Consider the following 57671-nt stretch of genomic DNA (forward strand, 5'->3'; position numbering starts at 1 on the left):
AAACTCTCAGGTTAACCTGATCTCTCAGAGCCGAAGCTCCGGTCGATCCGTCAACGTTGGTCCTTGCTTAAACGCGTCTTCCTTACTGCATGAAACGCTACATGCCCTCCAGCCGATCGCTCAGCCAGAGAACCGCAACGTCTCGAGATAACGAAGACAGCAAGAGCCCAGAACTCAGTTCCGAAGAACTGTCCCAGGACCCGCCGCCCGCGTATCCCTTCTCGTCAATATTACAATGTCAAACAGCGTGAAGGCGCCGCATAGACCCGGTCTAGAACCCGACCGATCCGCCACCGGCGCCTCAGAGGAGCGGGCTTATACGCGCGGCCTGGAGGCCTGTCAACACGTGTTACGAAGCCGGGACAGATTCGCCAATCTGTCGCAGGCGAACGCGCAATTACGGCGCTGGTTCAATGAGTTCGCCCCAGGTCGCGCCAAGGCGCGAATTTCAGATAGGCATTGAAACATACGGAAACAATAGCGTTACCGCCGATGTCCCCATTTTGTTCACATTATGGCACAAGGATTTGATCTGATTGCACAATCTTGGTTGACAACAGACGAATCCCCCTGCCATTGTGACGACCATCACTAGGTTAATGCAGGGTTCGCCCCGGTCGGCAGGGGAATCACGCCACCGGACGCCAGTAACCCGATCGCAAAGCAGGGGACACAGTATTGCAGCAGACCCGCGCTCAGATTTGGGGGACGCTCAAGCGTTATCTGGCCTACACCGCCGCCGGCTTCGTCGTCCTGGGCGGCGTGGGCGCCATGCAGTCGGCACAGCCGCCGGTCGTCAGTCCCGCCAGTGCAGCGCAGAGTCTCCGCGATACCGTCTCCACCGAAGCGTTGATTGCCAGCAATAGCGGCGCGCCGAGCTGGACCCAGCGCCTGCGCTTCGATCTCGCGCCGATGATCACCGCGGTGGCTTCGGCAACGCATGAGAGCGTCGCGCCGACTCCCTACTACCCCGCGCCGGATACCAGCTGGAGCAAGGAAGAAGCGGACGCGCCAAGCGACGTCGATGAGCCGGAAGTCGTGGTCGCGGATGCGGCGCCGGTCGCCACGGAATCGAAGCGGGACGAAACGCTGCTGATGCCGCCGGTGGTGGTGACGCCGCCGGTCGTCGACCCCGCGCCGGTTGTCGCCCCCGCACCGGTCGTCGCTACTCCACCGGTCATCGCGACTCCGCCGGCGCCGCCCGTTGTCGTTCCGACGGTCGCCGAGACTCCGGCCGTGGAAGCACCGGTGGTTGAGAATCGCAAGGATGAGCCGGTTCTCGTCGCCGATGCAAGGCCAGCGCCTCTGGCCGCGCCGGAACCGGTCGCCGAGATCCAGCCAGCGGCGCCCGAAGCGCCGGTGGCCGTTGCGGCCCCGGCCGAGAAAGTGCCGGTCGCCGAGCCCGACCCGGCGTCGCGCGCCCTGGTCGCGACCTTGAACTGGGTCTACGGCGACAAGACCGCGACCGTTCCGGACGACTTCTTCAGCGCCGAGTCCAGCAGTTCCGAATCAACCTCCGGATTCAAGCTTCAGACCGCCACGGCGCAGCCCCCGACCCCAAGTTCGGTCCTTTCCGCGACCGCCTTCGACACCAATGTCGAGCTTCCGGGCGTGAAGCGCGTCATCGAGGTGCGACGCGGCGATACCCTGTTCGGCCTGCTGACCAAGGCCGGCCTCTCCGACACCGAGGCGCAGGCCGCAAGCCACTCGCTGACCGACGTATTCTCGCCGAGCGACCTCAAGATCGGCCAGGAGATCACGCTCAACTTCGCAACCGGCGCGGGTCCCGCGGCCGATTCCGACAACAAGCTGGTGGCGCTGAGCCTGCAGCCGAGCGTCGAGCGCGACGTGAAGCTGACCCGCGACGCCGCCGGCCAATTCGTGGCGGCCGCCTACGACAAGCCGCTGACCGAGCGCATCGATCGCGCCGCCGGTCAAATCGACATCAGCCTGTTCGAAGCCGCGCGGGAATCCGGCGTGCCGGTTGGCCTGATCGGCGAAATCATCAAGGCCTATTCCTACGACGTCGATTTCCAGCGCGACATCCATGAAGGCGATTCCTTCGAGGTGATGTACGAGCGCTTCGACAACGAGAAGGGCGACTTCGCCAAGGCGGGTCGCCTGCTTTATGCTTCGCTTTCGATCGGCGGCAAGCCGATGCCGATCTACTACTTCGAGCGCGACGGCGACGGCGAATACTTCACCGGAGATGGCGTCGCAGTCCGCAAGTCGCTGCTGAAGACGCCGATCGACGGCGCGCGCATCACTTCGGGCTTCGGCATGCGCGTCAACCCGATCCTCGGCTACTCGGCGATGCATCAGGGCATCGACTTCGGCGCGCCGAGCGGCACCCCGATCTTCGCCGCCGGCAACGGCGTGGTCGAGGAGATCGGCTGGAAGAACGGCTACGGCAAGTGGATCAAGCTGCGCCACAACGGCACTTACGAGACCGCCTACGCGCATACCAGCAAGTTCGCGAGCGGCCTGAAGAAGGGCTCGAAGGTGAAGCAGGGCCAGGTAATCGCCTATGTCGGCACCACCGGCCGCTCGACCGGGCCGCACCTCCATTTCGAGATCATGATCAACGGCAAGCACGTCAATCCGAGCACGGTCAAGACCGTCGCCTCGGACAAGCTGAACGGCAAGGCGCTGAAAGACTTCAAGGCCCAGGTCGCTGCGATGCAGAAGCAGCGCCGCGACCTGATCAACCGTGCCGAGATCGCCGACCAGTCCGGCGCCGCGCCAGCGCTCGACTGCAACCGCGCCCGCGGCTGCCTGAACTGAGCTCTCTCCGCCGTTAAGCGGATTGCCCCGGCGCCGTGGCCGGCGATAGAGTGCGCCCGCCGCGGATCTGACGCGGCCGCGACGGCGGGCCGCCCATGCTGGTCAAGCACCTCACCTATCTGACGGCTCTGGCGCGCGAGCGGCATTTTGGCCGCGCGGCGGAGGCCTGCGGCATTTCGCAGCCTGCCTTGTCGGCGGCGATCCGCCAGATCGAAGGCGAGCTTGGCGTGCGCGTGGTCGAGCGCTCCCGCCGCTTCATCGGCTTCACCCCTGAAGGCCAGCTGGTGCTGGATCGCGCGCAACGGCTGGTGCACGACTTCGAATCGCTCAGGCAGGACATCTCGGTCTTGAAGCGCGCCCTGGCCGGCCGGCTGCGGATCGGCGCCATACCGGCGGCCCTGCCGGTGATCGCGCTGCTGACGACGCCGTTCTGTGCGCAGCATCCATCGGTCTCGATCCATATCCAGTCGCTCTCGTCGAAGGAGATCCAGCGCGGCATCGACACCTTCGACCTCGATGTCGGCATCACCTATCTCGACAACGAGCCGTTAAGCCGCGTTCGGACCTTGCCGATCTATCGCGACCGCTTCGTCTTCATCACCGGTGACCACCCGCGCTTCGCCGGGCGCAGCGAGATGTCCTGGCGCGATGCGGCGAAGGAGCGGCTCTGCCTGCTGTCGAACGACATGCAGAACCGGCGGATCATCGACCGCGCCTTTGCCACCATCGGCGAGACGCCGCGCCCGGTGATCGAGGCGAATGCGCTGATCCCGGTTATGTCGCATGTCCGGCTGGGCCAATGGTCGGGGATCGTGCCGCAGAGCCTGCTGCTGCTGACCGGGATATCGAACGGGCTGCGCGCATTGCCGATGGGCGAGCCGAGGCCCAGTCCCTCGATCGGCCTGGTCTATGCCGACCGCGAACCGGTCTCCGGCCTGGTGGCGGCGTTTCTGTCGACAGTCAAACGTCAGAAAATCCAGCAAAGGATCGACGCCGTGGCGGCGTTGCAAGGGGGCCGGCCGCCGAGCATGGAACAGCAGGAGCTCGAATGAACGCGCCGATCCCCTTCGAGAAGCACCGCTTCCGCAGCGCCGCCGAACACTATCGCCAGGGGCGCCCGGCCTATGCCCTTGCCCTGTTCGACCGGGTCGCGGAGCGTATCGGCCTGACACGCGCGCATGCCGTTTTGGATCTCGGCTGCGGACCCGGGCAGCTGGCGCTCGGCTTCGCCCCCCTGGCCGGAGCGGTGACCGCAATCGACCCGGAACCGGAGATGCTGCGGATCGCCGCGGCTGATGCAGCGGAAGCTGGCTTCGCGATCCGCTTCGTCGAAGGCAGTTCCTATGATATCGGGCCGGGACTTGGCAGCTTCCGCCTGGCCGCGATCGGGCGTGCCTTCCATTGGATGGATCGCGCCGACACATTGCGGCGGCTCGACGGCATGATCGAGACCGGCGGCGCACTGGCGCTGTTCGGCGACCGCCATCCCGAGCTGCAGGAGAACGCCTGGCGCACAGTCTATGACGCGGTGCTGGACAAGTATTCGGCGGACGATTCGGCGCGTCGTCAGCGCAAGGGCGCGGAATGGGTCCAGCATGAATCGGTGCTGCTCGCCTCGCCCTTCTCGCAGATGGAGCGCATCGGCGTCCTCGAAAGCCGGCGCACGCCGGTCGCGAACATCGAGGACCGCTTGCTCTCGCTCTCCAGCGTGTCGCGCGACAGGATCGGCGCGCGAGCCGACGCGATGATCGCCGAGCTCAACGAGAAGCTGGCGCCCTTCGCCAGCAACGGCGAGATCACCGAGATCGTGGAATCGCAGGCCTTGATCGCGATGCGGCCGCCGCGCTGAAGCGGCGGCCGCTATTCGAGATTACGCCGCAGCCTGTGACAGGCTCTCGCCGCCGATGGTGAGGCCGTTCTTGTCGGCGGAGACCTTGATGTCTTCGCCGGGCTTGAAGCGGCCTTCCAGGATCATGGTCGCCAGCGGATTCTGCAGCTCGCGCTGGATAACCCGCTTCAGCGGCCGCGCGCCATAGATTGGGTCATAGCCGGTCTCGGCCAGCCATTCCTTGGCCTTGGCGTCGAGAGCGAGCTCCAGCTTGCGGTCGGCCAGCAGGGCCTGGAGCCGCTGCAGCTGGATCTCGACGATGCTGGTCATGTGCTTGCGGCTCAAGCGATGGAACAGGATGATCTCGTCCAGCCGGTTCAGGAATTCCGGACGGAAGGCCTGCCGCACCACGCCCATCACCTGGTCTCGGACCGCGCTGGAATCTTCGCCCTCCTTCAGCCCGGCGAGGTACTCGCTCCCCAGGTTCGAGGTCAGGATGATCAGGGTGTTCTTAAAATCGACCGTGCGGCCCTGGCCGTCGGTCAGGCGACCGTCGTCGAGCACCTGCAGGAGCACATTGAAGACGTCGGGATGTGCCTTCTCGACCTCGTCGAACAGCACGACCTGATAGGGCCGGCGCCGCACCGCTTCGGTCAATACGCCGCCTTCGTCATAGCCGACATAGCCCGGCGGTGCACCAATGAGGCGCGAGACCGCGTGCTTCTCCATGAACTCCGACATGTCGATCCGGACCATCGCCTGGTCGTCGTCGAATAGGAAGCCCGCCAACGCCTTGGTCAGCTCGGTCTTGCCGACGCCGGTCGGGCCCAGCATCAGGAAGGAGCCGATCGGCCGGTTGGGATCCTGCAATCCAGCACGCGCGCGGCGCACCGCATTCGAGACGGCGACCAGCGCCTCCTCTTGGCCGACCACCCGGCGGCCGAGCGCTTCCTCCATCTTCAACAGCTTATCGCGCTCGCCCGCCAGCATCTTATCAACCGGGATGCCGGTCCAGCGGGAGACCACCGAGGCGATATCCTCTTCGCTCACAACCTCGTTCAGCATGCGGTGCTGTGCGGCGGTTTCCGCGGCCTGCAGCTTCTTGGTGAGATCGGGAATGACCGAGTAGGTGAGCTCGCCGGCCTTGGCAAAGTCGCCGCCGCGCTGCGCCCGCTCGGCCTCGAGCTTGGCTTGCTCCAGGCGTTCCTTCAGCTTCTGGGCATCATCGAGATTGCGTTTCTCGGACTTCCATTCCGCCGTCAGGGCCGTCGACGTCGCCTCCAGTTCCTCGACCTCCTTCAGCAGGTGGGCGAGGCGTTCCTTGGAAGCCGGGTCGCTCTCCTTCTTCAGGGCTTCGCGCTCGATCTTGAGCTGAACCAGCTTGCGATCGACCTCGTCGATCTCTTCGGGCTTGGAATCGACCTCCATGCGCAAGCGCGAGGCCGCCTCGTCGACCAGGTCGATCGCCTTGTCCGGCAGGAAGCGGTCGGTGATGTAACGGTTGGAGAGCGTCGCCGCGGCCACGATCGCCGCATCGGTGATGCGCACGCCGTGATGCAGCTCGTACTTCTCCTTCAGGCCGCGCAGGATCGAGATCGTCTCGTTGACCGAGGGCTCGCCGACCACGACCGGCTGGAAACGCCGCGCCAGCGCCGCGTCCTTCTCTATATGCTTGCGGTATTCGTCCAGCGTGGTGGCACCGACGCAATGCAGCTCGCCGCGCGCCAGGGCGGGCTTCAACATGTTGGAGGCGTCCATCGCGCCCTCCGCCTTGCCGGCGCCGACCAGTGTGTGCAGCTCGTCGATGAACAGGATGATCTCGCCGGCCGCCGCCGAGATCTCGGTCAGCACAGCCTTCAGGCGCTCCTCGAACTCGCCGCGGAATTTCGCACCGGCGATCAAGGCACCCAGGTCGAGCGACATCAGGGTTTTGCGCTTCAGGCCTTCCGGCACATCGCCATTGGCAATGCGGAGCGCGAGTCCTTCGACAATCGCGGTCTTTCCGACGCCGGGCTCGCCGATCAGCACCGGATTGTTCTTGGTGCGGCGCGACAGAACCTGGATCGTGCGTCGGATCTCTTCGTCGCGGCCGATGACCGGGTCAAGCTTGCCGGCCCTCGCCAGCGCGGTGAAATCGCGCGCATATTTCTTCAGCGCGTCGTAGCTGTCCTCGGCGGTGGCACTGTCGGCCTTGCGGCCCTTGCGGAGTTCGTTGATTGCGTTGTTGACGCCCTGCGCGGTCAGGCCGGCGTCCTTCAGCGCCTTGCCGGCGCCGGTGCTGGTGTCCAGCGCCAGCGCCAGAAGCAGGCGCTCAGCGGTGACATAGCCGTCACCGGCCTTCTCGGCGGCCTCCTCGGCCTTGCCGAGCAGCCGCGCCAGAGGCGGCGCCATATAGACCTGGCCGGCGCCGGTGCCTTCGACCTTGGGAAGCTTGTCGAGTTCCTTCTCGACGGCGGCGAGCGCCTTCTTCGGGTCGGCGCCGGATGCCTTCATCAGGTTGGCGGCCAAACCTTCCTTGTCGTCGAGCAGAACTTTCAGCAGGTGCTCGGGTGTCAGTTGCTGGTGCCCGTTGCGCAAGGCGAGCGCCTGGGCAGCCTGAAAGAACCCGCGCGAACGTTCGGTGAATTTCTCTAAGTCCATGTTTTCAGCCCTCTTCCGACCGCGCCCAGTCGCGAGGCACGCGGTCTCGATGCCATTCGGGATTAACCCCTCCAACAGATATGGAGTTGGTTAATCCTTAGGCAAGGGGCCGAAACCGGATTTGGGAAGGCCGGCCTGCGCCGCTTCGTCGCTATTGGCCTTCGCCGGGCGCTTGTTGGGGTGCAGGCGCAGCACCCTCATCACCCTCGTTGCGGACCCGGCGCCCGGGACCGCGGCGACGGCCTCGGCCACGGCCCTGGTGGCGGCCATCCTGCTGCTGCCCCTCGCGCGGACCGGCATTGGCACCGTCGGCCGGGATCAGCTCTTCGGGATAATCCGGCTGCTCATCCGGCGCGACGAAGCCCTGCCCGTCGCCACCATTCTCGCCGGAGCCCTGGTCGCCGCCGTCGACGTTCTGCGGCTGACCACCACTTTGACTCTGCTGGTTCGGATGGTTCTGCTCGCCGGAATTTTGGTTCGGGCGCATCTGGCCGTTGCCGTGGCCGCCCTGCTGATTTTCGCCGCCATGCTGCGACTCGTCGCCACCATGACCATGACCAGAGAGCGCCGCCGAGAGGCCCTGGCTCACGTTCTGCACGTTGACATCCGCGACGGAGATTTCCCGCCCGCCGATTCGCGGCCGCTGACCTTCGTTCTGCGCCGCCACGACCCGGTAATAGTGATCGGCATGCTGCAGGAAATTCTCCGCGGCAACGCGGTCGCCGGCGGTGCCGGCATCGCGTGCGAGCTGCAGATACTTCTCGAGGACCTGATAGGCGTTGCCGCGGACCCGGATATCGGGTCCCGCGCTGTCGTAGTTGTGTCCCTTGCCTTGTCCGCCGCCGCCATGGCCCCCGTGCGGGCCGCCATGGGGTTTGCGCGGGCCGCGGCCGCGGCCGCGTCGATTCTGGTTATTCGGTCTCATGCGTCAATCACTTCGCATTGCTGCGGTCCAGGCTTCGCGCCTCGGCCAATCTCACCGCGCTGAATCGTCAGCGGCAAAACTAGGAAACGCGCCCGATCATCTTCAGGTGTTCTTACACCCGGGGACCGCCATTCCGATGTCGGGGGCCGTATCGAGGTGCGGGTCAGCCAATGGCTGTCGTCCGAATGCTCACCCCAAAGCCGAAGCGACCGTAGCCGGTTCGGGGGCGATTTCCAACAGTTTTTTGCACCGCCAAAAGGGCCGATTCTACCGGCTGAACAGCAGGCAGCGCTCGATTCCGGCGAGGTCGTTGACGCTGCCGGCAGCGGTCAAACCCGCGTGTTCGGCGAGGTCAGAAACCGCTTTCCCCTGCCCCGCGCCGATCTCCAGCACCAGGAAGCCGCCCGGGTTCAGGTGGGCCGTGGCTTGCGGAAGCAGGGCGCGATAGGCCGACAGGCCGTCCACGCCGCCATCGAGCGCGCGGTGCGGATCGAACTTCGCGACCTCAGGCTCCAAGCCATTGATGGCCGTCGACTCGATATAGGGCGGGTTGGAGAGGATGACGTCGAATTGCGCGGAAATGCCGCGCAGCCAATCGCCGGTGCGAAAATCCGCGCGGGCATCGAGGCCGAGCGTCGCCGCATTCGCGGCGGCGATATCGCATGCGTCCGCGCTGATATCGATGCCGAGGCCCTTGGCCCGCGGCAGCTCCGACAGGAGGGCCAGCAACAGACAGCCGGTCCCGGTGCCGAGATCGACCAGGCTGATCTCGACGTTCCTATCCGGGATACGGCCGAGCACGGCCTCGACGAGGGTCTCGCTGTCGGGACGCGGATCGAGCGTGGCCGGGCCGACGGCAAAGCGCAGCGACCAGAACTCGCGGCTGCCGAGGATCCGCGAGATCGGCTCACGCGCGCAGCGGCGCGCAACCAGCGCATCGAAAGCGTCGCATTGCGCGGACGTGAGCGCATGTTCCGGAAAGGCGATGATCTGCCCCCGGCCGCGACCGCCGGCGACCTCAAGCAGAATCCGCGCTTCAGCCTGCGGCCGGTCGATACCCACAGCGCCAAGACGGATCACCGCCTGGGCCAGAGCCTCGCCAACCGTCATTGAATTTCCGAAAGGCGCTCGGCCTGGTCATGGGCGATCAGCGCGTCGATGATCTCGTCCATCTCGCCCTCCATGACGCGGTCGAGCTTGTAGAGCGTCAGGTTGATGCGGTGGTCGGTGCAACGCCCCTGCGGGAAGTTGTAGGTGCGGATCCGCTCCGACCGGTCGCCGCTGCCGACCTGGCTCTTGCGCGCGCTCGCCCGCTCCGCGTCCTTGCGGCTGCGCTCCTGGTCGTAGAGGCGGGCGCGCAGGACCTTGAGCGCCTTGGCCTTGTTCTTGTGCTGCGACTTCTCGTCCTGCTGCTGCACCACGAGGCCGGTCGGGATATGGGTGATGCGGACCGCGCTGTCGGTGGTGTTCACCGACTGGCCGCCCGGGCCGCTGGAGCGGAACACGTCGATGCGGAGATCCTTCTCATCGATCTGCACATCGACTTCCTCGGCTTCCGGCAGCACGGCGACCGTTGCCGCCGAGGTGTGGATGCGGCCCGAGGCCTCGGTCTCCGGCACGCGCTGCACCCGGTGCACGCCGGATTCGAATTTCAGATGCGCGAAGACGTTGCGGCCGGTGATGGTGGCGATCGCCTCCTTGTAGCCGCCGAGCCCGGTCTCGGAGACCTCCATCGGTTCGAAGCGCCAGCCTTTCAGCGCCGCGTAGCGGGCATACATGCGGAAGAGATTGGCAGCGAACAACGCCGCCTCCTCGCCGCCGGTGCCGGCGCGGACTTCGAGGATGGCGTTGCGCTCATCGGCCTCGTCCTTCGGCAGAAGGAGCAGCTGCACCTTCTTCTCCAGCGCCGGCAGCTTTTCCTGCAACACGCTGCGCTCCTCCTCGGCCAAAGCCTTCATCTCGGCATCGGCGGAAGGATCGCTCAGCAATTGCGTGAGATCGATCGACTCCCGCTCGGCCGAACGCAGCTCGCGGATTGCTTCCACCACCGGGCCGAGGTCGGAATATTCCTTGGAGAGCTTGGCGAAGGATTGCGCATCCTTCGGCCCCTCGCTCGCCATCAGGGCGGCGATCTCGTCATAGCGCTTGGCGACACGATCCAGTTTTTCGTTCAGAGCAGACACTTCAATCCTCTTTCACTTCCGGGCCGATGCCGAACAGCGCCAGGGCGGCGGCTTCGAGCTTCGGGTCCGGCGCGGCATCCTTCAGCACCGTGATCGGCCTGTGCAGCAATCGGTTGATCAGGCGGCGCGTCGCCTCGGCCGCGTCGAGGCCCGGCTGCTCGGCCAGCAGGCGTTCGCGCTCGGCGTCGAAATGCGCCTTCAAGGCGCTGAGCGACGGCGCCGCGGTCCGCGCCTCGCTGTCGCGTTCGAAGGCGGCAACGGCGGTGTCGATGATGTTCCAGGCCTTGGCCGCCGCTTCCTCGCGGCCGTGCCGCCCGCGCATCGCCAGGCGCTCCAGATCGTCGAGGCCATAGAGGAAGGCGTCATCGACGTCGTTGACCCGGGGATCGATGTCGCCCGGTACGGCGAGATCGACGAACAGCATGGGCTGGCGGCGGCGCACCCGCAGGGCGCCCTTCACCTGGTCGGGGCTGATGGCGGTCTGCGCCCCGTCCAGCGCGCTGATCGTGACATCGGCGGCTGGCAGCAATCGGTCGAGATCGGCAAGCGTCGCGGCGTGGGAACCGCGATGCCGTGACGCCCAGGCTTGCGCCCGTTCCGGGCTGCGATGGACGAAAGTCCAGCGGCTCAGGCCCGCTTCCATCAATTGCTGCATCACGAACTCGCCGAGTTCGCCGTCGCCGAGAATTAGGGCGTTAATCTTGGGCAGGCTGCCGAAGACCTGGCGACAGAGCGCGATCACGCAAGCCGCCATCGAGACGGATTCCTGCGCGATTTCGGTCTCAGAGCGCACCTTCTTGCCAGTCTGCAGGGCCGAGCGAAATACTGCATCGAGTTCAGGCCCCAGCATGCCGGCGCGGGCCGCGAGGCGATGCGCATCCTTCACCTGGGCCAGGACCTGCGGCTCACCGACAATCTGCGATTCGAGTGATGCCGCAACCGCGAAGGCATAGCGCAGAGCTTCGGCCCCGCTCAGGTGATGCAACTGTGGCGCAACTTGCGCGACGGGAAGCGCGGCGGCTTCGGCGATCAAGGCGGCCAGCTGCGGTGCATTGGCACCTGCATCCTCGACGGTGGTCCAGATCTCGCAGCGGTCGCAGGTGGCGAGCACAGCGGCCTGTTCCAGGCCGATCTCGCGGCAGCGCGCCATCATGCGCAACTGATCGGCTTCGGTGCCTTGCAGCCGGTCGCGCAACAGGTCGGGAGCGTCCCTGTGATTGGCGCCCACGATCAGGAATGTCTTCGCCCCTATCCCAAGGCCTTTACCTGTAGGATTCGAGCGCATCCGCCAGACGGTCCAGCCCGATCGCGCTCTGCTCACCGCTCGCGAGATTCTTGACGGTGGCGACGTTCCGATCAAGCTCATTGTCGCCGAGGATCACGGCGACCTTGGCGGCGATCTTGTTCGCCCGCTTCATGCGCGACTTCATGTTGCCGGAGAAGCCGAGATCGACCGCAAAATCGAGTCGCCGCAGCTCGCCGGCGATCTTCAGCGCCGCGGCCTCGGCACGCTCGCCCATCGGCACCAATGCAATGGGCGCGCGGGCCTCGGGCGTCTCCTGAAGCAGCATGGCGCAGCGTTCGATGCCGCTGGCCCAGCCGACCCCCGGCGTCTCCGGTCCGCCCATCATCGGAATGAGGCCGTCATAGCGGCCGCCGGCCAATATGGTCTTTTGCGCACCCAGCTCCTCGCAGGTCACCTCGAAGCAGGTGTGGCTGTAATAGTCGAGGCCGCGCACCAGCCGCGGGTTGACCACATACTTGATGCCCAGCGCATCGAGGCCGCTCTTCACCTTGGCGAAGAAATCGCGGCTCGTCTCGTTGAGGTAGTCGGTATAGACCGGCGCATGCGCGACGATCGCCTGGTCGCCGTGATCCTTGGAATCGAGGATGCGCAGCGGGTTTCGTTCCAGCCGGCTGACGCTGTCCTCGGAGAGCTTCTCGCGGTGACCGGAGAGGTAATCCACCAGCACCTTGCGATAGTTCTGCCGGCTTTCATTGTCGCCGAGCGTGTTGATCTCGAGCTGCGAGCGGTCCCAGGCGCCGATCCGGCGCAGGAACTCGGCGCCGGTCGCGATCACCTCGACGTCGCCCAGCGGCTCCTTGACACCCAGGAGCTCGATGCCGGTCTGGTGGAATTGCCGCATGCGGCCCTTCTGCGGCCGCTCGTAGCGGAACATCGGGCCGGAGTAGAAGTATTTCAGCGGCAGGTGCTGCGCCAGGCCGCCGGAGATCAGCGCGCGGGCGACGCTGGCGGTGCCTTCCGGACGCAAGGTAATCGTCTCGCCGCCGCGATCCGTGAAGGTGTACATCTCCTTGGTGACGATGTCCGAGGTGTCACCGAGCGTGCGCTTGAACACCTCGGAGAACTCGAAGATCGGCGTCGCCATCTCCTGGAAGCCGAAACACTCGGCGGCGCGACGCGCCGTCTCTGCGACGCGGCGATAGCGCCGCATCTCATCAGGCAAAAGATCGTGTGTGCCGCGAACCGGCTGAAGCTCAGACATGGGAAGCCCTAAGAGGAAGCTATTCGGCGGCGGCGGACTGCTTGGCCTTTTCCGCAGCCTTGGCGGCTTCGATCTCCGCCGCTTTCTTCTCGATGAGCTCGGCCATGTGCTCGACGATATCCTGGTTCTTCAGCCGGTGGTGCTGCTGGCCCGCGATATAGACCATATGCGTGTCGTTGCCGCCGCCGGTGAAGCCGATATCGGTCTCGCGTGCCTCGCCCGGGCCGTTGACCACGCAGCCGATGATCGAGACCGACATCGGCGTGGTGATATGGGCGATGCGCTTCTCCAGCGCCTCGACGGTTTTGATGACGTCGAAGTTCTGCCGGGCGCAGGACGGGCAGGAAATCAGGTTCACGCCGCGATGGCGGAGGTTCAGCGACTTCAGGATGTCGAAGCCGACCTTCACCTCTTCCACCGGATCGGCGGAGAGCGAGACCCGGATGGTGTCGCCGATGCCGGCCCAGAGCAGCGAGCCCAAGCCGATCGAAGACTTCACCGTGCCGGTGCGAAGCCCACCCGCCTCGGTGATGCCGAGATGCAGCGGGTAGTCGCAGGCATCGGCCAGGCCCTGGTAGGCGGCGACGGCCAGGAATGGATCCGAGGCCTTCACACTGATCTTGAACTCGTGGAAGTCATGGTCCTGCAGGATCTTCATGTGATCCAGCGCGGATTCCACCATCGCCTCGGGGCAAGGCTCGCCGTATTTCTCCAGCAGGTCGCGCTCCAGCGAACCGGCATTGACGCCGATCCGCATCGAGCAGCCATGGTCCTTCGCCGCCTTCACCACCTCGCGGACGCGGTCGGCGCTGCCGATATTGCCGGGATTGATCCGGAGACATGCGGCACCGGCTTCGGCAGCCTCGATGCCGCGCTTATAGTGGAAGTGGATGTCGGCGACGATCGGCACCGTCACCTGCTTCACGATCTCCTTCAGCCCCGCGGTCGAGTCCTCGTCGGGGCAGGAGACGCGGACGATGTCGGCGCCGGCGGCTTCCGCCGCCTTGATCTGAGCCACCGTCGCGGCGACGTCCTGGGTGAGCGTGTTGGTCATGGTCTGGACCGAGATCGGGGCGTCGCCGCCGACCAGCACGGAGCCGACGCGGATCTGCCGGGATTTCCGCCGGAGGATGTCGCGATAGGGACGAACGCTCATGATCCTTGGGACTCGCTGCTGGTGAAAAAAGGCCGGGCTGTCGCCGTGGACGCCGCAAATGCGGAACATGCGCTGACGAGGTTAAAAGATCAAGTACCGCAGCCGCGTTCCCTCGCCGCGGCGGTCAAAATTACCGCCTGAATATCAGCCACTTAGCGTCATCCCCGGGCTTGAACCGGGCTTCTGGCTCCCGGCGGCCCGAGATTGCCGGTCAAGCCCGGCAATGACGCAGGGTGGGGGCTATTCCTCGGTGTTAAAGGCGGAGCCGTCGGAGAGCGCCGCCGGATCGAGCTTGATTCCGCGCTTCACGACGCCGAGCGAGCCCAAGGCCTGCAGCGGCCGGCCCTCGAGCTCGATCACGATGCCACCCGCATTGCCGGTCGTCATCACCATACCCTTCTGGTCCGGCACGTTGAAGGTCTCACCCTGGCGCAGCACCCGCTGCAGCACGACGGCGTCGTCCTTGTCCCGAATCTCGATCCAGCTGTCGCGGTTGGCCCGGATCACCACCTTGGCGGCCGGCGGCACGGGCACCGGCTCGGTCGCGGTGGAGGCCTGCTCGGTGGCGGAGGGCGACGGGCCGACAGCAGCTTCACCGGCCGGCGCGGATGCCGGCTCACTGGTGGTGGGCGCGCTGGTGGCCGGCGCCGCAGGATTTGGCGCTACAGGCGCGGCGGGGGCTGGCTCCGGCTGTCCCTGCCCGAGGGCCACGGCGGCCGGTTCATTGCTGGGAGTCGGGGTTGCCACGACTGCCGGAGGCGGCGGGGTCGGCGCGGCGGCGGTCGCCGGGCTGGGTTCGGGCGCCGCCGCCGGCGGCGTCTCGGTGGCGGCGGTCGCCGGCGGTGTTTCCGGGCTCGGAGCGGCAGGCTCGCTGGTCGAGGTGGCGGCCTGGGCCTCGGTCCGGGTCGGCTCGGCGGGCGCTTCGCTTTCCGCGCTCTCGCCGAGCCCGGTCTGCTTCTTGATGTAGTCAGGAACTTGGTCGATCAGCTTGATGCCGGTGCCGCCGGACTGGCTCGCGTAATACCAGCCGCCGTAGATGGCGACCGCCAGGAGCAGGCAGACGCCCAGGATCGCGCCCCCCGGGAAGCGGGATTCACCGCCTTCGGTCGGCCAGACCAGCTCGTTCTGCCGGCTGCGCCGCGCCAGCTCGTCCCGGTAGTCGCTGACCACATTGCCGCCGTCGAGGCCGAGATAATCGGCATAGGCGCGCACGAAGCCGATGGCATAGGCATTGCCCGGCAATTCCTGGAACCGGCCCTCTTCGATGGCGCGGATATAGGCGGAGCGGATCCGCAGCTGGCGGGAGACGTCCTCGACATCCTGCTGGATCTCTTCACGCCGGCGGCGCAGCAGGGCGCCGACGCCACCGAAGCGGCCGTCATCCGGCATATCGGTCTCGCCCGTGTTGAACAGATTGGCTCTGCGTTGCGCCATCCATGGTCCCTGAAGGCATCGTCATAGGGATTCGGCCCGTTATAACTTTGGGCCGGGACCGGCGCAATTGCTGAAAAGCCTGCAACTTGCGGCAATTACAGGGCAACGCCATGGTCCCTTGCGAAGACCAGCAGCCGGCTCCTGAGATCGGAGACCGGGCGGGCCTGCAACTCGGCCCAATAGGACAGAAGGCGGCCCAGATCCAGGCTGCGGATCATGGCGCGGACCGGGCCGACCGAGGTCGGCGCCATGGAGAGCTGGCGAAAGCCGAGGCAGAGCAAAGCCATGGCCGCGATCGGGTCGCCGGCCATCTCGCCGCAAAGGCTCAAGGACTTGCCCTGGGCATTGGCGGCGGCGGCGATCATGCCGAGCAGCTTCACCATCGCCGGCGCCAGCGTGTCGTAGCGATCCGCCAGGCGCGGGTTGCCGCGATCGGCTGCGTAGAGGAACTGCTTCAGGTCGTTGCTGCCCACCGAGACGAAGTCGAGGCGATCGAGCAGGGTGTCGAGCTGGAAATAAAGCGACGGCACCTCAATCATTGCGCCGACCTTAACCGCGCTTGGCACCTGCTGCCCGGCCTGGGCGGCGCGATCCAATTCGAGCTTCAGAAGTGCCCGCGCCTCTTCAAATTCCCAGGCCTCGGCGACCATCGGGAACATGACCGAAAGCGGCCGACCTTCGGCGGCGAGGATCAGGGCGCGCAGCTGCTGCCGGAGCAAGGCCGGACGGTCGAGCGAGATGCGGATCGCCCGCCAGCCCATCGCCGGATTTTCCTCGGGATCGCGCTGCCAGTAGGAGAGCACCTTGTCGCTGCCAATATCGAGCGTGCGGAAGATGACCGGCTTGCCGTTGCTGGCATCCATCGCCCGTTTGTAGACGTCGCGCTGCCGCGCCACGTCGGGGAAGCTCTGCGCCACCATGAAGGTGATCTCGGTGCGATAGAGCCCGATGCCGGCCGCACCCTGCGCCTCGATCTGCGGCACGTCGATCAAGAGCCCGGCATTGACCATCAGCGTGACCTCGACGCCGTCGAGGGTCACCGCCGGCAGATTGCGGATCGCGGCGAAGGCCTGCTGGCGCTCGCTGCGCTGACGCATGGCCTCGGCATAGGTCTGCTGGATGTCCTCCGGCGGCCGCACGTAGAGCTGGGCATTGTCGCCATCGACGATCAGCGGATCGCCGGGCAGCACCTTCGCCATGAGGTCGTGGCAGCGCCCGAGCACCGGCACGTCGAGCGCCCGCGCGACGATCGCGACATGCGCGGTAGCGGTGCCTTCTTCCAGCACCACGCCCTTCAGCTTGCGGCGGTCGTAATCGAGCAGTTCCGCCGGACCCATGTTGCGGGCGACCAGGATGGTCTCGTCCGGCAGCTCGCGCGGCTGCTGGATATCGCCTTGCCCCAGCAGATGGCGCTGCAGCCGGTTGGCGAGATCGTCGAGATCCGCCAGGCGCTCGCGCAGGTAGGGATCGGTGATCTCGCGCATGCGGGCGCGGGTGTCGTTCTGCACCTTCTGCACCGCGGCTTCCGCGGTCAGGCCGGTCTCGATCGCCTCGACGATACGGCTGGCCCAGCCGCGATCCTCGGCGAACATGCGATAGGTCTCCAGCACCTCGCGATGCTCGCCGCCGGCGGCGACGTCGGTGGTCGCCAGCATTTCATCGAGGGCGAGCTTCATCGCCCCCATCGCGTCGTCGAGCCGCTCGATCTCCTTCAGCGGGTCTTCGGCGACCAGCTGGGTGATGGTGATGTCCGGCTGATGCAGCACCGCGACGCCCTTGGCGATGCCGGGTGCCAGGGTCGTGCCGTCGAGGCGCATCGCGACGACGGCGATGCCCTCCTCCGGCGCCAGCTCCGCCTGATTGACGACATTGCCGCTGATGATGAGCTCGGCCAGCACCATCGCCACCGTCTCAAGGGTCTCGACCTCTTCCTCGGTGTAGTGGCGGCGGGTGCGGTTCTGCACCGCCAGCACGCCCAGCACCCGGCCGGAGCGCAGGATCGGCACGCCCATCAGCGACTGATAGACTTCTTCGCCGGTTTCCGGGCGGTAGGCGAATTGCGGGTGATGCTGCGCGTCTGCCAATGCCAGGGGCCGGGCGTGGCTAGCAATATCGCCGATCAGGCCCTCGCCCACGCGCAGGCGGGTCTGGTGCACGGCTTCCTGCTTCAGGCCTTCGGTGGCGAACAGCTCGAGCACCTGCCCCGCACGCATCACATAGGTCGAGCAGACCTCGGCCACCATGTCGCCGGCGATGATGCGGACAATCTGGTCGAGACGCGTCTGCGGCGTCCCCGGCTGCGCCATGATGTTGCGCAGTCGTTTGAGCAGCAGTCGCGCGCCGGTCGGGCTGCCGCTCTGGCTCATGCTACCGCTCCGCCAGCTTGCGGCGATCCGCCAGAGCTGAGAGCGCTTCTTCGATCAGCTCCTGGATGATCTCGGCGGTCGGCTGTTCCTTGGAGACCATGCCGACGCTCTGGCCGGCCATCACCGATCCGGAATCTACGTCTCCGTCGATCACCGCCCGGCGGAGTGCCCCGGCCCAGAAATGCTCGATCTCGAGCTGTGCCGCCTTCATGTCGAGCTCGCCCTTGTCGAAGCGGTCGATCACCTGGCGCTGCATCTCCATGAACTTCTTGACGCCGTCGTTGACCAGGGCGCGTACGGGAATGACCGGGAAGCGCGGGTCCAGCTGCACCGACGGCATCGCGTCCCGCGCCGAGGCGCGGATGAAAGCCTGCTTGAATTTGGGATGGGCGATCGATTCCGTCGCGCAGACGAAGCGGGTGCCGAGCTGCACGCCGGACGCGCCCATCTCGAGATAACCGAGCATCGCCTGGCCGCGGCCGATACCGCCGGCGACGAACACCGGCACGTCGCGAATGACCGGCAGAATCTCCTGCGCGAGCACACTGGTCGAGACCGGGCCGATATGGCCGCCCGCTTCCATGCCCTCTATCACGATCGCATCGGCGCCGGAGCGCACCAGCTTCTTCGCCAGCACCACGGCCGGCGCGAAGCACATCACCTTGGCGCCGCCATCCTTCAGCCGCTGGATCGCGCCGCCGGGCGGCAGGCCGCCCGCCAGCACCACGTGACCGACCTTGGTCTCGAGGCAGACGTCGATCAGATCCATCAACGCCGGATGCATGGTGATCAGGTTGACGCCGAACGGCTTGCTGGTGAGCCCCTGCGTCGCCTTGATCTCCGCGCGCAACAGATCCGGCGTCATCGAGCCGCAGGCGATCACGCCGAAGCCGCCGGCATTGGAAATCGCCGACACCAAGTTCCGCTCAGACACCCAGGTCATGGCGCCGGCCATGATGGCATAGCGGCTGCCGAGGAAATCCTTGCCCCGCTGCCAGAGCTCGTCCAGATGGGCTTCTGCCGCTCTGCGGTCCATGGGATACCGAACCTTACTCCGCGTCCAGGCCGTAGGCGGTGTGCAGCGCGCGCACCGCCAGCTCGGTATATTCCTCGGCCACCAGCACGCTGATCTTGATCTCCGAGGTGGAGATTACCTGGATGTTGATGCCCTTCTCGGCCAGCGCCTTGAACATACGCTGGGCGATGCCGGCATGGCTGCGCATGCCGACGCCGATCACCGAGACTTTCACCACATTTGAGTCCGAGATGAGGGTGCGGAAGTTCAGGCTGTTCTGCTTGCCGGTCAGCACCTGCTTCGCCCGCTCGAAGTCGCCCTTCGAGACGGTGAAGGTCATGTCGGTGTTCTTGCCGTCTTCCGAGACGTTCTGGACGATCATGTCCACGTTGATGTTGGCATCCGACAAGGGGCCGAAGATCGAGGCGGCGACGCCCGGGCGATCCGGCACCTGCACCAGCGTGATCTTCGCTTCGTCGCGGCTATAAGCGATGCCGCTGACCAGTTCCTGTTCCATGATCTCATCCTCATTCACGACCAGCGTACCCGGCTTGTCCTCGAAGCTCGAGAGGACCTGCACCCGGACGCCATGCTTCATGGCCATCTCAACCGAGCGGATCTGCAAGACCTTGGCGCCGAGCGACGCCATCTCCAGCATCTCTTCGTAGGTCACCTTGTCGAGCTTGCGCGCCTTGGCGACGATCCGGGGATCGGTGGTGTAGACGCCGTCCACGTCGGTGAAGATGTCGCAGCGATCGGCCTTCAAGGCCGCCGCCAGCGCAACCGCCGAGGTATCGGATCCGCCGCGGCCCAAGGTGGTGATCCGGTTGTCCGGGCCGATGCCCTGGAAGCCCGCGACCACCGCGACCTGGCCCTGCTGGAAGCGCTGCTCAAAGGCCTCGGCGTCGATCGACATGATCCGCGCCTTGCCGTGGGCATCGTTGGTTGCGAGCGGGATCTGCCAGCCGAGCCAGGAGCGCGCGTTGACGCCGAGGGTCTGCAGCGCGATCGCGGTCAGGCCTGCGGTAACCTGTTCGCCCGCGGCGACCACGGTGTCGTATTCCCGCGCGTCATGCATCGGCGAGATCTCGCTGCACCAGGCGACCAGCTGGTTGGTGTGGCCGGACATGGCCGAGACCACGACCGCGACTTCATGTCCCGCATCCACCTCGCGTTTGACGCGCTGAGCGACCGCGTTGATGCGCTCGATGTTGGCGACCGAGGTGCCGCCGAATTTCATGACGATCCGGGTCTTCCGGCCGGTGCCTGCCCTGGATTGCGCTGCCGATTGAGCCCCGAGTTGAGCCATTTAGTGTAGATCCTTAATCCAGCCGAGCCGCCGGCCCAATTCCACATCTTGCCCATGGCGACGGCCCGGTGGCGGCCATTTTAGGCTGCCTCGACCGGAATCCTGCCCTGGAAATCAAAGGGAAATGGATTGTTTTGCCAGCGGTGCGTATCCATACTCATTCGATGCCGGAGAGGCAAGCATTCACACAGCTTCCGGGCTGGTTCTTCAATCATTTGGTAGGCATTGATGGAGCCTTCTTCCACCTCCCCCGGCGGCGCCGGAACCGGTCGGACCTGGGCCGCGCCGAGCGACGCCGCAAGCCGGTCCGGCAGCGGCTCGGTCGACCATGCCGAGATCGCCAAATTCACGGCCATGGCCGATGCCTGGTGGGACCCGACGGGGAAGTTCAAGCCGCTGCACCGGCTGAACCCGGTCCGCGTCCGCTTCATCCGCGACCGGCTGGCGATCGGGCTGGGCCGCAACCCGGAAGAGCCCGAGCCGCTGCGGGGGCTTTCGATTCTCGACATCGGTTGCGGCGGCGGACTGCTGGCCGAGCCCCTGGCCCGATTGGGCGCCGAGGTGACCGGGATCGACGCCGCCGAGCGGAACATCGCGATCGCCCGCCGCCACGCGGAATCGGTCGGCACCAAAGTGACCTACCTGCCCTGCACCGCCGAGGACCTGGCGGCGAACCTTGGACAGAATGGGGGGGCAAAGTTCGACGCCGTTCTCGCCATGGAGATCGTCGAGCACGTGGCCGATCTCGACGCCTTCTTCAAGGCGGCCGCCGGCCTGCTGAAGCCCGAAGGCACGATGTTCGTCGCGACCTTGAACCGGACGGTGAAATCCTTCGCCTTCGCCATCGTCGGCGCCGAATATGTTCTGCGCTGGTTGCCGCGCGGCACCCACGACTGGCGGCGTTTCATGCGGCCGTCCGAGCTCGCACGCCACTTGCGGAGCCATGGCCTCGACATGAAGGAGCTGGCCGGCGTCACCTACGACCCGATCGGCGACAGCTTCTCGATCGGCCGCGACTGCGGCGTCAACTACATGTCGGTCGCCCAACACGCCGTTCAGGGTCATCAGATTCATCGGTAAGGCAATCTCGCCTTAATTCGCTCGTTTCCCGCCGAGTCGACTCGATGAAATGCGCGTGAGGCAATTGCACCCAGGAACCCGCGCAGTTATGTGTGGGTTAGGGTTTCGCATTCCCGAGTCGCAGGAGATTGACGCGATGAGTCTGACTGGTTTGAACCGCCGGACCGTAATTGCCGCATTGGCGTTGGCGCCTGTCATGGCGCATGCCGGGCCGGCCTTCGCCCTCACCGACCAGCAGGAGCTGGTCGACAAGGCCCGCATCACCTTCGACAAGCTGATCACCGCCCTCGAGTTCGGCGAGTTGCCGGGCTATGTGAAGAAGGCCAAGGCGATCATGATCTTCCCGGACATCTTCAAGGCCGGGCTGGTGATCGGCGGCCAGGGCGGCAGCGGCATCCTGCTGGTCCGCGATGCCGCCAAAGGTTGGAGCCAGCCGGCTTTCTACACCTTGGCCGAGGGCAGCCTGGGTCTGCAGATCGGCGGCCAGTCCTCCGAAACCATCTTCACCATCATGAGCCAGAAGGCGCTCGATGCCATCCTCGACAACCAGATGAAGTTCGGCGGCGACATGTCGGTGGCAGCGGGCCCGAACGGCAAGGGAATCGGTTCGGACACGACGACCAACTTCTCGTCCGATGTCTATTCCTTCTCGAAGACCGCGGGCGCCTTCGCCGGCGTTTCATTCAACGGCGCCGGCATCCTCAAGAACGACGACGACAACCACGCCTATTACGGCCCGACCGCGACGCCCTACGGCATCGTCATCGAGCGCAAGTTCAACAATCCCAACACCCAAAGCCTGCTGAACAGCCTGGCGCCCTACTGATCAAAGGCGCCGGCCGGCAGCAATCTGTCCGATTCCGCGTGACAGCCGGAGGGTCCGGCTGGAATATCCCCTTGCTCAGAAAAGCAAGGGCCAGAGGTCGGGATCGGGCGGCGGTGGGTAGACCCAATATTCTCTTCGTGATGTTCGACCAGATGGCGGCGCTCTCGCTGCCCGTCTACGGCCATCCGCTGGTGCGCATGCCGAATCTGGAACGGCTCGCCGGTCGCGGCACGCTGTTCGAGAACGCCTATTGCAACGCCCCGCTCTGCTCGCCCGCGCGCTTCGCGCTGATGACCGGTCGCTATCCTTCTGCGATCGGTGCCTTTGACAACGCCGCCGAGCTGCCTTCCGATCAGCCGACCTGGGCGCACCACTTGCGCGCGCTCGGCTATCGCACCTGCCTCTCGGGCAAGATGGATTTCACCGGCGCCGACCAGCTGCACGGCTATGAAGAGCGGCTGACCACCGATCTCTCGCCCTCGGATTTCGGCTGGGTGCCGGACTGGGAGCGGCGGGACGAGATCCTCTCCTGGTCCCACTCGATGGCCAGCGTCGCCGAGGCCGGGCCCTGCGACTACACGCTGAACATGGAGTATGACGAGGACGCCTGCTTCAAGGCGATCCAATGGCTGCACCGGCGCGGCGGCGCGGCGGATGAGCGGCCCTTCGCGCTCACCGTCTCCTTCATGCATCCGCACGACCCCTATCAGGCGCCCCGGCAATTCTGGGACTGGTACGAAGGCGCGCCCATCGATGCGCCGCAGGATGACGGCCAACCCGTCGTGGCGCGCGACGTCTTCGGCCAGCGCATGTACCGGCTCTACGACCGCGGCGAGATTCCGGTCGATGCGAAGCAGGTGCTGTGCGCCCGCCGCGCCTATTACGGCATGCTGAGCTACTGCGACGCCCTGCTGGGGCGGCTGCTCGAGCGCCTCGACCTGCTCGGCCTCACCGAGAACACCGTGGTCGTCGTCTCCAGCGATCACGGCGACATGCTGGGCGAGCGCGGACTCTGGTACAAGATGGTGTTCTTCGAGCGCGCGATCCGCGTGCCTCTGGTCTTCGCCGGCCCTGGCATCCCGGCAGGCCACCGCGTCGCCGACCCGGTTTCGCATCTCGACCTCTTGCCGAGCTTCACCGCAATCGCCGGCGACGAGGTTGCGCGCGACGGACGCAGCCTCCTGCCGCTACTGCAGGGAGAAAGCGGCGGCGCGCGCGAAGTGGTCGGGCAGTATATGGGCGAAGGCTACGATCACCCGCTGATCATGCTCCGCCGGGAGAACTGGAAGTTCATCCATTCCGAGGCCGAGGGCAGCTTCCTCTACGACCTCGCAAAGGATCCGATGGAGCGGCAGAATATCGCCGACGGCGAACAGGGCCGTGCGCTGCGCGATGAAGTGCGCCGGCGCTGGGATCTCGCCGGTTTGCGCGCGGCGGTTATGGCCAGCCAGCGACGGCGGCGCCTGATCCATGCGGCGCTGACCCAGGGCCGCATCATGCCCTGGGATTTCGAACGGCGCGAGGATGCCGCCGGCTCCTATTGGCGGAACTACGGCGACAACCGGCCGGATCCCGACCGCGCCCTGCGCCTGCCGCGCGTGCAGCCGTGAACGACGCGGTCCGGCCGATCCCGCAGGGTACGCCGGAACGAGTCCGGCAGTTGGCCGAGTATTGGCTCAGCCTCGGCGGGGGAACGGCGCCGGAGCGCAGCCTGCTCGATCCCGCCAAGATCCTGCAGCTGCTGCCTTACGTGCTGATCGTCCAGTTCGAGGACGCGCCGTTCCGCGTGCGCTATCGCCTGACCGGCACCAAGGTCGATGAGATGACCGGCCTGAACATCACCGGCCGTCATCTCGACGAGTTCGCCACCGGCGAGTTTCGCGCCGTGGTCGAAGGCATCCAGCGCTGCTATGTGCATTGCCGCGAGACCGGCCAGGCGGTGATCGAGGCCTATCACTGGCCCAACGACCGCGATCTCGTGCGCCTGGTCTGGATGGGTCTCTTTCCGCTCAAGGTCAACGGCGAGATCCGCCAATGCATTTCGATCGAGGATTATGGGCCGCTCGGGCCGCAGCCCGACCCGATCGACTGGGGCGTTGCGCTCAAGCTCTAGACGAGATTGGTTCGGCGACGATCTCGCGGGTGTCCGATCTGTGGCGCTGTGCAGCATAGCAAGACAACCGCCCCGCGGGCACAGCGTCGCTTAAGCCCCTGGTGATGAACATTTTCCCCGCCCTCTCCGGGCGGCAGATTTTTTGCTTCGTCTGCGTCCGGTCTGCGACGCGGTGCAGCACAGACGGCGGCGTGCGGGGGCGGGGAAAATTTCCCCGGTCTGCGTCGGGTCTGCGATGCAGCGCAGCACAGACGGCGTCAAACCGCGCGCAGGTTCGACACAAGATTTACAGTCTCAAACAGCGCGCGCCGATCATACCACAAGAAGCATTGCAGGTCAGGCGCGAGAGCGAGCTAACCGTCATCCCGCAACCGATAGCCGACGCCGGCCGCGTTCTCGATCAGCGACGCGGCGCCGTCGTCGGCGTCAATCTTGCGCCGGACCTGGCCGATGAAGACGCGAAGATAGGCCGTGTCCTCGAGATGCGCCGGTCCCCAGACCGCCTGCAGCAGCTGCCGATGGGTCACCACCTTGCCGGCATTCTGCGCCAGCAGGCGCAGCAGTTCGAATTCCTTCGGCGTCAGATGGATCTCGGCCTCGCCGCGGGTGACCTTACGCCGCGCGATGTCGATCTTCAGATCGCCGGCTTTCACCACCGGCGTCGCACCCTGCTGCCGCAGCCGGTGCCGCAAGGCGGCGCGGAGCCGGGCCAAGAGCTCGCCGATGCCGAACGGCTTGTTGACATAGTCGTCGGCGCCGAGGTCGAGCGCCTCGATCTTCTCCGCCTCGCGGGCCCGGGCCGAGAGCACGATGATCGGGATCTCCGACCATTCGCGGAGCGCCTTGATCACGTCCTTGCCGTCCATGTCCGGCAGGCCCAGATCCAGCACGACGATCTCCGGGGCATCGACCGCCGCGCGCTTCAAGGCTTCGGCGCCGGTCTCGGCCTCGATCACCGTGAAGCCGCTGGCGCCGAGACTCGCGCGCAGGAACCTGAGGATCTGCGGCTCGTCATCGACCACCAGGACCCGGGCGGTATCGGTCATGATTCGACCCTAGCTTCGGCCTCGATCGCGCCGACGGATGCAGGCTGGGCCGGGACTGCGAAAGAGACGGCAAAGCGCGCGCCGCGCCCGATCTCGGTCGGGCTGATGACCGTGATCTCGCCGCCCATCGCCTCGACCAGCCCCCTGCAGATCGAAAGGCCGAGCCCGGCTCCGGCGCTGCCGGCATCGGCCCGCCTGGGATTGGTCCCACCGGCGCGGTAGAACTTGTCGAAGAGATGCGGCAGGTCTTCGGCAGCGATGCCGCGGCCGTCATCCGTGACCGACATCTCCAGCCGGCCGTCGCGCCGGCCGGCTGCGACCTCGATCCTCGTCGCGCCCGCGGCGTGCTTCAGCGCGTTGTCGATCAGGTTCATCAGCACGTTCTCCAGCAGCACGAAGTCGGCGCGGATCAGCGGCAGGTCGTTTGGCGCCTTGCGGCTCAGCAGGTCCGCATGCGGCCGGCGCGCGACGCGGCGGATCGCGGAATCGACCAGGTCGGCGACGTCGATCCAATCCGCCTTGGTCTCCAGCGCGCCGGATTCCAACCGCGTCATGTTCAGGAGATCAGCCACGAAGCGATCGAGCCGGTCGGCCTCTTCCTCGATCGTCGCCAGCAATTCCCGGCGCCCCGCCTCGCTCAACTGGCTGCCCTGCTGCCGAAGCGTGGTAACCGAGCCCAGGATTGCGGTCAGCGGCGTGCGCAGATCGTGCGAGACCGAAGACAGCAGCGCGCCGCGCAGCCGATCGGTGGCGTCGAGCGCCTCGACCTTCGCCGCTTCCTCCGCATAGTCGATGCGCTCGATCGCGACCGCGGCCTGGTCGAGCACCGCGTCGAGCGTGCGCAGCATCTCGCCCGAGGCCGCGCGTTCCTCGCCCTTGCGCCGGATGCCGACCACGCCGACGATCGAATCCTTTGTGCGGATCGGGCGGAAATGCCATTCCGCGGTCGGCAGGGTGTCGGTACCGAAGCCGGCCGGCTCGGCGTGCTCGCGCGCCCAGCGCGCCGCGGCCCAGCCGCTGGGCTCCAGGCTGTCCTCCGGCGGCCAGGCATGACTGATGACCAGTTCGTCGCCCTCGGCCAGCATCACCATGGCCTGGTGGTCGGCGACCCGGTTGGCATGGATCGCGACCGCATGGACCAGATCGTCGCGCCGGAAGGTGGCGCCGAGCCGGCTGGCGAAGTCATAGAGTGCCCGCATCGCCTTGATCCGGTCCTGGGCCGCCTGCGCCTGCTCGCGCACGGTGCCGGCCAATGTCCCGGTCGCGATCGCGATGATCAGGAACAGCATCAGCGTCACGAGATCGACCAGATGCGTGACATGGAAGGTCAGCAGCGGATCGAGGAAGAAGAAGTTGTAGGCCAGGAAGGCCAGCACCGAGGTGATCGTCGCGACGGTGCGCCCACACATGATCGCTGAAAAGACGACGACCGCCATCAGTAGCGTGGAGATATTGCCCGGCCGGTCGAGGTCCGGAATGATCTTGCCGGCCGCCACGGCTGTCGCGATGCCGCCGAGGCTGAAGGCCCAGGGCTGCCAGCCGCGCGGCAGGCGCGGCCGCCAGCGCAAGCCGCTCTGCCGTACCGCCTCCGCCGTCAGCACATGCACCGCGATCCCGTTGGCGCGGCGCACCAGCTCATGCGGCAGCGAGCGCCGCAGGATCTCCTTGAGCCAGCTCGAGCGCGAACGACTGATCACGATCTGGGTGATGTTGTTGCGCTTGGCGAAGCGCAGGATCTCGGCCGGCAGGTCGCGGCCGGAAACGCGCTCGACCCGGGCGCCAAGATCGGCCGCAGCCTTCAGTGCCGCCTCGGCCGGATCGCCATCGACCCTGTCCGGCAGCGCCGCATTGGGCCGTTCGATATGCAGGGCGACCCAGGGCGCCTGCAGCTGGTCGGCGAGCCGCCGCGCTGCGCGGACCGCGAGCCCGCTGTTGGAATCGCGCCCGATGCAGACCAAGATCCGCTCGTTGACCTGCCACGGGCCTTCGATCCCATGCGCGCGCATGTAGCCGACCACCTGGTCATCGACCCGGTCGGCGGTGCGGCGCAGGGCGAGCTCGCGCAGGGCCGCGAGGTTGCCGGGATTGAAGAATTTCTCCAGCGCGCGTCCGGCGAGCTCCGGCGCATAGACCTTGCCCTGGTGCAGGCGGTCGATCAGCTCGGTCGGCGTCAGATCGACCAGCTCGACCTCGTCCGCCTGCTCGAGAATCCTGTCGGGCACGGTCTCGCGCACGCGCACCCCGGTGATCCTTGCCACCACGTCGTTCAAGCTCTCGAGATGCTGGACATTCAACGTCGAATAGACATTGATGCCGGCGAACAGCAGCTCAGCCACGTCCTGCCAGCGCTTCGGGTGCAGGCTGTCCGGTGCATTGGTGTGCGCCAGCTCGTCGACCAGCACCAGGTCGGGCTTGCGGGCCAGCACGGCGGCGAGATCGAATTCCTGCAGCATATGCCCGCGATGCGCGATCGAGCGGCGCGGAACAACCTCGAGATTCTGCAGCAACGCCGCGGTCTCGGCCCGACCGTGGGTCTCGACCACGCCGATCACGACGTTGCGCCCGGCGGCCTTCGCCGCGCGTGCGCCTTCCAGCATCGCGTAGGTCTTCCCGACCCCCGGCGCCATCCCAAGATAGATCTTGAGTCGGCCGCGATTGCCGCGGCCGGCTTCGAGCAGCAGCGCCTCCGGTTCGGGACGCAATGGCTCCTGGTCGTCGGTCATCACGCCATCTTAGCCGAATTTACGGTGCCGCCAGTGCATCCAATGCAAGATTGAGCGCAAGCACGTTCACCCTCGGCTCGCCGATCACACCGAACAACCGGCCTTCGGTGTGGTCCGTGACCAGCTGCCGGACCTTGTCCTCCGGCAGGTTGCGCGCCTTGGCCACGCGCGGTACCTGGAACAGGGCGCCGGCCGGCGTGATATCCGGATCGAGGCCGCTGGCCGATGCGGTTACCAGGTCCGCCGGCACCGGCGTCGAGGGATTCTCGATCTTCAGCTTCTCGAGATCGCCCTTGACGCGATCCACCAGCTTCTGCGACGTCGGCCCCAGGTTCGAGCCGGAGGACGCCGCCGCATTGTAGGCGTCGGACGTGGCCGAGGGACGGCCGTGAAAATACCTCTCCGACGCGAAGCTCTGGCCGACCCGGGCGGAACCGATAACGGTGCCGTTCTTCTCGATCAGGCTGCCATTGGCCTGGCTGGGAAACGCGACCTGGGCAATGCCAGTCATCGCCAGTGGATAGGCAAAGCCGGTCAGCACGGTCATGATCACGAGCATCAGGATGGCGGGGCGGATCTGATTCATATCTCTCTCCTCACGCGAGGCCGATGGTGGTGATGAGCAGGTCGATCAGCTTGATGCCGATGAACGGCACGATCAGTCCGCCGAGACCGTAGATCAGCAGGTTGCGCCTGAGGGCGCTGGCAGCGCCAACCGCACGATAGGCGACGCCGCGCAGCGAGAGTGGGATCAGCGCAACGATGATCAGCGCGTTGAAGACGATCGCCGACAGGATCGCGCTCTGCGGCGTCGCCAGGTGCATGATGTTCAGCGCCTGGAGCTGCGGGTAGATCACGACGAACATCGCCGGGATGATGGCGAAATACTTGGCCACGTCGTTCGAGATCGAGAAAGTAGTCAGCGCGCCGCGGGTCATCAGCAGCTGCTTGCCGATCTCGACGATCTCGATCAGCTTGGTGGGATCGCTGTCGAGATCGATCATGTTGCCGGCTTCCCGCGCCGCCATCGTGCCGGTGTTCATCGCGACGCCGACATCCGCCTGGGCCAGGGCCGGGGCGTCGTTGGTGCCGTCGCCGCACATGGCGATCAGCTTGCCCTGCGCCTGCTCGTCGCGAATGAGCTTCAGCTTCGCCTCCGGCGTCGCCTGGGCCAGGAAGTCATCGACGCCCGATTCCGCCGCGATCGCGGCCGCCGTGAGCGGGTTGTCACCGGTGATCATCACGGTGCGGATGCCCATGGCGCGCAGGGCGGCGAAGCGCTCATGGATGCCGCCCTTCACGATGTCCTTGAGGTGGATGACGCCCAGCAGCCTGCCATCCTTCGCCACGGCCAGCGGTGTGCCGCCCGCCTTGCCGATGCGTTCGGCGGCGGCACCGACCTCACGGGCGACCGGGTCGGCACCGGTCGCATGGACATGGGCCAGCACCGCGTCGACCGCGCCCTTGCGGATCGTGGCGCCGCCGCTGTCCACGCCGCTGATGCGGGTCTGGGCGGTGAAGGGCACGAACACCGCATCGACCAAGCTCTGCGGGCGGATGCCGTACTTCTCGCCGGCAAGGGCGACGATGGAGCGGCCCTCCGGGGTCTCGTCCGAAAGCGAGGCTAGCATCGCCGCTTCCGCCACGTCGCGGTCGCTGACGCCCAGAACCGGCACGAACTCGGTGGCCTGGCGGTTGCCGAGGGTGATGGTGCCGGTCTTGTCGAGCAACAGCGTATCGACATCGCCCGCCGCCTCGACCGCGCGGCCGGACATGGCGAGCACGTTGAACCGCACCAGACGGTCCATGCCGGCGATGCCGATGGCGGAGAGCAGCGCGCCGATCGTGGTCGGAATTAGGGTGACGAACAGCGCCACCAGGACCAGGACCGGGATATTGCCGTTGGCATAGGCGGCGAAGCTCGGGATCGTCGCCACGGCAAAGACGAAGATCAGCGTCATGCCGGCCAGCAAGATATTGAGCGCGATCTCGTTCGGCGTCTTCTGGCGCGAAGCACCCTCGACCAGTGAGATCATGCGGTCGAGGAAGGTCGAGCCCGGCGCCGCGGTGATCCTGACCTTGATCTGGTCCGAGATCACCTGGGTCCCGCCGGTGACCGCCGAACGATCGCCGCCGGATTCGCGGATCACCGGCGCGGACTCGCCGGTAATCGCCGCCTCGTTGACCGAGGCAACACCCTCGATCACCTCGCCGTCGCTGGGGATGAGGTCGCCCGCCTCGACCAGGACCACGTCGCCGACCTTGAGCGCAGTCGCCGGCACCTGCGTCCAACCGGCGCCGTTCGCGAGCCGCTTGGCCATGGTCTCGGTCTTGGTCTTGCGCAGGGTCGCGGCCTGGGCCTTGCCGCGGCCTTCCGCCACCGCTTCGGCGAAATTGGCGAACAGCACGGTGAACCAGAGCCAGAGATTGATCTGGAAGGAGAAGCCGAGATTGCCGGCGCCGGTGATCACGTCGCGGATGAAGAGGACGGTGGTCAGCGCGGCCACCACCTCGACCACGAACATCACCGGGTTGCGCATCATGACCCGCGGGTCGAGCTTGCGGAAGGAGGCGCCGATCGCCGGCAGCAGGATTTTCGGATCGGTCAGCGTGGCGACCGGCATCCGCTTGCGGATCTTGCTGCCCGACAGTGTAGGGGTCACAGCCATGATTTCCTCAGGTCCTCAGAACAGGTTGCCGGCATTCATCGCCAGGTGCTCGACCACCGGGCCGAGGGCGAGGGCGGGGAAGTAGGTCAGGCCGCCGACGATCAGGATCACCCCGATCAGCAGGCCGACCCACAGCGTGCCGGTGGTCGGGAAGGTTCCGGCCGAAGGCGGCACGATCTTCTTGGCCGCCAGCGAGCCCGCGATCGCCATCATCGGCACGATCACCGCAAAACGGCCGACCAGCATCGAGAGGCCGATGGTGACGTTGTAGAACGGCGTGTTCGCGTTCAAGCCGGCGAAGGCGCTGCCATTGTTGCCCGTGCCCGAGGTGAAGGCATAGAGGATCTCGCTGAAGCCATGCGGCCCGGCATTGTTGAGGCTGGAGAGGCCTTGCGGGATCACGGCCGCCAGGGCGGTGAAGCCCAGGATCGAGGCCGGCAGAACCAGGATCGCCAGCATCGACATCTTGACCTCGCGCGCCTCGATCTTCTTGCCGAGATATTCCGGCGTACGCCCCACCATCAGGCCGGCAACGAAGACCGCGACCACGGCGAACAGCAGCATGCCGTAGAGGCCCGAGCCAACGCCGCCGAAGATGATCTCGCCCAGCTGGATGTTGAGCATCGGGATGAGGCCGCCGAGCGGCGTGTAGCTGTCATGCATGGAATTGACCGAGCCGTTGGAGGCATCGGTGGTTGCAGTCGCCCAGATCGTCGAATTGGCGATGCCGTAGCGGACCTCCTTGCCTTCCATGTTGCCGCCGGACTGGAGCGCACCCGGCGCCTGGTCGATGCCCATGGCGGCCAGCGTCGGGTTGCCCTGCGATTCCGCCCAATAGGTCGCGATGAGGCCGCCCAGGAACAGCACCGCCATCACGGCGAAGACCGCCCAGCCCTGGCGGGTATTCTTCACCATATGGCCGAAGGTGTAGGTCAAGGCGGCGCTGATCACCAGGATCGACCACATCTCGATGAGGTTCGAGAGCGCGCCCGGATTCTCCAGGGGATGCGCCGAGTTCGCGTTGAAGAAGCCGCCGCCGTTGGTGCCGAGCTGCTTGATCGCGATCTGCGACGCCGCCGGCCCGACCGCGATCACCTGCTTGCCGCCCTCGAGCGTGGCCGCATCGACATAGGCGCCGAAGGTCTGCGGCACGCCGAGTGCCACCAGCGCCAGGCAGACCACGATCGACATCGGCAGCAGCACATAGAGCGTGCCGCGGTTGAGATCGACCCAGAAATTGCCGACCGTGCTGGCCGAGCGCCGCGCGAAGCCGCGAATGAGCGCGATGGCGAGCGCGATACCGACCGCCGCGGAGACGAAGTTCTGCACGGTGAGGCCGGCCATCTGCGTCAGATAGCTCATGGTGGTCTCGCCGCCATAGCCCTGCCAGTTGGTATTGGTGGCGAAGCTGACGGCGGTGTTGAAGGCGCTGTCCGGAGCGACGGCCGCCATTCCGGCAGGATTGAACAGCGGCAGCACCGCCTGCAGCCGCTGCAGCCCGTAGACGAACAGGAAGCTCATCAAGCTGAAGATCAGCATGCCGACCGTATAGCGGGTCCAGTGCTGCTCCCGCGCTTCATCGACGCCGCAGATTGCATAGATCCCGCGCTCCAGCGGGCGCAGCACCGGGGTCATGAACGTGCGTTCGCCGTTGAAGACCCGCGCCATGTAGAGGCCGAGCGGCTTCACGCAGACCAGGATCAGCGCGCAGTAGACCGCGATCTGGATCCATCCGTTCAAAGTCATGATTAAGGGCTCCTTGCGATCGCGCGAGTAGAACCGCCCAACCTAGAACCGCTCTGGGCGGATCAGGGCGTAGACCAGATAGGCCAGCAGGCCGAGTGAAACGAGCGCACCGAGGACGAGGTCGAGGGTCATGGCTGCCTCACATCCGGTCGCAGACGTAGGTGTAGAGAATGAGAATCGCGAATGACGCACAGCCGATCGCGATCATCGCCAGGTCAAGCATCCGTCCGGTCTCCTTGCTGCACGCCCTGAAGGACATATGCCGCTTTGCCTTGTTCAATCATGCAGGCTTGCTGGACCCAGGGATTGATGGCGATCAAGAAGCTCGCTCGCCGGGCCGCGCCTCGATCTGGCCCTCGGCCAGAAACCAGACCGCCTGTCCGACGAGAAGCAGCGCCCCGAAGCAATCCAGGATTACATCCAGCATGATCCTTCCCCCTGGCGGTTTCGTGCGGCGCGCGTCGTCGCGCGGTCGGGTCCAGGAGACACGGATGAATGTGGCGCCCGCGCCCGTTGGGCTTCCATGCGGAACTGCTGAGGCCGGAATAAGGATTCCATAAGGACGATTATCCCGCCCGTCGGGCCGCCGCACCGGCCTCCTCACACTCCTATGTTCAAGATGGATGCCGCTCCCTTGAATTTTAACCAATCCTTCAGGCCTTTGCCTGAAGGTTCACGCTTTGAGGCAGAGAGTTGAAGCAAGCGTGAGCTTGCCGGCCGCCGATGGAACGGCGCGGGGATGATGCTGGAACTGGGCGCATTGATGGGAGGGATCCTGGCCGGCGGGCTGGGCGTCTTGGGCATTCAGCGCCTGCGGCGCGACCGGGCCTCGCCGGTTGCGCAGAACGCCATCGTCAGCCTGGTGCTGGACAGCGTCGATGCCGCGATCACCGTCTATAACCGCGACGGCCGCTTGATTCGCGCCAACCGCTGCGCGCAGAAGCTCTCCGGCTTTACCGAAGCCGAGCTCTCCGATCCCGAAACCTGGAAGCAGATCATTCCGGCTGAGGATTATGCCGGCGTCGTCAGCTTTCTCAGCAAGCCCAAGCTCTCGGATTTCCCCAAGCCGCACACCAACCAGTGGATCAGCAAGTCCGGCGAGCGGCGGCTGATGAAATGGTCGAACGTCGCGCTGGATGACGGCCACGGCGGCGTCATGCTGGTGGTCTGCATCGGCTTTGACATCACCGACCAGCGCCGCTTCGAACAGGAACTGATCGAGGCCCGCAACCGTGCCCAGGAAGCGAACGTCGCGAAGTCGATGTTCCTTGCCAACATGAGCCATGAGCTGCGCACGCCGTTGAACGCGATCATCGGCTTCTCCCAAGTGATCCGCGACCGCATGTTCGCGGCCTCGCCGGAGAAGACTTCGGAATACGCCGGCGACATCCATGACAGCGCGATCCTGCTGCTCGACCTGATCAGCGACATCCTCGACATGTCCAAGCTGGAAGCCAACAAGGCGGTGCTCCAGGCGACCGATATCGACGTCGTCGGCCTGATTTCCGGTTGCATCAAGCTCGTGCGCCAGCGCGCCCAGGAAGTCGGCATCAAGATCATCCAGAGCATCGACGCCGAGCTGCCCCTGCTGCGTGCCGACGAGCGCATGGTGAAGCAGGTGCTGCTGAACCTGCTCTCCAACGCCATCAAGTTCACGGCCAGCACCGGCACCGTCCTGGTCCATGCCGGCGCCACGCCGGACGGAGGGATGCAGATCAGCGTCTCCGACACCGGTATCGGCATCCCGGAATCGGAGCTGCTGAACCTGTTCCGGCCGTTCCACCAGGCGCAGTCGCCGCGGGTGCAGAAACCGCAAGGCACCGGATTGGGCCTCGCGATCTCCAAGCGCTTGATCGAGCTGCATGACGGCCAGGTCGCGATCGCCAGCGTCGAGGGCCGCGGCACGACCGTGACCTTCACCATGCCGAAGTCGCGCTGTATCGCGCGGCGCGATCTGCGTCTGGTCCAGCCCGCCGCCGAGTGACCAGCCGAGTGATCAGCCGATCGCGGCCTTGAGATCGACGGCCGGATCGGCCGCCTGCTCCGGCGCGATCGATTTCCCGCTTTCCAGCGCCTTCTTCCCGAAGGCATAGGCCAGCGCATCGTTCATCGCATCGACCGCGATCAGCGCGCCCTGCCGGTAATACCAGACCGACTGGCTGCCCGGCCGCTTGCCCGGCCGGGTGACAACCTGGTCGTAGCCCCGGTTCAGCCCGGCGATCTGCAGCTTCACGTCATACTGATCCGACCAGAACCAGGGCACCGGATTGTAATGTTCCGCTGCGCCCAGCATCGCCGCCGCCGCGTGCTCCGCCTGCTCGATCGCATTCTGCACGGATTCCAATCGCGTCCGCTGGCCCTGCCAGGGGAAGTTCGCGCAATCGCCGGCGGCGAAGATATCGGGATCCGACGTGCGTCCATGCTCGTCGACCGTGATGCCGTTCTCCACCAGCAGCCCCGCATCGCGCGCGAGCTGGTCGTTGGGAAGCACGCCGATCCCCACGATGACGAGATCCGCCGGCAGTGAGGTCCCGTCGCGCAGCATGACCGCCGCGACCTGCACGTCCTTCTCCATGATCCGATCCAGGCCCGTGGCTTCGCGGATGCAGACGCCATGGCGCGCGTGGAGGTCGCGGAAATAGGCCGAGGTCTCCGCCGCGGCGACCCGCTGCAGGATTCGCTCGGCGGCCTCGATCACGGTCACCTGCATGCCTTTGGATGCCGTGACCGCCGCGGCTTCCAGGCCGATATAGCCGCCGCCGACCACCACCAGCCGCATCCCGGGCTTCAGCAGCGGCATGATCGCGTCGGCATCGGCGAGGCCGCGGATGGTCACCACGCCCGGCAGCGCGCCGCCGATCTCGGCGGGAAGGTTGCGCGGCCGCGCGCCCGTCGTCAGCGCCAGCTTGGTGTAGCGGAGACGCGTGCCGTCCGAGAGCGTCAGTTCATGGTCGCGCGGTGCGATCGTCGTGACGCGCTGCTCCAGCCGCAGCTCCACATTCTGCTCGGCATACCAGTCGCGCGGCCGGATCAGCAGGCGCTCGACATCCAGCTCGCCGGAGACGTATTTCTTGGAGAGCGGCGGCCGCTGATAGGGCGGGACCGCCTCATCGCCGATCAGGATCAAGCCGCCGGCATAACCCAATGACCGAAGCTTCGCCGCCAGCGCGACGCCGGCCTGCCCGGCGCCGACGATGACGATCGGGTCGGTCATCAGACGTAAGGGACGCGCAGGACCAGGCCGTCGAGCTCCGGCGCGGACTTGATCTGGCAGGAGAGGCGGCTGGTCGGCTTCCGCTCGGCGACGGTGATCTCCAGCATATCGCTTTCCATGTCGTCCGGCGCGCCGGTCTTCCCGTACCAGCCTTCATCGACATAGACATGGCAGGTGGCACAAGACAGGCAGCCACCGCACTCGCCGATCACATTCGGCACGTTCTTCGCGACCGCGGCTTCCATCAGATTGTGCCCGACCGGCACTTCGGCGGTGATCTCTTTCCCGTCCTTCAGGATCCAGGTGACCTTCGGCATCAGGCAGGCTCTCTCGTCAAACGTAGTGGATGTAATAGTCGCGCAAGGAATCGCCCTCCAGCGCCGCCGTGCGCTCCAATTCGAGCTCCTTGATACCGATATGATTGGCGACCAGCAACTCCCCAACCGCCGAAACCAGCGCCGTGTCACCCGCCAGTTCCTTCAGCGCCTCGGCGAGACTGTCCGGCGTGCCGTCCTTGGCGTCGTGGTTCATGATGCAGTCGGCGGTCTCGGCCGGCGGCAGATTGTACTTATTGACGACGCCGAGCCGGGCCGCCTGCAGCACGGTCGCGACCAGGGTGTAAGGATTGGCCGCGGCATCCGCCATGCGGTGCTCCAGCCTGGCCTTGACACCGGTCTCGGCGGAAAGCCGCGTCGTGACTCCGCGGTGATCGACACCCCAGTTGCGCCAATAGCCGGAAAGGCTGGCCGGCTTCAGCCGCTCGTAGGAATTGACCGTCGGCGCCAGCAGGCCGGCCATGCCGCGATGATGATGCATCAGCCCGGCAATGCAGCCCTTGGCAAGATCGGTCATCTCGCCCTGCTTCGAATTGCCGAACACGTTCTTGCCGTTGGCATCGGAGAAGCTGAAATTCACATGCAGCCCGCTGCCGCCCTTGTTCGGGATCGGCTTCGGCATGAAGGTCAAGACGATGCCGTGGTCCAGCGCCACTTCGCGCGCCAGCACCCGGAACAGGAAGATGTCATCGACCGCCTTCACCGCGTCGTCGTAGGTCAGCGTGAACTCGAACTGCGGCGAGTCATACTCCGAGGTCACGCAGTCGATCTTGAAGCCGAGCGCACTCGCCTTTTCCCAGATCGCGTCGGTGAAGCGCAGCGGATCGGCGAAGCGTCCGGTGCTGTAGACATAGGCGCCCGGCGTGTCATAGGGCACCAGCTTGCCTTCGGCATTGCGCTGGAAGGCGAAGGCTTCGAGCTCAAGCCCAACTTTGGGGCTGAGCCCCATCGCCTGCCAGTCCTTGACCGCCTGCTTCAGCCGGCCGCGCCCGCAGATGCCGAGCGGTGCGCCCTTGTTGTCGTAGAGATCGGCGACCACGACCTTGGTGTTCGGCTCCCAGCCGTCGCGGATATCGGCGCCGATATAATGCGCCTCCATGTCCGGCAGGCCTTCCAGCATGGTGCCGCCGGGTGCCGGCGCCATCTCCTTGCAATAGGTCAGCGCGAAGGTGCCCTGGCAGAACCGCGTCTCGCCGTCGCCGATCTTGCTCGCCGGCATGTATTTGCCGCGCGCAATGCTCAGATGATCGCAGAACAGCAGACGGAGTCGGTCCGTCGTCCCCATCTTCAAGTCTCCCTGGTATCTCTTCGTTCTTGTTATTGCAGCGTTACCTTCACCGGCAGCCGCTTGATGCCGCCGATGAAGTTGGAACGCAGGAATTCATGCGGGCCGGCCTGTTCCAGGACCTTCACCCGCTTCACGAACTCCTGCAACAGAATCCGCACTTCGAGCCGCGCCAGCCACATGCCTAGGCAGACATGCGGCCCGCCCTGGCCGAAGGCGATGTGCCGGTTCGGCGTCCGCGCGAGATCGAGCTCGAACGGATTGGCAAAGGCCTCTTCGTCGCGGTTGCCCGAGACGAACCAGAGGATGACCTTGTCGCCTTGCCGGACCGTCTTGCCGTGCAGGTCGAAGTCGCGCGTGGCCGTCCGACGGAAATGCATGGTCGGCGAGGCCCAGCGGATGAACTCGTCCGGCGCCGTCTCCCAGATGGCATCGCCGCCATTCCGGAGCTGCTCCATCAGTGCCGGCCGGTTGGCGAGCGCGAAGAGCGAGGCGGCGATCGAATAGCGGGTGGTGTCGTTGCCGGCGGCGACCAGCAGGCAGAAGAAGTTGCGGAACTCGAGCTCCGAGATCACATTGCCCTGGGAATCCGGCTGCAGGATCAGGTGCAGCACGCCCTTGGTGTCGCCCTTGGCCTGCTTTTCCGCCATCAGCTTCTTGGCGTATTCATACAGCTCGGCGCCCGCCGGCGAGCGGAACGGCATGAGCCGGTAGGCCTCGGTGTCGGCCTGGTCCAGCACATGCTTGGTGAACTCGGGGTCGGTGTTGGCGATCAGCTGGTCGCCCTTCTCCACCAGCCAGGCCAGGTCCTCATCCGGCGTGCCCAGAATGCGGCCCAGCATACGCATCGGCAGTTCCCGCGCGATCTCCTTGGTGGCGTCGAACGAACCTTTGGCGAGCGCGGTGTCGAGGATATCGTCGCAGAGCTTGCGGATCTGCTCGGCGAATTGCGCGATCACCGGCTGGGAGAAGGCCTTGGCGACCAGGATGCGGGTGCGGGTGTGTTCCGGCGGATCGGTTTCCTGGAAGGTGCGGCGCGCCAGGTATTCCTCATAGGTCTGGTCTTCCATCCGGATGCCGCGGGCCGAGCTCAGCAGCTTGCTGTCGCGATTCAGTTCCAGGATGTCGTGGTGCCGGGTCACCGACCAGAAGCCCTTGCCGCCCTTGTAGTCGCACCAGGCCAGCGGATCCTCGCGGCGCAGCCGCGCAAAAGTGTTGTAGGGCGCGCCGCGTACGAATGAATCGTGGCTGGAGAGGTCGGCATGGCCGTCGTCGATGGGCGTGAAGGTCGTCATGGTGCGGCAGGCTCTCTCTATCAGGTCGACGGAACCGCGAGGTTTGCTAGCGTGCGGCCGCCGTTCCAGGTGACGCCGATCTGGCGGTAATAGCCGCCGATAATCTCCTTAACCTCGAGTCCGGCCAGCTCCTCGGTCGGCACGTCATAGAGCTTGAAGCTCTCGACATCGGCCGCCCAGGGCTTGCCGCCTTCGAATTTCGCGGCGGTCGATTCGATGAGCTCGCTATGCGCGTCACCCTTGCCGTCGATCGCCGGCAGCCAGCGGTGATGCGCCATCGGATGGCCGTTCACGAAGCCATTCTTCTCGACCTCGCCACGCAGCGTGATCACCGCATCGGCGATCCGCCGGTCCGCCGCCGCCAAGGTCGCGCCGAACACGGCACCGGCCTGGAGGCGCGGCGCGGGCCCATAGGGATGCGGCCGGGTCATGTGAATCGAGCCCAGCTTCTTCGGATAACCCTGGTGGATCCCGCGCAGCATCGCGAAATCCTTATCGACCCAGATGTAGATGCAGCGCGAATAAGTCCGGCCCTCGAACTTGCAGCGCACGACCGCGAAGGCTTCCTTGTATTGCGCGCGAACCGGGTCCAGCAGCTCCTCTTTGGTATCGCCGCAGGACTGCCAGTCCGCCCAGATCAGCGCCACGGCGCCCGGATCCTCGTCGGCCGGCGTCAACGGCGCCGGCAACAGGGCCGCGACCTTCGCCGGGTCCGTCCGGTATTCGATGGTCAGCAGATCGCCGGAATAATGCCAGGGCGGCGGCGGCAGAAGCGACGAGCGGCCAGTGGCACTGCGCGGATAGAAGAAGCCCTTCATCGCTCAGGCTCCCGGCTTCTTCGGCGGGCGGATGCCGCGGAACTCCCAATCGCCGCCCTGGGCAGTCGAGAGCACCTCTTCGGATTCGCTCGGTTGCGCGCCGACATCATCCCGGATCGGCTCCGGTCCCTCGACGATGGTGTTGGAGAGACGGCCCAGCCCTTCGACTTCGACCTCGACCACGTCGCCCGGGTAGACCGGCCTTGAATTGGCCGGTGTGCCGGAAAGCAGCACGTCGCCCGGCTCCAGCGTGATGTTGCGGGCGATATCGGCGACCAGGTAGTGCATGTCCCAGGTCATCTCCGCCGTATTGCCGTCCTGCTTCAGTTGGCCGTTCACATAGGTGCGGAGATACTTGTTCCGAAAATCCCAGCCTTCGACGAGCCCTGGTCCCAGCGGGCAGAGCGTGTCGCTGCCCTTGACCCGCAGCATCGAGCCCGCGTCGGTGTCGCGGAAATCGTGCAGCCCGTAATCATTGGCGACGGTATAACCGCGGATATAGTCGCCCGCCTCTTTCTGGGAGATGTTGCGGCAGCGGCGGCCGATCACGATCGCCACCTCGCCCTCGTAGTTCAGCCATTTGCAGCGTTTCGGCCGCACGATCTCGCCGCGATGCGAGTTCAGCGACGAGGTCGGCTTCTGGAAATAAGTCGGCGTCGCCGAAAGCTTGATCTGGAATTCCTTGACCCGGCTCACATGGTTCAAGTGCACGCAGATGATCTTGCTCGGCACCACCGGCCAGAGATGCTGTGCGTCGGCGATCTTGACCCGGCGTCCGTCATCGGCCACCAGTTCCTCGCCCTGGCGCTCGACCTCGACCACCGAGCCTGCCAACAGGATTCGCCGCGTTTCCCGCACGTCTATCTCCCCTTACTGCGCCGCCCGTCGGCGTGCCTGCCAGCCGTCGCGCGGCCGGTCGAACCAGACATGCACCTGACCGGTGCCGATCGAGTTTTCGTATTCGCTGAACAGCCGGCCCGGCGCGCTGAAGGCGGCTTCGCCCATCGCCGCCGCCATCATCACATAATGGCCGAAGTTGGCCTCCGGCTTGTACTGCAGGAACTCCGGCATCGCCTGCAGCACGCGCGCGTGGTCTCCCGCCTTCATCCAGTCGAGGCGGTCAAGATCGGCCTTGGCATGGGCCGGGCTGAAAATGTGCTCGACGCCCGCCGCCTCATGCGCGCGCAGCTTGGAGAGCGGCCAGAACTTGTGGCTCATGGCGCCGGAGGCGAGCAGCAACACCTTGCGATCGATCCCCGCAATCGCCTCGCCCAGCGCCCGGCCGACCCGCAGGAAGTCGTCGGTCTCCCCGGTCTGCGCACAGGAGACCGAGACCCAGGCTTCGTTGCCCTTCTGCAGATACTTGATGAGGTTGACCGTCGCGTACTGGATCGGCAGATACGGATCTTCGATCGGCGTGATCCAGGTGCCGTGCTTGCCGGCAAGTGCCGCGACCGCCTTTGCGAAAGCCGGATCCCCCGGCGCGTCATACGGCACCTGTGACATGCCGCGCGGCAGTTCGTCGGAGGTGTACTTGCCCTGGCGCCGCGCATGCGACGTGATCACGAACTCGACCGTGGTGAACCAGTGGGAGTCCAGCACCACAACCACGTCGTAGTCGAGCTTCGACAGCACCTCGGCCTTGAGGCGGTTGAGGCCTGTCACCACCGAGAATTCCTGCCCGTTGTTCAACTCGTAGCGGATCTCCTTCGGCAGCATGACCGTGGGGACATGCGCCAGGAGACCGCAGCCGACCACCTCACCCATTTTTGCTCCATCCGCCATTCTTGGCCCAGCCAGCGGGCGAGAAGATGCTCGCCTTCACATCGCAGTAGAAGTCGAACGACCAGGTGCCGCCCTCGCGGCCGATGCCGGACTTGCCGTTGCCGCCGAACGGTTGCCTGAGGTCGCGTACGAAGAAGCAGTTGTTCCAGACGAGGCCGGCGTTGATCTGCGCGGAGACGCGCCTGGCGCGTTCCTCATCCCCGGTCATCACCACACCGGCCAGGCCGTATTCGGTATCGTTGGCCATCTGGATCGCCTGCGCCTCGGTCTTGAACGACTGCAGGCAGAGCACCGGCCCGAACACCTCTTCGCGCAGGATTTCGGAATCCTGCGGCGGATCGAGAAACAAGGTCGGCCGATAATAAATCCCACCGAGCTCCTCGTTCGGTCCGCCGCCAAGCACGGGCTTCAGGCCTGCCTCCCTGGCGCGCTTCACGAAGCCATCAATCCGCTGGAAATGCGGCCGGCTGATCTGCGGGCCGATGTCGGTCGCCTCGTCACGCGGGTCTCCCTGGCGGATCTTCTTTGCCTTCTCGATGAAGGCGGCGATGAAGGTCTCGCGGATAGACTCTTCGACAAGGATGCGCGTGCCCGCCAGGCAGACCTGGCCGGCATTGTCGTATTGCCCGACCGCCGTGGTGACCGCGAGGTCGAGGTCGGCATCGGCGAAGACGATGAACGGCGACTTGCCACCCAGTTCGAAGGAGAGCGGCACCAGGTTCTCCGCCGCCGCGGCCGCGATGGTCTTCGCGGTCGGCACCGAACCGGTGAAGCTGATGCGCCGGACCTTCGGATGCCGGGTCAGCGCGGCGCCGGCGGTCTTGCCGAGACCCTGCACGACGTTGAAGACACCCGCCGGCAGCCCAGCTTCCGCGGCGATATCGGCCAGCAGGGACGCCGTCAGCGGTGCCCATTCGGGCGGCTTGTAGACCACCGTACAACCCGAAGCCAAAGCCGGCGCGATGCGCCAGGTGCCGAGCATCAGCGGCGCGTTCCAGGGCGTGATGATCGCCGCGACTCCGGAAGGATCCCAGCTCACATGGTTGCGATGGCCGCGGGTGTCGAAGTCCGGATGATCGAGCTGCAGCAGCCAGTCGGCGAAGAAGCGGAAATTATGCGCGACCCGCGGCATCACCCCGCGCCGGTGCGAGCGCAGCAGCGAGCCGTTGTCCCGCGTCTCGACCTGCGCAAGCTGCTCGACCCGCGCTTCCACGCCATCGGCGATCTTGTGCAGCAGGCGGGCGCGTTCCTCGCGGCTGGTCCGACCCCAGGTCTGGAACGCCGCATGGGCCGCGTTCACCGCCTGATCGACCTCGGCGGCGCCGGCGCTCGCCATATCGGCGATCGGCGTCTCGTCTATCGGCGAAATGCTTTGGAAACGGTCCGCGCTGTCCACGCGCCTGCCGCCGATCCAATGCCTGCTGTCGATTTCGACGCCTTCGACGCTCGCCGCCATAAGCCTCCCCCGTCGATCGGCTTGTTATTGGGGTTGCCGATCGTTCGACGTCGAATAATTTAGCCAGCACCTGATCCGAGTCAAGCGCCCTGGCGGGGATCCCTCGATTTCGTGCCTAGTCTATCTCGTGGAGCGGGCCGTCGATCTTCTCGATCGTTGCCAGGATCGCGCGCAGCACATCGGTGGCGGAGAGCATCTGCTTGGCCGACAGGCCGCCGACGATCCTCGTCTCCTCGGCGTTGAAGCGCGGGAACAGGCTGGTGATCAGCGCGTCACCTGCCGACGTCAGGTTCACGATCACCAGTCGGCGCTCCGCTTCGTTGGTGCGCCGCTTCACCAGTTTCCGGCCTTCGAGCGTGTTCAGGATGCCCGAGAGCGTGCTCTTGGCGACGCCGGCTTCGACCGCGAGCTTGCGGGTCTCAAGCTCGCCGTAGATCCAGAGGCACCAGAGCGTGGTGAAGGCCGACCAGTGCAGGTTGGCCTCGGTCAGCACGCAGTGCTCGAAATGCTCGCGAATCGCCGCCGAGGCGCGGTGGATGTTGGAGACCAGGGCCATCGAGTCGAGGTTGACCCCGAGGCTCGCGACCCGGCGCTCGCCCAGCACCTCGCCCAGCGGCTTCTTGGAATGCGGGTGCAGCTTCGGCGTCGCCGCCGGGCGTTTGGTGCGGGCGCTGCGCGCAGGCTTGGCCACCAGGATCTCCCTGAAAATCCCCAACTGAGAACGCAAGGCGGCCGTCTTATAGCATCCCGGCGACTCGCGCCAGAAGCCCGCCGCCATGCCCAGGGCCGGATCGTTCCCCGTCGAACGACCGCCTTGCCCCTCATCTTGATCTGAGTTATCGTTCGACATCGAACGAAAAATGCGAGGCATCCGCAACTGAGGTTGGGGAGTGCAGAAACGCAGCGATGGCGGCGGCACATGATGCCGCCGTGGGACAGAGGGGAGGCTTGAAGCCATGTCACAGACCGGATCACTCCGGCGCAACGCATTGGGCGTCGCCGCGATCACTTTCTTCGTCGTCTCGGCGGCGGCGCCTTTGACCGCCGTCGCCGGCGGCTATCCAATTGCGATGCTGCTCGGCAACGGCGCCGGCGTTCCAGCGGCGGTCGTGCTGACCACGTTGATCCTGCTGATCTTCTCGGTGGGATACACGGCCATGGCGCGGCACATCGCCAATGCCGGGTCCTTCTTCGCCTTCACCGCGCGCGGCCTCGGCGGCGTGATGGGCGGCTCGGCCGCTTATATCGCTGTGCTCGCCTACAACACGATGCAGATGGGCCTCTACGGCCTGTTCGGCGCCGTGACGGCGGGCGTGCTCGGCGAATACGGGCTCGTCCTGCCCTGGTGGGCCTGGTCCCTGATCGCCATGGCGATTGTCGGGGTCTTCGGCTACATGAAGATCGATCTCTCGGCCAAAGTCCTCGCGGTCCTGGTGATCGCCGAATATATCGCCGTCCTGATCCTCGACCTGGCCATCATCGGCACCGGCGGCGACAGCGGCAACAGCACGGTCAGCTTCACCTACGACGCCTTCATGGGCGGCTCGCCGGTGATCGGCATGCTGCTCTGCTTCGCCGCCTTCATGGGCTTCGAGGCGACCACGATCTACAGCGAGGAAGCCAAGGACCCCGGCCGCACCGTGCCGCGGGCGACCTATGCCTCGGTGCTGATCATCGGCATCTTCTATGCGATCTCGACCTGGGCCATGGTCAACGGCGAGGGTGCCGACAAGCTGATGACGACCTTGGGCGGCATGGATCCCACCACCTTCATCTTCGCACTCTCCGAGCGCTATGTCGGCGGCTGGCTGACCACCATCATGAGCCTGCTGCTGATCACCAGCGTGTTCGCGGCGCTCCTGGCCTTCCACAACGCAGCGGCCCGCTACTTCTATGTGCTCGGCCGCGAAGGGCTGCTGCCGGCGGGCTTAGGACAGACCCATGACCTGCACCAGAGTCCGCATCTCGGATCGGTCCTGCAGACCGTGCTGGCCCTGGTCGTGGTCGGCATCTTCATCCTGACCGGCCAGGATCCGGTGCTGGGCCTGTTCGCTTGGCTCACCAACCTCGCGACCTTGAGCGTGATCACGCTGATGGCCCTGGTCTCCTTCGCGGTGATCGCCTTCTTCCGCAAGAATGCAGGTCTTGAACCCTCTGCCTTCAAGTCGAGCATCGCGCCTTTGGTCGGCGGCGCCCTGCTGGCGATCATCGGTGTCATGGTCGTGGTGCATTTCCCCGACCTCACCGGCGCCAACAAGGCGATCGCTTATGGTTTGGTCGTGCTGGTGCCGATCGCCGGCCTGCTGGGTGCCGTCGTCGCCAACCAGTTGAAGCAGCAATCGGGCGCCCGCTTCGCCGAACTGGGTGCGCACCAGACCGAATAGCCGCCCGAATCGACGAAAAGGCCGGGGCCGCCAGCCCCGGCCTTTTTTGTTTGCGGTCCCGGCTCTGGATTGACCATGATCAAAGCATGGCCGCCGATATCCGGCTCGAATCAGTGCAGCCGGAGGCCGGGAAGTCCGAATGACATGCTGAAACTGCGTCGAGTCGCCATCGACACGCCGCGCGAGAACGTCGTCTATCTCGCGCGGGAATGCCCGATCTACCGCGCCGAGAAGTTCCAGGGCCTGGCCAAGATCGAGGTCTCGGCCAACGGCCGCTCGGTCCTGGCGGTGCTCAACATCTGCGACGACGCCGAGCTGCTCCACCCGGATGAGCTCGGCCTCTCCGAACAGGCCTTCCGGCAACTGGGCCTGCCGGAGGGCAGCGATGTCGCCGTCGCCCAGGCCGGGCCGCCGGCCAGCCGCGAAGCGATCCGCGCCAAGGTCACCGGCGCGCGGTTGGGCTATGCCGAGTTCGAATCGGTCATCCGCGACATCGTCGCCAACCGCTACTCGAAGATGGAAATCGCCGCCTTCCTGATTGCCTCGGCCAGCTTCCTCACCACCGAGGAAGTATTGGCGCTGACCCGCGCCATGGCCGCGGTCGGCAACCGCCTCGCCTGGCCGGAGCAGACCGTGGTCGACAAGCACTGCGTCGGCGGCATCCCCGGCAACCGCACCTCGATGATCATCGTGCCGATCGTCGCCGCGCACGGGCTCGCGATCCCGAAGACCTCGTCGCGCGCGATCACCTCTCCGGCCGGCACCGCCGATACGATGGAGGCGCTGGCGCGGGTCGAGATCAGCGCCGAGGAGATGCAGGACATCGTCCGCGCGGTCAAAGGCTGCATCGTCTGGGGCGGGCATGTGAACCTCTCGCCGGCCGACGACATCCTGATCTCGGTCGAGCGGCAGCTCGGCATCGACACCCGCGAGCAGCTAGTGGCCTCGATCCTCTCGAAGAAGCTCGCCGCCGGATCGAGCTATCTGGTCATCGACATTCCCGTCGGCCCCTCCGCCAAGGTGCGCTCGCTCGCCGAAGCGATCCGCCTCCGCAAGCTGTTCGAGTTCGTCGGCGACCAGATCGGGCTCTCGCTCCAGGTCGAGATCACCGATGGCAGCCAGCCGATCGGCAACGGCGTCGGCCCGGCCCTGGAGGCGCGCGACGTGCTGCGCGTGCTGCACGCCGATCCCACGGCACCCGGCGACCTGCGCGACCGCGCCTTGCTGCTCGCCGGGCGTATCCTGGAGTTCGATCCCGCCTTGCGCGGCGGCAAGGGCAGCCAGCGCGCCCGCGAGCTCCTGGAAACCGGCGCCGCCGCGCGCCAGATGGAGCGCATCATCGCCGCCCAAGGCCCCTCGCCCCATGTCGCTCCCGGGGCGATGGTCGAGGACGTCTTGGCGCCACATTCCGGCGTGGTCACGGGCATCGACTGCTATCGCATCGCGCGAATCGCGCGGGTCGCCGGGGCGCCGACCGACAAGGGCGCCGGCGTCGATCTCTTCAAGAAAGTCGGCAGCCCGGTCGAGGCCGGCGAGCCGCTCTATCGCATTCACGCCGAGCATGCGACCGACTTCCGCTTCGCAACCGGAATGGCCGGCCAGGATTCCGGCTTCACCTTGAGCGCGCCATCATGACGATCTCCCTGAAATTTTGCGGCGCCGCCGGAACGGTGACCGGCTCCTGCTATTTGCTGAATCATCCGCGCGGCCGGGTCCTGATCGACTGCGGCTTGTTCCAAGGGCCGAAGACGCTGCGCGAGCTGAACTACGGAGCCCTGCCCTTCGATCCGGCCAAGATCGACGTGGTGCTGCTGACGCATGCGCATATCGATCATTCCGGACTGCTGCCGAAGCTCTGCAGCGCCGGATTCACCGGCCGGATCATCGCCACGGCGGAGACCAACGCCCTGCTCGAATGGATGCTGCCGGATTCAGGCGCGATCCAGGAAGGCGAGGTGCAGCGCCTGAACCAGCGCAACGCCCGCCGCGGGCGCCCGGAGGTGGAGCCGATCTACACCCGCGCCGACGCCGAAGCGATGCTGCCGCGCCTGAGCGCGCTCGAGCAGGACAGCTGGTCGGAGGTCATGCCGGGGGTCCGCGCCTGTTTCCGCGACGCCGGCCATATCCTCGGCGCCGTCTCGATCGAGCTCGAGGTCGTCACCGACGATCCGAGGCAGCGGACGCTGCGCATCCTGTTCTCCGGCGATGTCGGGCCGGATATCAAGCCGTTTCATTCCGGCCCGGAAGGATCCGAGAACTTCGACTATGTCGTCATCGAGGCGACCTACGGCGATCGCGACCGCCCGCGCCTCAACGACGACGAACGGCGGGCGGTGCTGAAGTCCGTCATCGACCAGGCGCGCGCCACCGGCGGCAACCTGATCATCCCGGCTTTCGCGGTCGAACGCACCCAGGAGCTGCTGGCCGATCTCATCGCCCTCACCGCACGCGGCGAGATTCCGGCCATGCCGACCTTCCTGGATTCGCCGCTGGCGGTGGGGGCGACCCAGGTGTTCCGGCGCTTTCGCGGCGCGCTCCGCCTGCCGGCGGATATTGCCGACCCGTTCCAGGCGCCGCACATCCACTACGTCACCACGGCGGAGCAGAGCATGGCACTGGACCGCATTGCCGGCGGCGCCATCATCATCTCGGCCAGCGGCATGTGCGATGCGGGCAGGATCCGCTATCACCTGAAAAGCAATCTCTGGCGCAGCGACGCCACCGTCCTGCTGGTCGGCTACCAGGCGCCGGGCACCATGGGCGCGCTGCTGAAGTCCGGCGTGACTTCGGTCCGCATCCACGGCCAGGAGGTCAAGGTTGCCGCCAAGATCCTCAGCATCGACACCTATTCCGGCCATGCCGACCGCACCGAGCTCATGGCCTGGCTGGAGGCGCGGCTGCCGGTCTTCCGCGGCGTCTTCATCACCCATGGCGAGGAGACCGCGCTTGCGGCGCTGAAGGACGGCATCCTGGCCAAGGGACTCGCGAAGGCTGACGTGGTGATCCCGCAGCTCGACCAGACCTTCATTCTGCATCCGGCCGAGACGCCGCGGGTGGCCGAGGCCGAGAAGCCGGCGCGGCTCGACCCGGCGGCGATCGCCGCGATCCGCGTCGGCCGCGACTGGCATAACGACTATGCGAGCTTCCTCATCGATCTGCAGGCCCGGTTGGCGAAGGCGGCGGATGAACGCAGCCGCCAGGTCCTGCTCCGGCGCCTCCGCGACGCGCTGAACGAATAGTGCGTCGGACGCTCTGGCGGCTTCGCGCGCCATACGCCAAGATGCGGCCGCGAATCCGGCCACGGGGGAGTCATGCCGCGCGATCCACGCTACGATATTCTGTTCCAGCCGATGCAGATCGGCCCTGTCACCGCCAAGAACCGCTTCTTCCAGGTCCCGCATTGCAACGGCATGGGCATGAGCTTCCCAAGCTCTATGGCCGCCATGCGCCGCATGAAGGCCGAGGGCGGCTGGGCGGTGATCTGCACCGAAGAGACCGACATCCATCCTTCCGGCGACATGTCGCCTTTGGTCGAGGGCCGGCTCTGGGACGACCGCGACATCCCGGTCTTCGCCAAGATGAACGAGGGCGTGCACAAGTATGGCGCGCTGGCCGGGATCGAGCTTTCGCATACCGGCCCGCGCGATGCCTGCCTCTACAGCCGGGAAGTCCCGCTCGCCGTCGATCACACCCCGGTCTGGGCCGGCGACTATCCGGTGCAGGCCCGCGCGATGGACCGCGCCGACATCCGCAACTATCGCCGCTGGCACCGTGAGGCCGCCTTGCGCTCGAAACGCGCCGGCTTCGACCTCATCACCATCTATTGCCATGCCGGCAGCTCCTTGAACGGCGATTTCCTGAACCGCCGGAACAAGCGCGGCGACGAATACGGCGGGAGTCTCGAAAACCGCATGCGCCTGCTGCGCGAGGTGCTCGTGGATACCCATGAGGCGGTCGGCGATACCGTTGCCGTGGCGCTCCGCTATGTCGTGGACGAGCAGATCGGCGCGGACGGCAAGCCCGACATGGAGGAATCGCGCCAGATCGTCGAGGCCCTGGCCGAGCTCCCCGATCTCTGGGACGTGAACATCCGCAGCTGGCAGCGCGATTCCATGCCCTCGCGCTTCGGCCCGGAAGGGTCGCAGGAAGAGTTCATCTCCTTCGTGAAGAAGCTCACCACCAAGCCGGTGGTCGGCGTCGGCCGCTTCACCTCGCCCGACACCATGGTGTCGCAGATCCGGCGCGGCATCCTCGACTTCATCGGCGCGGCGCGGCCTTCGATCGCCGATCCCTTCCTGCCGAAGAAGATCGAGGAAGGCCGGATCGACGACATCCGCGAATGCATCGGCTGCAACATGTGCGTGACCTCCGACTTCACCATGGTGCCGATGCGCTGCACCCAGAACCCGACCATCGGCGAGGAATGGCGCAAGGACTGGCATCCGGAAATCATCCCGGCCAAGGGCTCTGACGACCGCGTGCTGATCGTCGGCGCCGGGCCTTCCGGTCTTGAAGCGGCGCGCGCGCTCGGCAACCGCGGCTATGCCGTGACTCTCGCCGAAGGCCGCGAGGTGCTGGGCGGCCGGGTGCATGACGAGAGCCGCCTGGCCGGTCTCGCCACGTGGGGCCGGGTCCGCGACTACCGGGTGCTGCAGATCCAGCGCATGCCCAATGTCGAGACCTATCTCGGGAGTGCGCTCACCGCCGCCGACATTCTCGACTACGGCTTTCCACGCGTGGTGCTGGCGACCGGCGCCCGCTGGCGGCGGGATGGGATCGGCCGCTCGCACGACACTGCCATTCCCGGCCTCGACCAAGTCGCCGTCTTCACGCCGGAAGACGTCTTCGCCGGGAGATCCATCCCCGGCCCGGTCGTGGTCTACGACGACGATCGCTATTACATGGGCGGCGTCCTGGCCGAGCAGCTGCGCCAGCAAGGCCTTGACGTCACCCTGGTGACGCCGGCTTCGGATGTCTCGAGCTGGGCCTCCAACACCTTGGAGCAGCCTTGGGTCGAGGCCCGCCTCTATGAGATCGGCGTCAACGTGGTCGAGAAGCACGAGATCGCCGGCGCCGGCAAGAACGAGATCCGCATCGCGCATAGCGGCAGCGGCCGCGAACGCAGCCTGCCCTGCGCTTCCCTGGTGCTGGTCACCATGCGGCTGCCGAACGACGGTCTCTACCGTGAACTCGAAGCGGATGCCGGGCGACTGAAGGATGCCGGCATCACGTCGCTGACGCGGATCGGCGATTGCCTGTCGCCGTCGACCATCGCCGCGGCGGTCTATTCTGGTCATCGCACTGCGCGGGAAATGGATGCGCCGCCACGCAACGACGAAGTGCCGTTCAAACGCGAGCTGATGGCGCTCGAATGAGGGGGAGAGTCATGACGATGTCGCCGAAGGACCGCGCGCTGGGCATGGACTGCAACATCAGCCGGCGCGACTTTCTGGACGGCGTGGCGCTCGGCGCCGTGGCAATCGGCGCCGGCAGCCTCGGTATCCGCGGCGCCCGCGCCGACAATGCCGCCTATCCGCCATCGCTCACCGGCGTGCGCGGGCACAACCTCGGCGCCATGAACGTCATGCATGCGATCCGCGACGGGTCGTTCTGGGACAAGGCCGGGGCGCCCGAGGCGAGCGGCGAATCCTATGACCTGGTCGTGGTCGGCGGCGGCATCAGCGGCCTGGCCGCCGCCTTCCTTTATCGCCAGCAATCCGGCGGCAAGGCCAAGGTCCTGATCCTGGAGAACCACGACGATTTCGGCGGTCATGCGAGACGCAACGAGTTCACCGCCGGCAACGGCGCCAAGCTGATCGGCTACGGCGGCTCGGAGTCGCTGCAAAGCCCGAGCTATTTCACGCCGGCAGTCCAGGCGCTGCTGAAGGACATCGGCATCGAGACCAGCAAGTTCGAGAGTTACTACGATGCCGGATGGAGCGAGGAACGCGGCCTCGGCGAGGCGGTCTTCTTCGCCAAGGAAGTGTTCGGCGCCGACAAGCTGGTCAAGATGACCGAGAAGGCGGCGGATTGGGTGCCGCTGACGCCGCTCAACGACCAGGCCAAGCGCGATCTGATCGAGCTGCTCGACGACCCGCGGGACTATCTCGACGGCAAGCCGCGCGAGGAAGCGCTGAAGATTCTCTCCGAGACGACCTACGAGAAGTTCCTGACCGAGATCTGCGGCTACGACAAGCAGCTGGTCGACTTCTTCCAGTCCTCTACTCAGGCCTATTTGGGCGTCGGCATCGACGGCGTGACGGCGGCGGATGCCTGGGGCAACGGCAATCCCGGTTTTGACGCCATGGATCTCGGCGAGCAGCCCTACAAGACCATGAGCCCCAGCGGCCGGCTCGCCCTCACCGACCCCGACGAATACATCTATCACTTCCCCGACGGCAATGCCGGGCTCGCCCGCGCCTTGGTGCGCGCGCTGATCCCCGGCGCCCTGCCCGGCGCCGGCATGGAAAGCCTGGCCACCACCGCCGCGCTCTACGACAAGCTCGACGTCGCCGGCGATCCCGTGCGGCTGCGCCTCAACGCTTCCGTGGTGAAGGTGAAGCATGATGGGGCACCGGATGCCGCGAAGTCGGTGACCGTCACCTATGTCGAGAATGAGAAACTGAAGACCGTGCAGGCCGGCCATGTGGTCCTGGCCTGCTGGCACCGCGTCATCCCCTACCTCACCGACGAACTCGGCGAAGACCAGGTCGCGGCACTGCAGGACCAGCAGAAGGTGCCGCTGATCTACACCAACGTGCTGATCAAGAACTGGCGCGCCTTCGAGAAGCTGGGCATCGCGGGTTTCGAGATGCCGTCCGGCTTCTGGGAAGGCGCCGCGATCGACTACCCGGTCAGCATCGGCGAATACAAGTTCGCCCAGGCGCCCGACGATCCGGTGCTGCTGCATCTCTCCAAGGTCGTCGTCTCCGGTGAGCGCGGCGTCTCGGCGCGCGAGCAGGCCCTGGCCGGCCGGCGCAGCCTGGTCGAGATGAGCTTCGAGGAGATGGAACGGCAGATCCGCGACATGCTCGGCCGGGCGCTGGCCGACGGCGGCTTCGATCCCGCCCGCGACATCGAGGCCATCACCTGCAACCGCTGGTCCCACGGTTATGCCTACGAATACATGCGCCCCTGGGACGCCTTCTGGCCGGACGGCGAACTGCCGATCGTGAAGGCGCGCAAGCCCTGGGGCCGGATCGCCATAGCCAACTCCGATTCCGGCGCCTATGCCTATGCGCATTCGGCCATCGACCAGGCAGCGCGTGCCGTGCGCGAGCTGCTGGGCGACCCCGGCAACTTACCGGCTTTCGCCGACTTCCCCGGCCCGCCGCGCGAAGAGATTGGACTTTAAGCATGATCGAGAACTGGCAGAAGGTCGCAGCCCGCGAGATCGAGATTCCGCTCAGCGACGTCGCCGCGGAGCAGCGCGTCAGCGGCGCGCCGAAGACCGGTTCGGTGCAGATCGAGAAGTTCGGCGGCACCGTGGTCGGCGTCTGGGAGATGACGCCGGGCGTGATGCGCGATGTCGAGGTTGACGAGATCCTGACCGTGCTCGCCGGTGCCGCCACCGTCGAGTTTCAGGACGGCCGCAAGATCTCGCTCGAGCCCGGCGCCGTCGCGCGCCTGCATGCCGGCGAGCAGACGGTCTGGACCGTGACCGAGACTTTGCGGAAGGTCTACGTCCTGTTGCCCGGTTAAAGCGCCGGGACCTGCAGGACGTCCATGATGGCCCTGGTCGCTGCTTGAATCAGCAGCACCCGATCGTCGACGATGACATACTGATAGGCTGGCGCGAGCGGCGGCAGCTGCACGATAAGATCGGGTGGCAGTTGGTGATAGTGCACATCGGGCGGAATCCGCCCGTTGCGCACCAGCTGCTTGTAGATGCCCGGCGGCAAGCTGCCCTTCTTGGCGATGCCGGGCGGGATATCCTTGTGCTTGTTCTTCTTGTTCTTCTTATTGTTGCCGTTGCCCCCACCGCCATCATAGTCATCCGGATGGGCGATCACCCAGGCATTGGCGTTGCGCTCATAGTAGTTGCGCAGGATGTGCCGCGCGGCCTCATCGATGACGATGTCGGCCACGCTGGGGCCCGCGGGTTGCGCGGCACCGGGCTCGGATTGCGCCGCTGCAGGCGCGACAGGACCCAGTTCGACGAGGACAAGTCCGACGAGTATGGGCAGCAACATTCGCATGTGTTTCCACCTGAAAACAGCCATCCGGTGTTAACGACCGAGACGCGGATTCATTCCATCGGCTTGGTCACAGCCGCGTCATCTGATTCCGGCGCCAGCAGTCCCTTGGCCCGATAGGCTTCGGCCGCCTGCCGGATGTATTCGCCGGTCTCCGGCGCATCGTAGCGGGCAGAGATTTCCTGGCTCATCGCCAGCAGCGCATAATAGGTGCTGCGATAAGGCCGGAGCTTCTCATAGGTCTGCAGCAGCACCTCGTTCGGGATCGCGGTCAACTCCGCGGCGCGGCGAAAGTTCCGGGCCAATTGCGGATAGCCTTCCGCATCCGCCCGTGCGGCCTGCGCCAGCAAGGTCTCGCGGCTGATCGTGACATCGTCCGGCAGAATCTTGCCGGCCCGCAACTGCTCCAGCGTCAGCGCCGCCGGATCGGCGCGCGATATCTTGCGGCGCGGATCCTTCTCCTCCGGCTCACGCGTCATGCCGAATCTCCAGGTCGCAGGCCGGCCGGTCGCGCTCGACGCAGGCGACCTCGCGCTTATGCATCAGCAGCGCGTGCACGATCAGCCGCAGCCGCGCCATGTTGTCGACCTTGACCGGCACCGGCGATGCCGGCCGCCGCAGGGCGTGGCTCGCGGCATTCGACCCGATCTGGCGATAGGCCTCGCGCGAGAGCAAAGGCGCCTGGGCGAAGAGCTCCAGGTTGTTGAGCGGCGCCAGCCCCTTGCGCTGGATGACGGCGGTGCCCTTGGACTGCAGCCCGATGGCGATGCCGGACCCGCTCAGCCGCGCGCCTTCATGCCCGATCAGGCCGCAATCCGCCGTGGCGAAGACCTTGACGATCCGTGCCTTAACTCCCTGGCTCTCGATCCCGGCGACGATCTCGCGCAGAACCTCGCCGTGAGTGAGGCCGCAGAGCGTGGTGTCGAGACCGGAAGCGAAAGCTGGCCCCAGCGCCACCACGACCTCGGATTCCGCGCCGACCTTCGACACGCCCTTCTCATGCAGTTGGATGCCGGCCTTGCCGCTGGAGATCGGCACCATCTCCTCGGCGGAACGCGCCTGCGGGATGGCGGCGATCTTGCGCCATTCCTCGCCTTCCAGGCGGAAGCCGGTGCCGGGGCCGAGATAGTCGTTGCCGTCGGTGAAGGCGCTCTCGGTGGCGAAGCCCTTGGTCAGCACCGCGGCCGGCTGCAGGTATTCGCCGGCGACCCGCACCCTTTGCATGCCGAGGATGTTCTCGGCGATGTCGCTGAACCCGGCCTGGTCCAGCGCCCGCGCCACGTCGAGGGCGGTCAACGGCCCGTCGAGGAAGGCATCGGCCGCCACCAGGTCCTTCACCAGGTCCCGCTCCGGCATGTCGTCGGAAGCATAGCAAGTGGTCGCCGCCTCGACCTCGTCGTCGCGGATCTCCGGGAAGCCCAACGCCTTGAAAACCGTCTGGATCGCCTGGGCGGCGCGGCGGCGCGCGGCCAGCACCTCGGCCTCGTGCACCGGCTCGATCCCGGCATCGACCCGCATGTCGCGCTGGATGATCATCCAGTCGTCGAGATCGTCGGCGTCGAAATTGCCACCGCCGAACATGTTGTCCTTGCGCGGCATCGAGCTGTAACCCGAGGTGATGAAATCAGTGCCCGGCAGGAATTGCAGCATCAGCTTCGCCGCCTTGCGCATATCGGAATGCGATGACATCGCATCGTTGCCCGATGCGACCTCGAGTCCGAGCGCCGCGGCGATGAGATTCTCCGCCAGCACCGCCCGCACGCCGCCCGGCAGCGCCGACGGCAAGGCCACGCAGGAGATCGAGCCGTTCTGCACGCCCTGTGCCCCCGCTCCCTTGGCCAGCATCAGGCAGCGGGCTTCCAGATAGAGCATCGAGCGCCCGGCCTCGTAGCCCATCAGGGTCTCCGAGCCGGTGCCCGAGGTGAAGCGGATCTTGATCCCGCGCGAAGCGTAAGCAGACGCGAGGAAGCCCTTCGACCAGGGCGTGTCGTCGCCATCGCGCATCGATTCGTCGGTGCCGTAGACCGACAAGGTCTCGGCATAGGAGGTGAGCCCCTTCAACCCCAGGCGCAAGTTCAGCGCCTCCTCGACCGCGCATTGGGTCAACACGCCGCCGCGCGGCGTCTGCGAGCCCACGAGTATCGCAAGCGCGTTGAACGGCGCCATGCGTGCAACCCGGCAAGTGGTCTCGAGCTCGTCGAAGCCGCGCAACGCACCCTCGGCGGCGTCCGCCGCCATCAATGCCGGATTCTCCCGCCAGTTGGTCACATGCGCCTGGTTGCCGGGCCGGCGCCGCGCCCGCATCTTCTGCAGCGCCATCATCATCTCAACCACGTTGAGGTGCGAGACGATCGAACAGAGCTTGGCCGGCGTGCAGCCCGAGAGCAACTGTACCAGCCGCGCCCGCGGCGTGTTGATGTCGACCAGCATGCGGGCGAGTTGCAGCGAGTCCATGTCCATGGCCTCGACCGCGGTCTTAGTGTTGATCGCATAGCGCGCGATATAGCGGTCGATCACATCAAACTCGGCTTCGGGCCTGCCGTCGATCTCGACCACCCGGCCATCTTCCAAGCGGATACCGGGCTTGGGATCGCTCGGACTGTCCATGACGGTGAGGCCAAGGCTGGGCTCTTCCTGCACGAAAGTGTCGCGGTTGACCGCGCGTTCCTCCCGCTTCTCGAACCGTTTGGACCGTGTCATCAAGGCCTCCGCTATCCCGGCTGCAACACTTCCGCGCCGGTGCTGGATTTGACGTCGGCGCCGCTCGGCAGCGGCTTGGCGGGATCCGCGATCCAGGCGGCGATATCGTCATAGACGCTGAGCGCGATCCAGTCGCGCAACAGGAGATGATAGCCTTTGGCGTAGAGCCCGACCCGCAACTGGCTGGGCGGCAACTCGGGAAGGCGCTCAAGCATCATCGAGACCGCGCTGCGGCTCATGATCGCCTCATTGGCGCCATAGAGGATCAGGCAGCGCGGCGCCTTCAACTTTCCGGCCGCGTCATAGGCCCGGGTCATCAGGTCCACCAGGCCATAGGCCGCATCGACCCGGGTCTCCTTGATGACCAGCGGGTCGCGCGCCATGGCGATCAAAGCGCGGTTGCTGCTCGAAGCGCGAACCCGCAGGCCGGTCGGAACGACCGTCATCCAAGGCACCGCATGGGCCGCCAGTTCCAGAACGTTGCGGTTGAAGCTGCTCTGCGTCTGCAGGCCCCAGACCGCGGGCGCCACCAGAATCATCCCGTCGATCGGCGGCGGATCCTGCTCGACGGCGGCTGCCAGAGCTACCGATCCCCCCATGCTCTCGCCGAGGACGTAGAGCGGGAGATCCGGGAAGCGCTGCTTCAGAAGCCGGACTGCGGTCTTGAGATCGCCGATCAGCTGCTCGCTGCCGGGCCAGATGCCGCGCTGCGGCGTCTCGCCGAAGCCCCGCTGGTCATAGGCATAGACTCGAAAGCCCCGGCGGGAGAGGCCGCTGCCCGGCAGCGCCAAGCCGCCGGAATGGTCGTTGAAGCCATGGAGGGCGAGAATGACAGCGGCAGGCGCGCGGGATGCGTCGCCATGCCATTGCACCCAGGTCTTGACCGGCAGATCCACGCCGTCGGCGGTGTGGAACACCGTATCGCTGAAGGATGGCGGATCGATGGGCGGGCCGATGTCCTGAATGCGTGGCGCGCAGCCGGCCAAGGCCAAGAGCGCGAAAAACAGGATGCTGATGCGCGGCATTCTTGACCTGACGATATCCCCAGACGGATTTGATAACATTCGACAATATAAAGGGCAATTGACCACATTCGGTCTGGTGAGCGAGGCTGCAACACGGCGCACGCAAACAACAGGTATGCCTCAGATGCTGCGATCGATTCGTCGTTGGACGGTTCTCCTGCTTGCCGCACTTGCTTTGAGCTGGACGGCCTCGGAGCCTGCTTCGGCGCGCAACACGCGCTACCTGCTGAAGATCGATGACGTCAAGAAGGACCCGCGCTATGCGGAGAACGTCCCCGGCGACGTCGCCTTCTACTTCGCCGGCCAACCGCATCCCGCAGCGGTGCAGGACTACGGCGAGGTGGTGACCAACCGCAAGGGCAACTCCTTCGGCCGGCCGGATGAGGAAGCCTGCACCTACACCATGATCTCAGCCCTGAAGCAGCTCAACCAGCGCGCCCACGAGCTGGGCGGCGACGCGGTAATCGAGATTGTCAGCTACTACCGCAAGCAGGTTTTCTCCAGCGAAACCGAATACGAGTGCCACGCCGGCGGTTTCGTCGCCGGCGTGGCCCTCAAGGGAACGATCGTCAAGCTTGGAAAGTAGGGCTTCAGGCTTCTTCGCCCGGCCACCAGTGCAGCTGCACCGCTTCGGATCGGGGCCGGCCCGCAGCCGGGCGAAATGCAAGGCCGAAGCTGACCTCCGGCGCAGGGCTTTCGTGCATCAGCCACCAATCGACGTCATCCATCCTCATCCACCGCGCTGAACCGGTCGGCCCGTCTGGAACGCGGTCCCGGCGGTCAGCCGCCATCTCGAGGCCCTTGCCCGTCGCCTTCGCGATCGCCTCCC

At 66.0% G+C, this 57671-nt stretch carries 46 protein-coding genes (1 of these 46 running past the window's edge); 15 read left to right on the top strand and 31 right to left on the bottom strand.

The annotated features are described in order from the left end of the window. The first annotated feature begins 678 nt into the window (after window positions 1-678). The 3 genes from ACYQ4T_RS24315 to ACYQ4T_RS24325 all read left to right on the top strand — a co-directional run bounded on the left by ACYQ4T_RS24315 (window position 679) and on the right by ACYQ4T_RS24325 (window position 4633). Window positions 679-2784 (top strand): peptidoglycan DD-metalloendopeptidase family protein, encoded by a 2106-nt coding sequence (locus ACYQ4T_RS24315; protein ID WP_459859211.1) that lies wholly within the window; start codon window positions 679-681, stop codon window positions 2782-2784. A gap of 95 nt (window positions 2785-2879) precedes the next feature. Next, a complete protein-coding gene (locus ACYQ4T_RS24320) occupies window positions 2880-3836 on the top strand; it encodes a LysR family transcriptional regulator (RefSeq protein WP_459859212.1) in 957 nt (318 codons plus the stop codon). Continuing rightward, window positions 3833-4633, top strand: coding sequence for a class I SAM-dependent methyltransferase (locus tag ACYQ4T_RS24325; RefSeq protein ID WP_459859213.1), 801 nt, complete (start codon window positions 3833-3835; stop codon window positions 4631-4633). The genes ACYQ4T_RS24320 and ACYQ4T_RS24325 overlap by 4 nt, the downstream gene beginning before the upstream one ends. A 21-nt stretch (window positions 4634-4654) precedes the next feature. On the opposite strand, the gene clpB is transcribed toward ACYQ4T_RS24325, so the two are convergent. The 11 genes from clpB to ACYQ4T_RS24380 form a co-directional block, all read right to left on the bottom strand. Next, window positions 4655-7252, bottom strand: coding sequence for an ATP-dependent chaperone ClpB (clpB, locus tag ACYQ4T_RS24330; protein WP_459859214.1), 2598 nt, complete (start codon window positions 7250-7252; stop codon window positions 4655-4657). Window positions 7253-7403: 151 nt separating this feature from the next. Beyond that, window positions 7404-8177: a DUF4167 domain-containing protein gene (locus ACYQ4T_RS24335; protein ID WP_459859215.1), complete on the bottom strand. Its 774-nt coding sequence runs from the start codon at window positions 8175-8177 to the stop codon at window positions 7404-7406. 267 nt (window positions 8178-8444) lie between these two features. Continuing rightward, on the bottom strand, window positions 8445-9287 hold the full coding sequence (gene prmC, locus ACYQ4T_RS24340; protein WP_459859216.1) for a peptide chain release factor N(5)-glutamine methyltransferase: 843 nt from the start codon (window positions 9285-9287) through the stop codon (window positions 8445-8447). After that, on the bottom strand, window positions 9284-10360 hold the full coding sequence (gene prfA, locus ACYQ4T_RS24345) for a peptide chain release factor 1 (protein WP_459859217.1): 1077 nt from the start codon (window positions 10358-10360) through the stop codon (window positions 9284-9286). The genes prmC and prfA overlap by 4 nt, the downstream gene beginning before the upstream one ends. A gap of 1 nt (window position 10361) precedes the next feature. Continuing rightward, window positions 10362-11588, bottom strand: coding sequence for a glutamyl-tRNA reductase (gene hemA / locus ACYQ4T_RS24350; protein ID WP_459859218.1), 1227 nt, complete (start codon window positions 11586-11588; stop codon window positions 10362-10364). Window positions 11589-11622: 34 nt separating this feature from the next. Beyond that, entirely contained in the window at window positions 11623-12867 is a 1245-nt protein-coding gene (hisS, locus tag ACYQ4T_RS24355) for a histidine--tRNA ligase (RefSeq protein ID WP_459859219.1), read from the bottom strand. Window positions 12868-12886: 19 nt separating this feature from the next. Further along, complete coding sequence (ispG, locus tag ACYQ4T_RS24360; RefSeq protein WP_459859220.1) at window positions 12887-14023, bottom strand: flavodoxin-dependent (E)-4-hydroxy-3-methylbut-2-enyl-diphosphate synthase; 1137 nt, start codon at window positions 14021-14023, stop codon at window positions 12887-12889. A 240-nt stretch (window positions 14024-14263) separates the two neighbouring features. Further along, window positions 14264-15457 (bottom strand): helix-turn-helix domain-containing protein, encoded by a 1194-nt coding sequence (locus ACYQ4T_RS24365; RefSeq protein WP_459859221.1) that lies wholly within the window; start codon window positions 15455-15457, stop codon window positions 14264-14266. 95 nt (window positions 15458-15552) lie between these two features. Next, a complete protein-coding gene (gene ptsP, locus ACYQ4T_RS24370) occupies window positions 15553-17823 on the bottom strand; it encodes a phosphoenolpyruvate--protein phosphotransferase (protein WP_459859222.1) in 2271 nt (756 codons plus the stop codon). Window position 17824: 1 nt separating this feature from the next. Then, window positions 17825-18859 carry an NAD(P)H-dependent flavin oxidoreductase gene (locus ACYQ4T_RS24375; RefSeq protein WP_459859223.1) on the bottom strand — a complete coding sequence of 345 codons (1035 nt, stop codon included), beginning with the start codon at window positions 18857-18859 and terminating at the stop codon, window positions 17825-17827. A 13-nt stretch (window positions 18860-18872) separates the two neighbouring features. Next, a complete protein-coding gene (locus ACYQ4T_RS24380) occupies window positions 18873-20147 on the bottom strand; it encodes an aspartate kinase (RefSeq protein ID WP_459859224.1) in 1275 nt (424 codons plus the stop codon). 228 nt (window positions 20148-20375) lie between these two features. On the opposite strand from ACYQ4T_RS24380, the gene ubiG reads away from it, so the two are divergent. The 4 genes from ubiG to ACYQ4T_RS24400 all read left to right on the top strand — a co-directional run bounded on the left by ubiG (window position 20376) and on the right by ACYQ4T_RS24400 (window position 24166). Further along, window positions 20376-21227 carry a bifunctional 2-polyprenyl-6-hydroxyphenol methylase/3-demethylubiquinol 3-O-methyltransferase UbiG gene (gene ubiG, locus ACYQ4T_RS24385; RefSeq protein ID WP_459859225.1) on the top strand — a complete coding sequence of 284 codons (852 nt, stop codon included), beginning with the start codon at window positions 20376-20378 and terminating at the stop codon, window positions 21225-21227. Window positions 21228-21363: 136 nt separating this feature from the next. Then, window positions 21364-22053 (top strand): lipid-binding SYLF domain-containing protein, encoded by a 690-nt coding sequence (locus tag ACYQ4T_RS24390; protein WP_459859226.1) that lies wholly within the window; start codon window positions 21364-21366, stop codon window positions 22051-22053. 113 nt (window positions 22054-22166) lie between these two features. Further along, window positions 22167-23663 (top strand): choline-sulfatase, encoded by a 1497-nt coding sequence (gene betC / locus ACYQ4T_RS24395; protein ID WP_459859227.1) that lies wholly within the window; start codon window positions 22167-22169, stop codon window positions 23661-23663. Beyond that, window positions 23660-24166: a PAS domain-containing protein gene (locus tag ACYQ4T_RS24400; RefSeq protein WP_459859228.1), complete on the top strand. Its 507-nt coding sequence runs from the start codon at window positions 23660-23662 to the stop codon at window positions 24164-24166. The genes betC and ACYQ4T_RS24400 overlap by 4 nt, the downstream gene beginning before the upstream one ends. Window positions 24167-24519: 353 nt before the next feature. On the opposite strand, the gene ACYQ4T_RS24405 is transcribed toward ACYQ4T_RS24400, so the two are convergent. Genes ACYQ4T_RS24405 through ACYQ4T_RS24430 form a run of 6 tightly spaced genes read right to left on the bottom strand, consistent with a single transcriptional unit; the run spans window position 24520 to window position 32482 of the window. Next, window positions 24520-25212 carry a response regulator gene (locus ACYQ4T_RS24405; protein WP_459859229.1) on the bottom strand — a complete coding sequence of 231 codons (693 nt, stop codon included), beginning with the start codon at window positions 25210-25212 and terminating at the stop codon, window positions 24520-24522. Then, window positions 25209-27935 carry an ATP-binding protein gene (locus ACYQ4T_RS24410; protein ID WP_459859230.1) on the bottom strand — a complete coding sequence of 909 codons (2727 nt, stop codon included), beginning with the start codon at window positions 27933-27935 and terminating at the stop codon, window positions 25209-25211. Before ACYQ4T_RS24410 ends, ACYQ4T_RS24405 begins: the two co-directional genes overlap by 4 nt. Window positions 27936-27954: 19 nt before the next feature. After that, entirely contained in the window at window positions 27955-28521 is a 567-nt protein-coding gene (kdpC, locus tag ACYQ4T_RS24415) for a potassium-transporting ATPase subunit KdpC (RefSeq protein WP_459859231.1), read from the bottom strand. A 10-nt stretch (window positions 28522-28531) separates the two neighbouring features. Then, a complete protein-coding gene (kdpB, locus tag ACYQ4T_RS24420) occupies window positions 28532-30604 on the bottom strand; it encodes a potassium-transporting ATPase subunit KdpB (RefSeq protein WP_459859232.1) in 2073 nt (690 codons plus the stop codon). A gap of 15 nt (window positions 30605-30619) precedes the next feature. After that, a complete protein-coding gene (gene kdpA, locus ACYQ4T_RS24425; protein WP_459859233.1) occupies window positions 30620-32350 on the bottom strand; it encodes a potassium-transporting ATPase subunit KdpA in 1731 nt (576 codons plus the stop codon). 42 nt (window positions 32351-32392) lie between these two features. Beyond that, window positions 32393-32482, bottom strand: a complete 90-nt coding sequence (locus ACYQ4T_RS24430; protein WP_459859234.1) for a K(+)-transporting ATPase subunit F — start codon at window positions 32480-32482, stop codon at window positions 32393-32395. A gap of 607 nt (window positions 32483-33089) precedes the next feature. On the opposite strand from ACYQ4T_RS24430, the gene ACYQ4T_RS24435 reads away from it, so the two are divergent. Next, on the top strand, window positions 33090-34334 hold the full coding sequence (locus tag ACYQ4T_RS24435) for a PAS domain-containing sensor histidine kinase (RefSeq protein WP_459859235.1): 1245 nt from the start codon (window positions 33090-33092) through the stop codon (window positions 34332-34334). Window positions 34335-34346: 12 nt separating this feature from the next. Here the strand turns inward: ACYQ4T_RS24435 and ACYQ4T_RS24440 are convergent, their stop codons facing one another. From ACYQ4T_RS24440 to ACYQ4T_RS24480, 9 genes are all read right to left on the bottom strand, one after another. Beyond that, window positions 34347-35564 (bottom strand): NAD(P)/FAD-dependent oxidoreductase, encoded by a 1218-nt coding sequence (locus tag ACYQ4T_RS24440; protein ID WP_459859236.1) that lies wholly within the window; start codon window positions 35562-35564, stop codon window positions 34347-34349. Further along, the gene (locus ACYQ4T_RS24445; RefSeq protein WP_459859237.1) at window positions 35564-35881 is read right to left on the bottom strand and encodes a 2Fe-2S iron-sulfur cluster-binding protein; all 318 of its coding nucleotides are present in this window, start codon (window positions 35879-35881) and stop codon (window positions 35564-35566) included. Before ACYQ4T_RS24445 ends, ACYQ4T_RS24440 begins: the two co-directional genes overlap by 1 nt. Before the next feature lie 16 nt (window positions 35882-35897). Continuing rightward, a complete protein-coding gene (locus ACYQ4T_RS24450) occupies window positions 35898-37184 on the bottom strand; it encodes a type I glutamate--ammonia ligase (protein ID WP_459859238.1) in 1287 nt (428 codons plus the stop codon). A gap of 32 nt (window positions 37185-37216) precedes the next feature. Next, window positions 37217-38479 (bottom strand): cytochrome P450, encoded by a 1263-nt coding sequence (locus ACYQ4T_RS24455; RefSeq protein ID WP_459859239.1) that lies wholly within the window; start codon window positions 38477-38479, stop codon window positions 37217-37219. Between the two features lie 20 nt (window positions 38480-38499). Then, complete coding sequence (locus ACYQ4T_RS24460) at window positions 38500-39297, bottom strand: acetoacetate decarboxylase family protein (protein ID WP_459859240.1); 798 nt, start codon at window positions 39295-39297, stop codon at window positions 38500-38502. A 3-nt stretch (window positions 39298-39300) separates the two neighbouring features. Then, on the bottom strand, window positions 39301-40155 hold the full coding sequence (locus ACYQ4T_RS24465) for a fumarylacetoacetate hydrolase family protein (RefSeq protein ID WP_459859241.1): 855 nt from the start codon (window positions 40153-40155) through the stop codon (window positions 39301-39303). Between the two features lie 12 nt (window positions 40156-40167). Further along, window positions 40168-41064, bottom strand: a complete 897-nt coding sequence (locus ACYQ4T_RS24470; protein WP_459859242.1) for a DODA-type extradiol aromatic ring-opening family dioxygenase — start codon at window positions 41062-41064, stop codon at window positions 40168-40170. Then, a complete protein-coding gene (locus ACYQ4T_RS24475) occupies window positions 41057-42538 on the bottom strand; it encodes an aldehyde dehydrogenase (protein WP_459859243.1) in 1482 nt (493 codons plus the stop codon). The genes ACYQ4T_RS24470 and ACYQ4T_RS24475 overlap by 8 nt, the downstream gene beginning before the upstream one ends. A 115-nt stretch (window positions 42539-42653) precedes the next feature. Continuing rightward, a complete protein-coding gene (locus tag ACYQ4T_RS24480) occupies window positions 42654-43229 on the bottom strand; it encodes a MarR family winged helix-turn-helix transcriptional regulator (protein WP_459859244.1) in 576 nt (191 codons plus the stop codon). A 265-nt stretch (window positions 43230-43494) separates the two neighbouring features. Here ACYQ4T_RS24480 and ACYQ4T_RS24485 point away from each other — a divergent pair, with 265 nt between their 5' ends. The 6 genes from ACYQ4T_RS24485 to ACYQ4T_RS24510 all read left to right on the top strand — a co-directional run bounded on the left by ACYQ4T_RS24485 (window position 43495) and on the right by ACYQ4T_RS24510 (window position 52623). Then, a complete protein-coding gene (locus ACYQ4T_RS24485; protein WP_459859245.1) occupies window positions 43495-44922 on the top strand; it encodes an APC family permease in 1428 nt (475 codons plus the stop codon). A gap of 144 nt (window positions 44923-45066) precedes the next feature. Next, window positions 45067-46557, top strand: coding sequence for a thymidine phosphorylase family protein (locus tag ACYQ4T_RS24490; RefSeq protein ID WP_459859247.1), 1491 nt, complete (start codon window positions 45067-45069; stop codon window positions 46555-46557). Next, a complete protein-coding gene (locus ACYQ4T_RS24495) occupies window positions 46554-48161 on the top strand; it encodes an MBL fold metallo-hydrolase (RefSeq protein WP_459859248.1) in 1608 nt (535 codons plus the stop codon). The genes ACYQ4T_RS24490 and ACYQ4T_RS24495 overlap by 4 nt, the downstream gene beginning before the upstream one ends. A 72-nt stretch (window positions 48162-48233) precedes the next feature. Continuing rightward, window positions 48234-50297, top strand: a complete 2064-nt coding sequence (locus tag ACYQ4T_RS24500) for an oxidoreductase (protein ID WP_459859249.1) — start codon at window positions 48234-48236, stop codon at window positions 50295-50297. 11 nt (window positions 50298-50308) lie between these two features. Further along, a complete protein-coding gene (locus ACYQ4T_RS24505; RefSeq protein WP_459859250.1) occupies window positions 50309-52276 on the top strand; it encodes an NAD(P)-binding protein in 1968 nt (655 codons plus the stop codon). 2 nt (window positions 52277-52278) lie between these two features. Further along, window positions 52279-52623 (top strand): cupin domain-containing protein, encoded by a 345-nt coding sequence (locus ACYQ4T_RS24510; protein WP_459859251.1) that lies wholly within the window; start codon window positions 52279-52281, stop codon window positions 52621-52623. On the opposite strand, the gene ACYQ4T_RS24515 is transcribed toward ACYQ4T_RS24510, so the two are convergent. From ACYQ4T_RS24515 to ACYQ4T_RS24530, 4 genes are read right to left on the bottom strand one after another with little or no spacing between them, the layout of a single operon-like run. Beyond that, on the bottom strand, window positions 52620-53120 hold the full coding sequence (locus ACYQ4T_RS24515) for a DUF1236 domain-containing protein (RefSeq protein ID WP_459859252.1): 501 nt from the start codon (window positions 53118-53120) through the stop codon (window positions 52620-52622). The genes ACYQ4T_RS24510 and ACYQ4T_RS24515 overlap by 4 nt on opposite strands. Before the next feature lie 50 nt (window positions 53121-53170). After that, entirely contained in the window at window positions 53171-53596 is a 426-nt protein-coding gene (locus tag ACYQ4T_RS24520) for a diol dehydratase small subunit (protein WP_459859253.1), read from the bottom strand. Then, window positions 53586-55817 carry a propanediol/glycerol family dehydratase large subunit gene (locus tag ACYQ4T_RS24525; RefSeq protein ID WP_459859254.1) on the bottom strand — a complete coding sequence of 744 codons (2232 nt, stop codon included), beginning with the start codon at window positions 55815-55817 and terminating at the stop codon, window positions 53586-53588. Before ACYQ4T_RS24525 ends, ACYQ4T_RS24520 begins: the two co-directional genes overlap by 11 nt. 11 nt (window positions 55818-55828) lie before the next feature. Further along, window positions 55829-56842 (bottom strand): alpha/beta hydrolase, encoded by a 1014-nt coding sequence (locus ACYQ4T_RS24530; RefSeq protein WP_459859255.1) that lies wholly within the window; start codon window positions 56840-56842, stop codon window positions 55829-55831. Between ACYQ4T_RS24530 and ACYQ4T_RS24535 the strand changes: the two genes are divergently transcribed. Then, window positions 56826-57428, top strand: coding sequence for a hypothetical protein (locus ACYQ4T_RS24535; RefSeq protein WP_459859256.1), 603 nt, complete (start codon window positions 56826-56828; stop codon window positions 57426-57428). The two genes, ACYQ4T_RS24530 and ACYQ4T_RS24535, sit on opposite strands and share 17 nt — an antisense overlap. Before the next feature lie 4 nt (window positions 57429-57432). On the opposite strand, the gene ACYQ4T_RS24540 is transcribed toward ACYQ4T_RS24535, so the two are convergent. After that, window positions 57433-57671, bottom strand: the 3' portion of a protein-coding gene (locus tag ACYQ4T_RS24540) for a 4'-phosphopantetheinyl transferase family protein (protein WP_459859257.1). Its footprint extends 445 nt past the window's final position; only the last 239 of its 684 coding nucleotides appear in the window; its start codon lies off the right edge, out of view — the gene reads right to left on this strand; the stop codon is at window positions 57433-57435.

The organism is Dongia sp. agr-C8 (assembly GCF_054658695.1).

Bases quoted from the DNA above. Each gene is read 5' to 3' on its own strand.
- ACYQ4T_RS24320 (WP_459859212.1), top strand. From the start codon at position 2,880: ATGCTGGTCAAGCACCTCACCTATCTGACGGCTCTGGCGCGCGAGCGG.
- ACYQ4T_RS24325 (WP_459859213.1), top strand. From the start codon at position 3,833: ATGAACGCGCCGATCCCCTTCGAGAAGCACCGCTTCCGCAGCGCCGCC.
- clpB (WP_459859214.1), bottom strand. From the start codon at position 7,252: ATGGACTTAGAGAAATTCACCGAACGTTCGCGCGGGTTCTTTCAGGCT.
- ACYQ4T_RS24335 (WP_459859215.1), bottom strand. From the start codon at position 8,177: ATGAGACCGAATAACCAGAATCGACGCGGCCGCGGCCGCGGCCCGCGC.
- prmC (WP_459859216.1), bottom strand. From the start codon at position 9,287: ATGACGGTTGGCGAGGCTCTGGCCCAGGCGGTGATCCGTCTTGGCGCT.
- hisS (WP_459859219.1), bottom strand. From the start codon at position 12,867: ATGTCTGAGCTTCAGCCGGTTCGCGGCACACACGATCTTTTGCCTGAT.
- ispG (WP_459859220.1), bottom strand. From the start codon at position 14,023: ATGAGCGTTCGTCCCTATCGCGACATCCTCCGGCGGAAATCCCGGCAG.
- ACYQ4T_RS24365 (WP_459859221.1), bottom strand. From the start codon at position 15,457: ATGGCGCAACGCAGAGCCAATCTGTTCAACACGGGCGAGACCGATATG.
- ptsP (WP_459859222.1), bottom strand. From the start codon at position 17,823: ATGAGCCAGAGCGGCAGCCCGACCGGCGCGCGACTGCTGCTCAAACGA.
- ACYQ4T_RS24375 (WP_459859223.1), bottom strand. From the start codon at position 18,859: ATGGACCGCAGAGCGGCAGAAGCCCATCTGGACGAGCTCTGGCAGCGG.
- ACYQ4T_RS24380 (WP_459859224.1), bottom strand. From the start codon at position 20,147: ATGGCTCAACTCGGGGCTCAATCGGCAGCGCAATCCAGGGCAGGCACC.
- ubiG (WP_459859225.1), top strand. From the start codon at position 20,376: ATGGAGCCTTCTTCCACCTCCCCCGGCGGCGCCGGAACCGGTCGGACC.
- ACYQ4T_RS24390 (WP_459859226.1), top strand. From the start codon at position 21,364: ATGAGTCTGACTGGTTTGAACCGCCGGACCGTAATTGCCGCATTGGCG.
- ACYQ4T_RS24405 (WP_459859229.1), bottom strand. From the start codon at position 25,212: ATGACCGATACCGCCCGGGTCCTGGTGGTCGATGACGAGCCGCAGATC.
- ACYQ4T_RS24410 (WP_459859230.1), bottom strand. From the start codon at position 27,935: ATGACCGACGACCAGGAGCCATTGCGTCCCGAACCGGAGGCGCTGCTG.
- kdpC (WP_459859231.1), bottom strand. From the start codon at position 28,521: ATGAATCAGATCCGCCCCGCCATCCTGATGCTCGTGATCATGACCGTG.
- kdpB (WP_459859232.1), bottom strand. From the start codon at position 30,604: ATGGCTGTGACCCCTACACTGTCGGGCAGCAAGATCCGCAAGCGGATG.
- kdpA (WP_459859233.1), bottom strand. From the start codon at position 32,350: ATGACTTTGAACGGATGGATCCAGATCGCGGTCTACTGCGCGCTGATC.
- ACYQ4T_RS24430 (WP_459859234.1), bottom strand. From the start codon at position 32,482: ATGACCCTCGACCTCGTCCTCGGTGCGCTCGTTTCACTCGGCCTGCTG.
- ACYQ4T_RS24435 (WP_459859235.1), top strand. From the start codon at position 33,090: ATGATGCTGGAACTGGGCGCATTGATGGGAGGGATCCTGGCCGGCGGG.
- ACYQ4T_RS24440 (WP_459859236.1), bottom strand. From the start codon at position 35,564: ATGACCGACCCGATCGTCATCGTCGGCGCCGGGCAGGCCGGCGTCGCG.
- ACYQ4T_RS24445 (WP_459859237.1), bottom strand. From the start codon at position 35,881: ATGCCGAAGGTCACCTGGATCCTGAAGGACGGGAAAGAGATCACCGCC.
- ACYQ4T_RS24450 (WP_459859238.1), bottom strand. From the start codon at position 37,184: ATGGGGACGACGGACCGACTCCGTCTGCTGTTCTGCGATCATCTGAGC.
- ACYQ4T_RS24455 (WP_459859239.1), bottom strand. From the start codon at position 38,479: ATGACGACCTTCACGCCCATCGACGACGGCCATGCCGACCTCTCCAGC.
- ACYQ4T_RS24460 (WP_459859240.1), bottom strand. From the start codon at position 39,297: ATGAAGGGCTTCTTCTATCCGCGCAGTGCCACTGGCCGCTCGTCGCTT.
- ACYQ4T_RS24470 (WP_459859242.1), bottom strand. From the start codon at position 41,064: ATGGGTGAGGTGGTCGGCTGCGGTCTCCTGGCGCATGTCCCCACGGTC.
- ACYQ4T_RS24475 (WP_459859243.1), bottom strand. From the start codon at position 42,538: ATGGCGGCGAGCGTCGAAGGCGTCGAAATCGACAGCAGGCATTGGATC.
- ACYQ4T_RS24485 (WP_459859245.1), top strand. From the start codon at position 43,495: ATGTCACAGACCGGATCACTCCGGCGCAACGCATTGGGCGTCGCCGCG.
- ACYQ4T_RS24490 (WP_459859247.1), top strand. From the start codon at position 45,067: ATGCTGAAACTGCGTCGAGTCGCCATCGACACGCCGCGCGAGAACGTC.
- ACYQ4T_RS24495 (WP_459859248.1), top strand. From the start codon at position 46,554: ATGACGATCTCCCTGAAATTTTGCGGCGCCGCCGGAACGGTGACCGGC.
- ACYQ4T_RS24500 (WP_459859249.1), top strand. From the start codon at position 48,234: ATGCCGCGCGATCCACGCTACGATATTCTGTTCCAGCCGATGCAGATC.
- ACYQ4T_RS24505 (WP_459859250.1), top strand. From the start codon at position 50,309: ATGACGATGTCGCCGAAGGACCGCGCGCTGGGCATGGACTGCAACATC.
- ACYQ4T_RS24510 (WP_459859251.1), top strand. From the start codon at position 52,279: ATGATCGAGAACTGGCAGAAGGTCGCAGCCCGCGAGATCGAGATTCCG.
- ACYQ4T_RS24515 (WP_459859252.1), bottom strand. From the start codon at position 53,120: ATGCGAATGTTGCTGCCCATACTCGTCGGACTTGTCCTCGTCGAACTG.
- ACYQ4T_RS24520 (WP_459859253.1), bottom strand. From the start codon at position 53,596: ATGACGCGTGAGCCGGAGGAGAAGGATCCGCGCCGCAAGATATCGCGC.
- ACYQ4T_RS24525 (WP_459859254.1), bottom strand. From the start codon at position 55,817: ATGACACGGTCCAAACGGTTCGAGAAGCGGGAGGAACGCGCGGTCAAC.
- ACYQ4T_RS24535 (WP_459859256.1), top strand. From the start codon at position 56,826: ATGCTGATGCGCGGCATTCTTGACCTGACGATATCCCCAGACGGATTT.
- ACYQ4T_RS24530 (WP_459859255.1), bottom strand. From the start codon at position 56,842: ATGCCGCGCATCAGCATCCTGTTTTTCGCGCTCTTGGCCTTGGCCGGC.